This is a genomic window from Nitrospira sp. (genome assembly GCA_005116745.1).
Taxonomy (GTDB): Bacteria; Nitrospirota; Nitrospiria; order Nitrospirales; family Nitrospiraceae; genus Nitrospira_D.
Genome location: SWDS01000002.1, coordinates 1 through 57,671 on the forward strand (window position 1 = coordinate 1; position 57,671 = coordinate 57,671).

Here is a 57,671-nt window from a genome sequence, read left to right on the forward strand (position 1 = left end):
GCCGACAAAGTACCAGAACGCGCCAGGAGGAAGGTTGAAACAGACCCCTGGTTGGAGCAGCGCAGCTCCCATCAGTGCCATTCCGAATATCATGGAAATGGCGCCAATCGCTGCTACGGTTTCCGCACTCGCATTTTCCACAGGTATGGACAATACGAACAGATAAAACAGATACCGTATGCTGGTGAGGACGTTCTCCGGCATTTTTGTCCAATTTGAATCTGAGCGGTTTGGCCCTATGCACACGAATTAGAAGATTTCAACCAGTGCGTTCAAACAACCGTCAGGCGAGAGGGTACGGCTTTACATCCGCCTGACTCCGTTCAAATTGCATCCATCGCTCAAGGGCCAGCACGTACCATAATTGGAGCGACGCTTCGCCCTGCTTTACTGCTGATTGAAACAATGCCGAGGAGGCGTGATGCCGAATCCACCCTTCTTTTTCTAAAATCGGCTCCCGCAAGCTTGCTTCCGCAAGCGGACGCCAGGGACCCACGATCCACCGATGCACGGGAATACCGAACCCCCGTTTCCTTCCTTTGGCGAGACGCGGGCCGATTCTTCGTCCGGCAACCTCGCGCAAGATCGCCTTCAGCCGCCACTGATGCAGTCTTACCGCATATGGCAACGAGGCGGCAAATTCCCACAAGCCCTGATCCAAGAAGGGTGATCTCGCTTCAAGTCCATAGTGCATCGTCGCTCCATCCACCTTTGTCAGATATTCTCCGACGAAGCGATTCCGATACTCGTAATCCAGAAAATGACCGACTAACGATCCGGCCGTCGACGGCACCCACGCGTCGTCACCGGCCACACCGTTCTCCAGGCGATCGCCGAGGATCTTCGATCCCATTACCGAACGTCCGTGAATCGTCGGACTTTCAGCGACATAGTCCAGGAACGTCGCTATCCGACGAAGTGGTCCGCCCCTCGGAACCAATGAGCCGTCTCTACACCACCATTTCCGGAGTGAGTACGGAATGATCGGCGCCAGTTTTCCAGCCAATACAACATGACGATGACGTGGATAGCCTAAAAACACATCATCCCCCCCATCACCCGTCAAGAGGACCTTCGATGATGCCGTCACACATTTAGAGACTTTGAGCATTCCCAGCGCCGATGAACAAGCAAACGGTTCGGCGAAAGCTGAGACTAGGTCATTGATGTCGTATTGGTCATCAGAACCCATCTCGAGTACCCGGTGATCGAGTCCCAGTGTTTCCGCGGTGCTTCTTGCGTCAGCGGTCTCATCCCAAGGGTCACCAGGTGTGCCAATCGTATAGGCAGTAATCCTCCTCCCGAGTTTCGTCGCGGCCCAACAAATCAAGGCAGAATCGATCCCTCCGCTGAGCAGAATTCCGATCGGAACATCCGCATGTAACCGCATCTCCACCGCCCTGAGGAGTTGCTCCTCAGCCGCCTCCACGGATTCCTCAAATGACAAGGATGCCGGCCTCACTGGAGGAGACGACCAGTATCTGCGGATCGCAACTTTTCCATCATCCCACTCCAAGATGGATGCAGGGGGCAATTTGCGCGCCTCCCGATATATCGAGTACTCATCGGAGATGAATCCAAGCTGCAAGTATTCCGCAATCGCCTGTTCATCCAGTTCATGGACGAACCCTGCCTGCCTGAGTGCGCGGACCGTTGAGGCGAAGGCGATCACGCTACCCTGTACGCTGAAGACAAGCGGCTTGACCCCAAGTCGATCTCGCACGAGGTACAGCTTCTGCAACCTGTTGTCCCAAAGCCCGAACGCAAACATCCCCCGCAGTCTCGTGACGAGCTTGTCAATTCCCCACCTCCGATAACCTTGGATCAACACCTCCGTGTCGGTGTTGCTCATGAAGGTATCCCCGTCAGACTCAAGCTCTTTCCGCAATTCAAGAAAATTGTAGATGGCCCCATTGAAGACCACGCCGACATTCCCATCGGATGAGCGCATCGGCTGTCTGCCTGCCTCGCTCAGATCAAAGATGGCCAATCGACGATGAGACAGGACCGCCTTGTCCCAAGCTTCGATTCCTTCTCCATCAGGCCCTCGTCGCGCAAGAGATTGCGCCATCCGTCCGACGGCTTCTCTGGCCATAGCCCTATCGAAGGTTCCGACGACTCCGGCTATTCCACACATACCAATCTACCTTCTAGTTTCTAACTCTCGTCCATCACTCCGGGACGTGACCATGACTTGACATCGCTTGACGCAACACGGCGTCAAGCTTTCTGCCAATCGTCACCCAAGAAAACGCTTCGACATTGTCGGATCTATGACGTTGTCCACGAATCACAGCTTTCAGATAGGATGCGATTCCACGAGAGTTGGTTGCCGTAAAACTTGTCACCAATCCTGTAGACGCAGTTACCGCGGTTGCATCACTCCCGCTAGGGGCAATGAGAAGCACTGGTGTTCCGAGTCCGATGGCCTCAAATATTTTTGCCGGCACCATCCCTGAAATGTCTGGTGAGACCTCCTCCTCAATGGAAACGATGGCTACGGCAAGACTAGCGCCCTTGACTGCCGACAGAGCTTCGTGTCTCGGAACTTTTCCGTGCAGCACAACCCGATCAGTCAGACCGAACCGAGCTGCCTGTTCGCGAACATGGCTCTCCTGCGCCCCATAGTAGTGGAAATACCATTCCTGACCCGTTTCGCTCGATAGCTGCTCATTCAAGCTCTTGAGCGCAGCCATGAACGGAGAGAGGATCCGACGTGGCGGATAGAAGTTCCCCGTGTACACAAAGGCGTGATGTCCGAAGTCGTACGGCTGAACGGCTGCCATTTCACTAGAGTCATACCCATTCGTCACGACATGACACTTCGCCCCAACACCATACCGTCGATCCAGATCCGCACCCCAGGAAGGCGACACAACCGTCACTGCGGCGGACCCTTGAAGCAATCTCGCCTCTTCACGGATGGTTGCCGGCCGCGGCGGGCGACGGGCGTGAGGATTTCCAGTCCAAGGATCGCGGTAGTCCAAGACATAGGGCCGGCGGAGCTGGTCTGAAAGATTTCTTGCCAGTCTGAACGCCACGAACGGCGACCCTGATGCAAGGATTACATCTACATCCTTCGCGCTCAGATCGGAACACTCTCGCTCCGCCTCCTTCACCCAACCTACATGTGGATCAACCCCTAGGCTTCGTGCAACTGTTCGGCAGATTCCTCCGCCAATCCATCCCACGTTCTGATCCCAGCATTTCATTCGACTGGGCACCAGACATCGCCATCGATGACCGGTCAAGATCCGATGGATGCCTTCGTCGTGCAACTCCCTCGCGAGTATCTCGCGGTCTTCAACGCTTTGCCATACCGAAGGATCTGGGGTAACCACTGTCACCTCCCATCCCAGCCTCGCCAGATGCCTTGCGATGTTCCCCGTACGAACGCAAGCAATCGCCTGCACCGGTGGAAAGTAACATGCCAAGAAGAGAAGCTTTGGGCGGGGTGCAGGTGGTATTGCTCGCACCCTTGATTGTGTTGAAGTTCCTGTTACCAACGCAGTCCTCTTCAGATGTCTCTACGCAAAGGTCCTGATCTCATCCGACCTGGTAATCCGGCGGCACACATGCGGACCAGGCTACGCTTTCACCATCCCTCCCCATTTTCGGGTGACCCTACAGAACCAACATTCGGCGATGGGATTACCCTGGCCGCGTTGATCGGCATATCCTGTGTACTCTAGCGGATTCTGGTCATAAAATACATATTTGCTCGTCAGGCGGAATCCCGACCAGCCGGTAGGACATTGTGCTATTTGTTTCTGCAGATCTCTCTGTAGGCCGAGGCCAAGGTCTCGGGATCCCTTGATGTCTTTGCCATCCCGAGATTACCGACCTGCAGGTCGTAACGAGAGCCATCGGGCGACCGCACAATCCCTTCCACGATCTTTGTCAATTCCGCATCATCACTGAACAGATAGCCGATATCGCCGTACCGGTCAAACATCGCCTCAAATATCGGTATTTTCCTCGCGATCACAGGCTTCCCCCAGGTGATGGCATCAAGGAGGACTCCACTGGCGGCCAGTGAATAATGTGCCGCTTCATGAGGCAGAATGACAAAATGAAGCAGCGAGACGTTTCGGATAAAGTCGGCGCGGCTCATCTTCGTGCTTACGGGTCTACTGGCAAGAGCATCGATCCCATCCATCGGCAAGCTGCCTTCATTGGTATGACCGATCGCGTGGAATTCGACTCGAGGCCCGTAATTTACCTTCACTTCGCCGGCCGTTTTCACAAAAAGCGGAAACCCTTTGGCCTTGTTCGCGAGCCCCAGAAATCCGAATCGGATCGGCTCACGCAAGCCCACCGGCTGGGATGCGGCTTCGTGGGGAGAAATTGGGTGCTCCAAGGTTTCAACATGACCCGCCAAGTGTGGGAGATTTCCGACCACAGTGTCTCGTATCGCTCTTTCCAGAACGAGGTACTGAAGGCCGGCATTTCCAGATAGCGTAAGGGCCGTCTTCATATCTTGGAGCCTTCGAATGGGACGCCTATACCGTTGACCGGCCACTCCGCTCAGCGCGTGGAGAACCATCTGCACGGGGACGTGGTTGGATCGGAACCATCGCACAACTTTTATGGCCAATACCGTTGACGGTTGTGCGGACGTCAGGACCAGCCGAGACATGGTCTCGTGGGTCATGCTGTTCAACGCAGACCGAAGGATATCGAGCTCGCATATCACGCGTCGCACATAGCCCATGCCCTTCGCTGGGGGACAAATGTGTTTCCACGAAATCGAGTCTGCGAAGGCATGTCCCACTTCCTTCTTGAGTTCTTCCACATGAACCGCTTCACCCCAAAAAGCCAGGTCTTCTTGCGGAAAAGCGGCCCTGATCGTTGCCAGCAATCCAGCGTTGAATGGAATGTGCGTGCGATTGAGGAAGGTTAACTCACACAGAAGAATCATCGTTTCATCCGCGATCGCTTGCGAGAACTACGGAATTGTCTTCTCCAGAGAGAAGGTTGTTGCATTCTGTAGCTCGGACATTCCACAATCGGCTCGGCTAGATGCGCTCCCAGTCCAAGTCCAGGCGCGCATCTCTCATCTGTTGTTCCAGCCAATATAATCGTTGAAATGTCAAAACAGATACTTCGACTCGACCGACGCCGGCCATTCCAGCCAATAATCGAGGAAGACAATGCTTTCTTGCCAATAATGTGAGTTGATTCTTGTCGCACATGACGACAGACAACCGCCTAGCCCAGGTTTTTGCACAGGCGGAGAAAGGAATCGATCGGCCCGCTTTGTGGAGCTCGCCCGCGTGCGGAATTTTCGATAGGGCGGGAAAGTGCCGTTCAAAAATCTTCTTGTAGACGGCCCGGTTGAAACACCTATAATCATGCGCCATCTTGTACTTGAGAAGAGGCCATGCGTAGAAGGGGACAACCGCCTCCGTCAATCCCAAATGTTGATTGAAGTTATTCGAGATGTAGAGCCGTTGCCTGTAATAAAAATCTGCCCACCCGAAAATCTTGCCGATACGCGATCCTTCTCGAACCGCCGCTTCCATCGGGGCGAGCGACCTCTCCCGCACTTGCTTGGCGATATCTCCCCTCAACATGTCGAAGGATATTCCCAGATGCTTGCGCTGGAGAATCCCGGCCAGATCCTCCTTCCACTCAGTCTCATATTTTCCAAGATACGTGTCCTTGGACCCTCGTATAAGACCATCGCCCATGAACCCGTGTAGCATGGGAGTTCCAGGGTCGACTTGAGCGACAAGATAGGTCAGGTTCTTGGAAAGAGGAAAACCATCGGGAGCAGCATGAAACACGTTCTCGTAGAGATCCCATTCGGAACCACGGCAAGGTATTCTTTTGTGAGCGGCGCCCACTGTTTCAGCCACTTGACGCGCCACGGCATCTTCTTGCTCTGTAACAGCCACTGTCGTACATTCAATGGGCTGTTTCACGACTGCAGACGCTAAGGCCAATAAATACCGACTATCGTATCCCCCGGAAAGAGCAAGGGCGACTCGAGGCTGGTCTTTCAAGAGAATCCCTGTGGTCGATGAGATAATCCGATGGAGATTCTCTACAGCCTGTTCTTCCGTAGGATGATCATCGCTTGACTCCCATTGAATATACGGAATCGTCTTGAAGCGTCCATTCTGGAATACACTAACCGCCCCGGCAGGCAACCGATGAAGCTCGCTGAACAAGGAGCCGTCGGTACAGTTATACCGATAGGCCAGCCAGGCACTGACCGCATCATAATCGACGTCGCCATTCACCAAGCCCGCCTTCAGAAGCGGCCAGACTTCACTCCCGAAGATCATCCGGTCCTTCGAATGGCCGATAAACATGGGCCTCACGCCCAGTGGATCAGCTACAAACGTCACACGTTGCTGCTTCGGCTCATCAATAATCGCGACAAAAGGGCCAAGAAGATCTCTGAACAGATCATAGCGCTGTTCCGTAATCACACCAACGCTCCACGCTGCGATCTTGGATTGAATCACCGTGGGGTGAACCGGTATTCCCCAGATATAGACTAAGGCTCCCGTCAGCGGACAATAGTGCGTCTGGAGGCGTGTATTGGGATAGGCCGCTACCTCCAACTGTCGAGGAGCTGTCTTCGGACATAGTGGTATCTCGACAGGAAGGGCTCCTTCCACTACGACCGGTGATACAGACAGATCTTTGGGAAGGATCTGGTAGCCGAATAGTTGATTCATGATGGATGTACAGCTTAGGTCGCTATGACGCCCGTCCCTCTTGCCCGGCGGTCTCTCTCGATCCGGCAGAGCGCTGCGTTGCCGCCACATCGAGCTGATCCGCATACAGTTTCGCCGTCTTATTGACGCAGAAACAGAAAAGTAGACCCTCCGCTTGCCGCCACATCGGCTTGAAACGGAATTCCCGCCCGATCAGCTTAGCGATCACCCGTTCAGCGTAATACACCACCGCGAAGCGTCGCTTCGACTTGACTAGCAGCATAGAATTCACCCAACGAACGGCCGGCCAAAGCCGTGTCTTGGATCTCGTCATAATCTTATGGTCTGCCAGATAGTCCAGGAATTGATCTCGGAGCACCTTGCCATATGGAATCGCCGGGTGACTGAAGATGACAACAGAGCCCTTCTTCGATTGGCCAAACATTTTCCTAGGAACTCCAGCCTCTTCGGCGATCCGCCTAGCAATGGGTTTATCGTACATGGTTCCCAATCGCCACGGATCCATTTCGGGCGACATCGTAATACTGTCGATCTCCTGTTCCCTCCTGACTGCCAAGTCCGGCAACGGTAGCTGGATAAAGCCGACGACCAAACGAACCTCGGCCATTCCCAACCCGCTCGAATCGCTTCTCTTCAACTGCGAATCTGCATCTCCACGTATTGTTCGCTTGACTGCCGGATCCCTCCAGACCGCGCCCCCTGTTCCGGTGAGCAACAGGCTAGGATTCGCGACATGATTCGCGATCTCCAAAAGATTCGCGTCTTGGTTATGGTGGAGGGCGCAGTAATATAAATACTCATGGTCGAATCCTTGGACAAACGCGCGTCGATCTATTCGAATGCAGTCGAGACCGAGGGACTCGCAGATCTGGCCGCCATCGTCATCCGGCGCCTTCCCGTCATCATCATGCGCCAGGTAACGGCTACTCTTCCCCTTCGAGATGGTAAAGACTTTATCCACTCCATACGTTGCGGCAATCGCATTGACCGCCGTGGAATCGAACCCTGACGACTGCGTCGACAGGATCTGGAGCGGCCGAGCGCGAGCGCTATCCCGCGCATTAGCAGCCATGAGCTTGTAGTTGTTCCGAAGATAGTTCTGGTAATCCTCAAAACACTTCAATCGGGGCGGCATGCTTTTTTCAGACTCCCGAATCCCTCCCTTCGAGACATCGAGGTTTCTATACATGAGACGCCTCAGCCAACCGCTGACCGTAGGGATGTCGCGCCGGTAGTCGTTGATGCCCTTCATGATTGAGTCACAAATCGCTGGATAGTCCGAACACCGAACATCGAGGGCATCCTTGATGTATCCCAAGATCAGTGGCAAAGAATTAGAGACAGTGAGGCGTGTATCATTCTCATGGTAGTAGAGGGAGTCGGTCGTGGATGCGGTTGTCACGAATCGGACCGAGTCGTCGCTGAGAATTCCGCCGGTTCCGAACACGCAGTCAGTTTCACCGAAACCCCCAGCTTGAAACGGACCGTTCCATACGCCTTCGATGAAAAAATTCTGCCGAACTTCTACCCAGGAACCGTGTAGCAGAATCACGGTGCCTCCTGCACGATCAACCTCCGCCACCCAGGCCAGGTTTGGCAACGAGGCATTGGCAAACGTCGTCAGTCGCATATGGCCGACCGCTTGTCTGAGCAATTAGCTGGCAGTAACAATCGAGTATCCAAAGGATCCATCTTCAACGCCGCGCCCCAATCCTCCTCTGCTTCACCTTTTACCTTTCGAGTTGTAACCGCGAGAACATCATTGTGCCAAGGTACGCGTAGGTGTTTCTGCGATCGGTTGCTTCTCAGGCAGGCTCTGGTCGTTTTGGTTCCGTAGACGGGCCATTCTACGAGCGATCCGCCTCCAGGTATTGAGGGGATTGAGCGCCAGTTCGACGGTCTCGAGCCATACTGCCCCGGCAAGTTTTCCATAGCTAAGCGAGGAGCCCAGTTTGCCCAATTCTTTTTTATGGAATTCCCAAAACCCTTTTTGCTTCTTATAGAACATCGAGTGGCGAGCCAAGAATTTGTAATACTGATTCCAACATTGCCTCGTACAGACCTCATATTCCTCTTCGCTGAGATAGGCCCGCCCATATGCAGACAAGTGTTCAAACCACCCCAGGTACCCGGTGCCGAACCGTTTGTGAAAGGACGTACTTTCTGCTTCCGCATGCTCACGCGTGAAAGTCAACACCTGGTGCACAAATCCATAGTCACGATCCCTGAGTATGTCAAGACAGGCCTCTATGTCGGTATGCAAGTTGGCCACGTTATAGAACGCGGAACGTTTTCTGACCTCATCGGCACAAATCAACATCGACGTCGGAGCCCCGAACACATAGGGCCCCCCGAGGAAGTAATTCCGGCCAAGCTCTCGCCCTGGAACGACCGTGCTCGGATAGGGCAATCCATCCCAGGAGACCTGTTGGTTTCGCAACCCGTATGAGCCGACAATCCCCACAGTCGGATGGGCCTCGGCCAGCTCGACCATCTGCCTTATGCAATCCGGAAATATCCAGTCATCTCCATGCACCACTTTGCAATACTTACTCTCCATTGAAATCTGCCGGTACGCAATATTCCCGTTCTGATCACAGCCGACGAACTCCGTGTTGTTATGCACGCGGATTCGTCGATCCCTTTCCGCATAGCGTTGAGCAATTTCGAGCGTCCGATCGGTGCTGCAGTTATTGACGATGCAATATTCCCAATTGTGATAAGTTTGGGCCAACACGCTTTCGATGCACGCTACTAGATATTTCTCCCCGTTATACACCGGCGTGAGCACGCTCACCAAAGGCTGCGACTCTGGCTTCATACGTTCCTCTTAGTAGGATACTTCGATCGTTGAGCCCATATTGAACAAGCCCTAAATAGAACAGTGGAGGGGAGCAGCTACGACTCACCGGCTGGCGTGAATGCCCTCGGAGTGTAACACGGTATTCCAATTCAACATCGGCCTTACCACGCCGGGAAGGTGTCCGGCAAAATCACCGCGTGCCGAGTCCCCCTCGCAACTGTCGATCACCATAAATGCGACGACCTGACGCTGGTAGAATTGCGAGACCTCTGGCTCTATGGTATCCAGACCCAGATCAACGAACATCGTCCCCTCAGCAAGATAATTGCCAGGGATCCAGGCCGTGCTTCGATACCACCCACACGGACGGACACGCCTCCGCCATGCGGGATCAAGATCAACCGAGTCAAAGAGACGCACGCCGTCCTCGTTGTACAAGGAAAAGGCTGACCTCATCTTATAGCCGGGCTTGAGTACCTCATACTCCATCTCAATTCCGATCGGTTTTCGGATATCGAGGTTTTCGGAACACTGGCCGTCCTCGGTACGGACTCGCACAGCCCGCAGCCTGACGACTTCGCCCCCTGGCGCTCTCAGTGGTTCCTTCCATTCTCGCACGCACATAGTCGCGAATTCCGAATGCAGATAGGCCTTGACGATCTCGTGAGAGGGCCCATCCCGGCATAGTTTCCCCTCCCCCAAGAGGATAACTCGCTGGCACAGCCTCGTGACGGATGGCATGTTATGACTCACGAAAAAGATGGTGCGCCCTTCTTTGGCCACCCCCTCCATTTTCCCCAAGCACTTCTTTTGGAAGGTGGCATCCCCCACCGCCAAGACCTCATCAATGATAAGCACTTCCGATTCCAAATGGGCCGCGACCGCAAACCCCAACCGCATGGCCATTCCGCTGGAATACCGTTTCACCGGCGTATCGATAAACTGCTCCACTTCGGCAAATGCCACGATTTCATCGAACTTGCGTGCGATCTCGGCTCGTTTCATTCCCAGGATGGTCCCGTTCAGGTAGATATTCTCTCGGCCGGTCAGCTCCCCGTGAAAGCCGGTTCCGACCTCCAGAAGTGCCGATACGCGGCCATCAATTTCTATCCGACCGCGAGTCGGTTCCGTAATACGTGACAGCATCTTGAGCAACGTACTTTTCCCCGCGCCGTTACGGCCGATAATTCCCACCATTTCCCCACGTTTCACTTCAAATGACACATTCTGCAGCGCCCAGAAGGTGTCCGCTGCCGGGGCTCGTTCGTCTTCTACGGAACCGGTGTTCCTCGACGGCGGGATACGACCGTTCGGTGCCCATATGGATTTCAGGCCAGACATCAGATGCTCGCGCAAGGTCTGATGCCCCCTCTCTCGAGCCCCGATTCGGTACTGTTTCGAAAGCTGATCAACACGAACCGCGATATCACTCATATCGATAGTATAACTTAATCGTTTGTTCTCTGAGCCGGTTGGACTTGTAATCCGACGTGATTCCTTGCTTCTTCCTCAAAGCACATCCGCAAATTGTCGCTCCATCTGCCTGAAATACACCAACCCTCCGATGATGACACAGAACAGCACAACGACACTCTCTATCATGACGACCGGATCTGGAGCCGTACGTCCCAGCAACGCCCAGCGAAATCCCTCAATGACTCCCACCATCGGATTCAGGCCATAGAGCCACCTCCACCGCTCAGGGACGAGGCTGACCGAATACACGATCGGCGTCGCATACATCCATATCTGCATGATAAAGGGGAGGGCGTGCCCCACATCTCTGTATTTGGCATTGAGGGCCGATGTAAATAGACTGATCCCCAGAGCCATCAACATTGCGAGTAGGATGAATCCCGGTAAAGTGATCACTTTCCAGGTGAGTGGGATTCCAGCATAGATGAGCAATCCGAATAGCAGGATCATTGATAGCGCAAAGTCAACAAGCGGCGATACCACCGTGGCAATGGGAAGCCATAACCGTGGGAAATAAATCTTGCTGACGATCCGTGCATTGGTGACGATACTTTCCCCCGAGCGCGCGACAGCTTGGGCGAAATAGGTCCAAGGGAGCAGAGCCGTCATCGCAAATGCTGGATACCACACCCCATCCGAAGGCAGTTTGGCCATTACTCCAAAGATCGCCGTAAAGATCAGCAGCGCGATCAGCGGCTGCAACATCACCCATGCCACGCCGATCGCCGTTTGCTTATAGCGGACCGTGATATCCCGCCAGACCAGAACATACCCTAACTCGCGGTATTCCCAGAGATCAGACCAGCCCATATCAAACAGACTGGTTCGCTTCTCGATGATGACTTTCCGTCTGGGTTGATTTATGGTCGCTTCTGCTTGAGCCATATGCATCCGTGGCTTGTCCCCTATTCACCTAGTCGAATCCGAGCGATTCCCCTAATGATTCCAACATTACCGTCAGCATAAATCCTACTTGATGGCGTGATACCTGGTACTCCAGTGCCGTTGTATCTGAGTTAATGTGTGTGAAGAGATAAAAGAGTTCTCCTTTGATGTTCCTCGTCAACATATACTCAAGCTTCGATCCTCCAGTGATACTCTGAAATTGAGAATCTGTATTGGGGAAAAATTGACTCAAGGAATACCCACCACTCCCGCTGACGCTGAGCCGCTCATAAATTCGATGTCTGATGCTCGCCCGCACAGAATTATTGATCCTCGCTCCACCCTGTAAAAAGAATGACGGTCTGGCTTCCCGTGCCAGCGTCAGATCGAGGACCGTGTCTCGCTCCGGTTTGGTTGTGACGCGAATCGAGCCAGACGGTAACGTCCGCCCAACTGGTTCGACAAACGTGACGCCTCCACGAACGGTGAACGTCCACTCCGGGAATACCTTCGTATAGTCACCTTCTAGCGTGATGAGATTGGCACTAAATGTTCTACCGCCTTCGGACCGCTCTTGGGTAAAGAAAGTCTGTCGATACAGGGCAGCGATGCTGTCGTTTCGCGTCAGCTGATAGCGAGGTCCTCCGGACCAGGTGTGACTCATCGTGTTAAAGAAGGTGGCCCCGGTTACATCCCCGCCTTCGGTGCTACTGGTCTGCCTCCGAAGGCCGAACGTGTATCCACCTTCCAAAGAAACATCTCGGGACAGAGGGTAGCTCCCATTGAAGGCTGTTGTGTTCAGAAGCCTGCTCCGCCGAAATGTTAGGAGGCCGCCCTCGAAGTCATCAACCGCCACCGATCTCCCAAAGGATTGCTCGGGGGAATATATGAAGTTCTCAGTGACGTTCAACTTCGCTCCTCTGACATACTGATCAACCCATCGATCCAAGCCGACAGTGCCTTTGACAATCGCGCCAAAAAAGTCCAAGCCCGTATTAGTCACATACTTGTTATAGTTTCCACCCACCTGCAGGTCAGCTTCAATATCACGACTGTCATGCCGCAGGGCTAGCCCCCCGTTCACAGTCGTCACAAAATCATGGAGCTGTGGGGCGTTCCCCTGTGCGTCCCTGAGGAGATCCTTTGGTCTACGCCATACATTGCTATCGTATCGTTCCCTCACCTGACCCCAGGGAACAATGTTCGTCTCCGCATAAACTGACACTGAGGGCAACGCCCCCCAGATAAGCACGACCGTAACTGCGAACCTAAACAATGGTCTGATCTTGAGCCATCTACAACACCACAATAGAGTCACCACATTCCTTTTCAGAAGCAGCTACAAACGGGTGCCGATCAGCCGATAACCAATCCACCCGCCTTATACCACATGCATGGATTTTGGAAAAACAGATCCAATAGTGTGTCGGATACCCTGCATGATTCCGTCACGGTACGACAACTGTATCGCCGGAGGTCAACACAATATTACCTGGTTCACCACGACCACTGACAAGATCATCATACCGCAGAGGAATATGGACTTCCTGGCGTTTGTGACCGGGGCTTTCAATGACCCGCACTACTTGCAACTTATTCTTACTCGCATAGGTTGTAAAGCCTCCGGCCATGGAAATCGCTTGGAGCACCGTGACATACGACTTGAGCTGATACTTTCCAGGCTTAGTGACCTCACCCAACACAAACACGGAATAGCTGTTGAGTTCCTTGACGTTTACCGACACAGAAGGATTCTGGATATAGCCTTTGAGACGCTCCGTAATCTGCGCGGACAGTGCCTCTGCCGTGAGGCCGGCTGCTTGCACGTCACCGATGATCGGCATAGACACGTATCCATCTGGCCGTATCAAGGTGATTCTAGACAAATCCGGATTCTTCCACACATTGATCTCAATCTGGTCTTCAGAACCCAAAAGGAATTCCGTGGGGACGTCGGATGCCTTGTATTCCCTCGACGTCACCGGTCCCCGACAACTAGCTTGGACAAGAACAGAGCACAACAAGAGCCCAATCGCCGATACTCTCATCACAGGCAGATACCACCTAGACACCCTTGTCCATCGTGCGCAATTGTCCACAGCAATCCTTTCCGGCATTCCCTACCGACCAGGGAAGACCACCATTGACTCGCTCGGCACCACAAGTGTATCTCCCGGCTTCAGTTCAAAATTATCCGTGATTCCGCTGCGAAGCACAATGTCATCGTAGCTCGCCGTGAACCGCTTCAACCCTGGGGCTGTATCCGTAAATCGAAAAATGACGATCTGGTTCCTTGCCGCCGTATCTTTGAATCCGCCTGCGATGGTAATCGCTTGCAGCAGCGTCGTTTTACTCTTCAGCGGATACTTGCCGGGATGAGCCACTTCACCGAGCAGGAAGATGTTGGAACTATTGACTTCCTTCAAGGTCACAGCCACAACCGGGTTCTGGACATATTCCTTGAGTTTATTCGTCATTTCTTCGGCCAATTTGTTGGGCGTTTTGCCGACGGCCATCACGTCGCGAATGATCGGCATTGAAAATCGCCCATCAGGACGTACTTGCACTTGTCGTGACAGATCTGGATTTCTCCAGACGGTAATATCCAGTACATCTTCGGCGCCGATCACATATTCACTGCTGACCGCATTCGATAGTTTATCCATCATCGCCTGACTAATCGCCTTCTCGGTCTGCATTGTTGTGGCAGGCAAAGAGGGGCTATCAGCCGGCAATTTACCGGCATCTGGCTTAACCAAGCTCGAATCACAGAGTCCAGAGCCTGAGCTTGCCAGCAGCACCAGCGAGATAATGAGAAACCGCAAGAGATACTTCATAGCTTCGGTTCCTTCTGTTAAGATCTTCACCTTACGTACGTTGGGCTCTACCGAACAGCCCTACGTTCAAATGGTACCTATTCTCCCAATCCGGCTTCGGCAATGAATTCGACAGGCCAGGACGTCGTTTCGTCAAAGACAGCGAGCTCGCTGTTCACGTATTCAAATACAAACCACTCCAAACTTTACCATCCCCCCCCTTTTCCACCAAGTCATGCCGGATCCGCTGATCTAGAAGGGATGGCAAACCTGTGAACCATGGAAAGGCCTTGGGGAGTGCCGATATCAACATATCGGCCTCTGGGAAATGTAACTCCTTCGACTTTCATCTTGGCCTTCACCGCTGCTTTCAATACGGCTCCCACCGGAATATCGCCTTGAGCATCGATCCTTCGATTTCCAACCACCCCAACCTTTTCTCCTTGTTTCACACGACGCAAGAACTGATGTAAGAACTCTGTAAACACGGGCGTCCACACGGCGCACAACCAAGCATATCCTAGCCGAGTCGTTCTCGGCTTCAGATAAATCTCGTGAACGCGAAAATCCTCGTCAATATCGACCATGTCCATGGCCTTGGGGTCATGGGCCGGGAAGAGGCCTAAGACAACATCACTCCCTGAATGATCAAGCCGAGCCAGGAGTCTAGCAAACACATCTGTCGGTCGAAAGAGGATGTCGGGAAAGCCAAATGCGATGATCTTGTCCTTTATGAACGAGTACGCTCGATCAATAGTATCCGGCGGCCCACTAGAGCCTTCAATTACAATGTACGCAAGATCCATATCAAGGAGTTGTCCATCACCCCAGTAGGCTGGAATATCCCACTTGCTTTTACCCAAGACGAAGTACGCCTTCCGAACCCCTGCAATTCTCATTTTCTCGAGCAGGTTGTGCGACACTACTTTGGGCCGCACTCCATCAGCCCCACCCAAGTTCCAAACACCGATGGGATATAACTCCTTGCTGCAGGGTAACGGCGCGATTCGATGTGCCCGACCTGCTGCAGGAATTAGCCCTACGAGGTCCCACGACGGATTCTTGTCATGCGAAGGTCTTCCCATCGTTCTCACGTTCTCAGCAATCAGCTATCGCGATGCCCGGAGTGAGGTTTCCCGGCATCTCGTCATTTCCCTCAGACTTTACATGATACTCGATGCAATGGAACCAGCACGGTTAAACGGCAAAGTACCCAGCGCCGTTAAGCACCTCAGGCCGGTCAAGCCCGGCGCTTGGCAGCGCTGTGAATTCCAGTTCGAACAACCAGCGCAATGCGGATCTCGACCTCCTTGCCTAGCCCAATGCACGGATACTATGACTAAGCCAAACCTGGAGCGGCATCATTTACCACGATAGAGATCAAAACAACCTATAGATCCGGCGGCTGCCACAACCATGGCAACATACGCAATTCCGTTCGTGGCGATATTGTGGGAAAGCTCAGAGCAGGGCCGTCTAGATCTAGGTCAGGTTCTCAGAGACCCAGCGGCTACACTTCATCTAAATCCTGGCGCCGACCTCTTTACCATCACCCAATTCGCACCGCGTTGCTCACGCTTTCCCTTTAAGTAAATCCCCAACCCGCTTACTTTGCAACACACAATCGTGCGTCATTAAATATCCCCATTCAGCAAAGCGGCCGACAGAGAACACTCCGTGAGAATCCAAGAATTGGTTGATCCGATCAAGCGCTGTCCGCCGATTGTGATCGTAGATTACATTCCCCCATGGCACAAAACGAACCTGCACCGAGATGACCACGTCCAGGCTTTCGAGCAGCCCCATTTCAATAAGTTCCAGCTGGACCCTGCGAGACACCTCATCGCGATCAGTCGGCAGCGGACGATAGTCCGACCCGTACACTTCCACCGAGATTCCGGTCTTCGACGCCGGAGCATTATTGGGAGAAAAATGTTCCATGATACTGATCCGGGTACTCAGTTTATCCTCGTCATAGACGTACATCCACTGCTCTTTTCGTTTAGCTGGATGATTGGCCGCCACCTCCACTAGATAAAAGTTTGTGCATCTTAGGATCGCAGCCGCATCTTTCACATCACGAGGAGCGTCTTCTACGCACTTAATCAAGGTGGGAAGCGGGATAGTTGAAACAAGGCGTTCATAACTGACGCTGGACTTATCAGAAAACAGCAGTTGTCGCTTAGACAAACTGACACCCACGAGCGTCTTATTGCTGTGAAGTCTTGCACCATCGGCAAACATATTACCGTAGGAGAGGAAGCCGCCATTGGATGGATACCGCCATTTGTTGACCCAGTATGTTTGACGGTTAAGAGGCCCCTTCGCTCCCTCACTCACATCCTCAATGCTCGGATAAAAGACACGTTTACCGATCCAGTCGACGCCTAAATTGATCGGGTCGGTAGTCCAATATTTCCTGGTATAGGCAGCGGGAAATGTTTCGGCAAACACTTGACCAAATGCCTGATACAGCCAGTCCTGGTAGTTGAGTGGTTTCGGTTGGGTTGCAAGCTGCGCACGCGATTCAAGAAAACTCTTCAAGCATTGAGAACGCAGTGGTTCAGGGACTTGGTAGAGACAGGATTGTGCAGGGTGTTGAATCCAGTGGCCGCGATAATAGTTACTCACGTACGTTTCATACTCTACATATTGGTCTTTTACACTTTTCGCAAACAGGCTCTTGACGTATTCGTTGTCCGTATACGACACATGAGGTCCATCATCCCATGTGAAGCCTTCGCGAACATCACTATAGATATGTCCACCGAAATAGGGCTTGGCCTCATAGATTTCACACCCCTCGTGCCCAACATGAAACGACGTGCATAAACCGGACAATCCAGCACCCAAAATCGTTACAGACTTCACGGACCTCTCCTTTGTTTAGCGATTCCTCTATAAACGAACTGGTCCCTGCATCACTAGCAATTGACCATCATACCGTTTTCTCTCTCAACAGACCAGCATCATGCAATGCATCCGCAGCTGTCTTAATCAAGTCAAATCGCAGCCCAGACTTCGTGGCAATATCAAACAACGTATGCACATTGTCTGACAGATTCAAAACCCACAGTAACGCCAACTCACTCTGATTCCTTTCCTGTTGACCCGCGATCGCCCGATAGAGCCCACGACGACCCAATTGCGGTTCGCATTTCGGGTTTTGATTCATATACGTTCGATTCCCTTCCAAGAGATCAAACACCCCTAGACATCTGGCATACGACCGTGCAAGGGAGTCCGGCTTCACAAAGCCCAGATCATCGGCAGAGGAGTGATACTCGGGATATTGGCCATGTGGGGTCCGCATGAAACATCCGACAGGCAGATCAAACCCAGGAGAACAATACTGCCGTTCATCATATCCATAGGGGAAAAAATCGATGATGGTATGGGGCTCCCCTGAATGCCTCAGCACATGTGCCATCGCCCGATCGATCTCCGCATTACCCTGACGGCTCTTCTTGTAGGTGATATTCCCCGCATCGCCTAACCCGGTTAAGACGAGCCCGTGTTTAATGCGAGACACCGTCTGTTCATTCTGAGCCAGCCAAGTAATGGACCCAATGGTTCCTGGAATAAAGAGAAACCGGTATGAATATCGTCTTGGGCGCGAAACCATCGTTTCCGCCAGCTTCACGGCCAACGTAAGGCCCGACAAATTATCGTTGCATAGAGCCGGATGGCATACATGACATGAGATGAGAACCTCATCCGACGTTTCACCTGGTAAATAGGCCTCGCCATAGGTGAGTGAACCGGCTTGAAGGCTCGAGTCGATGACAACCTCATATTCGTCATCGGCCAGTTGTTCAAGATCTGCGTGTCGTAGGCAGAAACCCCAGTCCTCCTTGTAATAGGAGGTTCGGTAAGGAATCCATTCAGGATGGTCAGGCAGGGTGAATAAGTGGGGTCTGAGGTCTGCTAATGGCATCTTCCTCCGGACGGGCGAACTGTAGCTCATCAGATGTAGATTGTGTGCATTAAAATCGATGACTCGCTTCCCCTCCCGGTTCATGACATAGGCATCGGCTACGTTCCACTCTAATGGAACCGTCCAATCAAACACCTTGGTTCCGCTAGGAACCTCCTTCATTTCAAGTGGAATACGCTTCTGGATTGCTCGAAAAGTTTCCCTGACTCCCTCACCGGTAATACTCCGACATATCGGATACAGCTCCGCCATGAAGCTATGCATCTCTTTGCCTAACTCTTCACCGCTTGATGCTTCATTGGGGTCAGAAAATGTCATAATGGCAATGCATTATCCTTGTGAAATGCTGGCCACGTTCGATCTTTCTCCGACATGACCAGGATGGGTTCAGGCCAGACAATCTTGAAAACAGGGTCATCCCAGCGAAATCCTCGCTCATTAGCAGGCGCATAGAACTCCGACATGTAGTACAACACTTGGCTGTCTTGTTCGAGTGTGAGAAACCCATGCGCACAATATTCCGGAACATAGACAGCCCGGTGATTGTCCGCCGAGAGCGTTATTCCGACATACTGACAGTACGTCGGTGATGCAGGTCGTAAGTCGACGATGACATCGTAGATGGCTCCAGCCGTGCAACGAACCAACCTCACTTCCGCATTTGTTTTAGAGTGAAGCCCGCGCATAGTGCCTTTCTGGCGGTTCACCGAAACACTTGACTGCACCCACCTGGCCGAAATCCCGTGCGCCTCAAACTCCCGTTGGCACCAGGTTCTCGCGAACATTCCCCGCTCATCTCGTACCGGCTCAGGATCGATCAAGAAGACATCTTTGAGGGCGGTTTCTGTGAAAATCATGAATGCACTTGGACTTCAGGGATTGGAACGACAAACTTTCCTCCCCACTCCCGGATGAAGCTCATCTGCTGCATGACTTCTTCCCGAATATTCCAGGGCAAAATCAGGAGATAGGCGGGGCGTGTGTCACGCACTCGTTCCGGCCCATAAATCGGAATATGCACGCCAGGGAGAAAGTGCCCTTGCTTATAGGGACTCCGGTCCACCGTGTAGTCGATGAGGTCCGTCCGAATCCCACAATAGTTGAGCAACGTGTTCCCCTTTGCAGGAGCCCCATACCCGACAACATGCTTACCTTCCTGTTTCGCAGAGATGAGAAAGGACAGTAACTTTCTCTTCGTCGTCTCCACTCGCGGACCAAAGGACAGATAGTGATTCAGCTGGCCGAATCCGGCAGTTTCTTCTCGCGACTTTAGCTCCTTTGCTCGCGCCTCTATAGGTTTGGACATATCGTCATGGTGGCACGCATAGATTCGCAGAGATCCACCATGAGTCGATAGCTCCTCAACATCAAATAGTTTCATTCCATGACGAGCAAACACCTGCTCGACCGCCAAGAACGAAAAATAGGAAAAATGTTCGTGATAGATCGTATCAAACTGATTCTGTTGCATCAGCTGCAACAAATGAGGGAATTCCATAGTAATTAGGCCCGTTGGTTTCAGCAGCACTTTAAGCCCGTTCACGAAATCATTCAGATCCGGGACATGGGCCAGCACATTGTTCCCAATGATCAAATCGGCAGCCCATCCGTCAGCAGCTACATCCCGGGCCGTATTCTCTCCGAAGAAGGCCACTTTCGTCTGAATCCCCTTCTTCTTCGCCACTTCAGCGATATTGGAAGCAGGCTCGACTCCCAACGCAGGGATGCCGCGTGACACGAAGTTCTGCAAAAGATATCCGTCGTTACTGGCAATCTCCACAACCTTGGAACTGCGATCCAATCCGAATCGGCCCACGATCATATCAACATAGGCTTTTGCGTGTGCCAGCCAGGAATCTGAAAATGACGAAAAATACGCGTAGTCTGAAAAAATATCGTGCGGCGTTGAGAATTGCTTCAACTGAACCAAGAAACATTTCTCGCACACATAGACATGCAACGGATAGAAGGGCTCCATATGATCCAACTGGTCTGACTTAATGTAGGAATTGGCCAGTGGAGACATACCAAGATCAACGAACGTATGCTCAAGCGTCGCACCGCAAGACCGACACCCTGATTGCCCCATGCTGATATGTCCTCCTAGCTATCAAAGGATGATGAGTCGTGCTCGATATGTGATGCGACAACAAACCGTGCTCTCACGCATTGCTTCGCTCTTTCCACACCAGGTTGTCTGTCAATTGCCCACTCTCCCGCAGTCGCTTTAATGTGACGAGTCGGATCAACCCACCCGTCCGGAACTCCTGGTCACCAAACTGCATGGCCCTGAGGCCATCATGGAGATCCTTCACCGCACTCTGAAGGTCAACCATTGGAAGAAATCCTTGCGCCAGCTTCGAGAACTTGTCAAAATTTACACGATATGAGCGTTTGTCTGGTTGTGCATCTTTATTGATCGAAACCTCGACGTTCGGCACAAGATTGGCTACAGCTGCCGCCAAATCCTTGACTTGATAATTCCATGCGTCGCTTCCCGCGTTGACGGTCAGAAAGGAACCGCCATCTCGAGAATCTCGCTGCACAGCCCAATCGATTGCTCTCGCCATATCTTTGACGTGAATCAAGGGGCGCCACGGTGTCCCATCACTCAGGATACTGATGCGTTTTGACGCAAGCGCACCAGCCACAAAATCATTCAACACAAGATCCAAGCGCAGCCGATCACTCATGCCGCACGCTGTTGCAAACCGAAGACAGGTCGCTGTAAAATTTTCTGACGCAAGCGATTCCAGGTCCTGCTCCGTCTGAACTTTTGATTTAGCATAGGCCGTAAGAGGATTCAGAGCATCCTCTTCCCGGCGAGGGCCACCTTCGGCAAATCCATACACACTGCAGCTCGATGCGAATATAAACTTCTTCACGCCTGCTCGCTTTGCTTTCCCGGCAAGATCGATACTCGCTCGGTGGTTTATATCAAGAGTAACCTTTTCAAACGTGGCGCCCATAGGATCGTTTGAGATGGCACAGAGATGCACGATAGCGTCGACCCCTTGTAGAATCTGCTCAGGAACCTGTCGGATATCCCCAAAGTGTTGCTGATCAGCCCGACTTTCAGGGAGTCGAGACGCACCCGTTAAACAATGCGCAAAGTAACCCGCATCGTAACCGATAAGCGTTGCTCGAGGGTGGGATTCTCGCAAACGACGCAGTACCAATGGCCCGACATAGCCCATGTTGCCTGTAACTAGGATCTTCATATCTCTACCCTCCGATCTTAACCACCCCTGTTTCGCCGAGGACATAACCTGAACTAGTTAAGTCCAGCACATGGACTACCTGATGAGGTAGCACCTCACTAAACGCGTCGAGTGCTAGACAATTCTCAAGACTAAGTCGACTCTCAACTTTCGCTCCCTGGTATTCCTACTAGAGGAAAGACCAAGGCCTTCTCAGCCCTTTCCACATCGTGACCTGACGAACGAAAGGATACGAAACGGTCTGAAATTTTCTAGCCTTACCACACCTTCCATGGAGCTTTTGACGATTGCCAAAGTTCATCCAAGTAATTCTTCTCTCGCAGCGTATCCATACAGGACCAGAACCGATCATGCCGAAAGCCCATCAATTGATTATCTTTGGTAAGCTGCTGGATGGGATCCCTTTCCCACACGGTCTCATCGTCTTTAATATAATCAATGGCGTTAGATTCGAGAACGTAGAAGCCCCCATTGATCCAGCCTTCCTCGCCATGAGGTTTCTCCCTGAAGTCGACGATATGGTCATGATCGAACACAAGCCGACCGAATCTAGCAGGAGGCAGGACAGACGTTACTGTGGCCAACTTTCCGTGAGCCTTGTGGAACTTAATGGTGGCTTGAATATCGACATCTGAGACCCCATCTCCATACGTAAACAGAAACGTTTGATTCTCGCCTATCCATTTTCTCAGCTGCTTAAGCCGACCTCCCGTCTGGGTGTGCAGACCGGTATCAACGAGATGCACTTTCCAGTCTTCGTGCTGCTTCCCGTCATGAATCGTCGTCTTTCCGCTCTCAAGATCGACTGAAATATCTTTATTGAACGCATAGAAGTTGAGAAAATAGTCCTTGATCATCTCTCCCTTGTAGCCAAGGCCGATCACAAATTCCTTAATCCCGTGAGCAGCATAAATCTTCATGATATGCCACAGGATCGGTTTCCCGCCGATCTCCACCATAGGTTTCGGACGCAGGGTGGTCTCTTCGGATAAGCGAGTTCCCCATCCTCCTGCTAGAATTACTGCCTTCATGCTCATTTCCTCCTTGATCAGGCTCCAACAGCTGGAAGGAATTCCCCATCGAAAGCCTATACGAACGAACCGATAATCAAAATCTTATGGAGTCTAGGCTGCAGCATAGAGAGTTAGCTGGTCAATCTCTAGCTACAACCCTCGCCTGGAGCGCGAGTGTACCCAGAAATACCATCCTTCCTCTTTGATGCCCCGAGATCTCTCGTATAAATATAACCTCAAGTCCGACGAATGGACTATCTTTAAGTCTGAACAAGCAGGCCACTACTTAGCTCTTTCAGCCTCTCTAGTACGCACACTTCATGGCTTGCCACTCTCCTCTTCATGGAGCATCACTCATCGCGATACCGACCTCCAGAGATATCGCACCGAACTCCCCTGGCATGCATCACCGCTCAATAGGGCTTCAAGTAGATTGATTAGGAAGATATAGATACCCTGAAAGAGAACAGCAGTTATAGTTGATATCTTGCATCAAATAGTTCTCTGTTCTTACAAAAGTGGCAAGCAACACTCCACTCGTATACTAAGGATAATCTGCTCGGCCAGCTTTTCATAGTTTGACTTTTGACTAAGTACATACCATTGCATCTCACAACATCTCAATCTGATTGTAGAATAAATCGTTCATAGATCCCGCCTCTCATCTGCGTGATCTGAAGCCTCAGCTATACTAGCGCCATACCGGCATCCACCGGATCTTTAAGTTTCTAATAAACTATGCTCTCCAAGTCAACTTGTGGTCTTCCTCCGATTTGGTGGACACCGGGTTACGCGACAGCCGTCCTCGCTTCGAACTCGCCCAGGGGGTGATAGCCGAGGGTCGAGTGCCGTCGCTGCCGATTATAGAACACATTGATGTACTCGAAAATATCCTGCTTGGCTTCGTCTCGTATGGCGTAGTAACGATGATACACGAGCTCGCGCGTGAGTGTTCCGAGAAAGCTTTCGACACAGACGTTGTCCCAACAGTTCCCTTTGCGGCTCATGCTAGGCCGGAGACCGTGCACATCAAGTAGCCGCTGGTAGCTCGTGGCCGCATACTGGGTGGATTCAAGTGGTCGTTGCAACATATTCCGTGTTGGCCTATCGGAGCAAGTGGTCAAACATTTCTGCAGGCGTTTTCCAATTCAGCGTTTTACGAGGCCTGGCATTCAGGGCGGCCGCCACGGCAGCACTCTCCTCAGCGCTGTGCACGCTCAGATCCGTGCCTTTCGGGAAGTACTGGCGCAGCAACTCGTTGGTGTTTTCATTGGTGCCGCGTTGCCACGGGCTGTGAGGGTCGCAGAAATAGACCTGCACGCCGGCGTCGATTTTGAGGCGTGCGTGCTGAGCCATCTCAGCCCCTTGATCCCACATCAATGACCGGCGGAGCTGCTCAGGTAAGGTGAGGATCGTGCGCGTGGTGCGCTCCACCAAGGTGCCGATCGCGGAGCTGCCAAGACCCAAAATGAGGTCCCCTTCCCAGTCGTCCGGCATAGTGCGATCAGCGGCCTCCGCCGGACGTTGACCGATCATGATCTCGGATGAGATGAAAGCCTTACCTCGCTTGTGCGTGCCTACCCTCGGCATCCGGAATACCCGCCCGGTGCGCAAACAGGCCGCCAACTCGCGGCGTAGCGCACCTCGAGCTTGAACTAACAGTGTTTGATAGTTGGCTTCATGGCTGATGCGCATGGTCTCATCTTCCGGAAAATCGACCGGCAGACGACGGGCGATCTGCTCCGTGCTCCATGCGTGTGCCCACCGCCTCTCCTGCCGGGGGCCATGTCGACGGCCTTTCCAGCACACGGTCGGACCGGGAACGGGAGCACCGTTCGGAGCGACGACGACGCCAGCCAGTCGTTCTTCCACATACGCCCGCAATGTCCCGTTTTGCGCCAGCTTTGCCTGCTTGGGAAGGCGAGTGGCTCGCTCGGCATGCCATTGCGCTGTCATTGCACGATATTCCAAACTGCCGCTTCGGGTGGCAGCGTTGCGCCGCAACTCCCGGGAGATCGTCGATGCTGCCCGCCCAAGTCGACGAGCGACCTCCTGCATGGAGTAACCTTGCACGCGCAGGAGCGCGATCTCCTCTCGCTCCGCAAACGAGAGATACCGGCCGGAGAGCGGCCTCGCTGAGAGCCCAAACAGCACGGGTGGCATACCGCCTGCCTTCTGGAACCATCGTGTTCCTACCGGCGGCGACACACCGGCCTCGCCTGCGGCATCCTCACTCGCCAGGCCTGCCAGGGTCTCCGCCCAGACCGATCCGAACGGCGCTTTCGAATGTTCATCGCAACTCCCTTCAGTAAGATGTTGCAACGACCACCTGAATCCGCCGTCACGTGTTCTTGCCGCCGCCGCACGAGTCCTTCCTACTCCGTGCGCATCGACTCGCGTGTGTGGTCCTGAGAGTCCGCCTGGCGCTGCTCAACCTGCCAGCGGTACGGCAGATGGTCAGCGATGCCGAGGTCCCGAACGACCTGCGCAACAGGCTGTGTCGAATCGCGCACCAACCGGATCACTTCCGATTTAAATTCGTCCGTGTATTGCCGTCGAGTCTTCGTGCGTCATGCATTCCTCAGATTTCATCACGCTCCTCCATATACACGATATACTCGTGCCCATGAAATCGGGAGAAGGTCACTTGACAGGAGAGATAGTTTTCATAAAACAACGACTATTCTTCCTGGGGAAACCCTCGATCGACACGTAGACCAACAGCCCAAAACTTTCACCCTGCTGACACGGCTCCCTCCTCCCCACAGGACAACGTGAATGATGCGTCGTTGGCTTGAGACCTCCTCTTAGACTTCTATATGTCTACGCCTTAGTCTTTTGGCATGAGCCACCAGGAGACTGATGACCCTCACTCCAAAAGTACCAGCTTGTGGATTGCCTAGGGAAGGTCTGATTAATTCACGATTCCAACAAACCAGCGCAGAAAACACTGGGAATCTAACTGATTGCCGCCTTAAACTTCGAATTAATCAGACCTTCCCTAGATATCCAAAGTACGGTGGTGCAAATCTCGATTAGAGGCCTACGCATGATACTCAATCCTCTTGATTGACACCTCCTAAACTTGTGGAGACGGTCAGTGTGTGCAGGGAACTTAGAACATGAACTTAAGTCCTACGAAATGGGTGACATGGCTGCTTGAATCTCCAATTGGAAGCTTTCTTGTCCAGCGTACTTCAGCAAGCGTTGGTGTGTCAGCAATCGTTATGGGTGTTGGCACATAGACTTTCAATACCTGCTTAATATCCGGGGCTTGGTCCATAAGAACCAACATACCTCCGCTACTAATATTCAGCGATAGCGCTTTCCCCCCCTTAACAAGATGAGCATTCCCTGCCTCTAGCGCTGTCATCTCATAAAGAATTGGCCTCAGCAGTGCCGCGCGCTCACTATGATTTTCATAGCTATCCCTTATCGGCCACTCCCATTCCATTGGCTTCACATCCATTCCTCTTCCCCTCTCATAAGAAATCGTTGTACGACTTTTCCCATTTAATCTGGGATCTTAACCTGCCTATGGGCTATCCAGCATTCAGCAAGGCGATGCTCAAACTAGCTCCCTAACCTGACCACAAACCTAGGTGGAATATTAGGGATCGCTTCCAGGATCAACAATACCGATGATGTAGGCTGCTTTCCCAAAGGTATATGTTGACTCCCTCGAAAGTGTTAGGTACTATTCCTGTATTCTACAGCTTGTTTGAGTCAAGTTAAGCCATTTATCACTGATGCTCGATACTGCATTAAGTTTTCACCATCTTGTGATGCCCTAATCGTATTATGCCAGAACCAGTTAAAGGTATTGATCAAACCGATGCTCTGGCTGATCAGCGGGCAGGATCTGGGATAGTGGTGCTATCGGCATCTATGCAACTCCTACATATGAATCGACAAGCTACAGAACTCGCCAAAAAGATCAATGCCGTCGAGCATGGAAGAACGACCATGATTTCAGCGCACGGAGTCCTCCCGACGGCCCTAACTGAGCTTTGTTCGGAAATCATTAAAGCTCTTCACATACGCACAGAGGCCAAGGATTGGGAACAATTCGAACTCAAGCGTGTGACAGGCGACCCTAATCAGCCTATCCTTCTGAGAGGCTTCGGCTTGCCAGATCGAGGAGGCATACAAAACGCCAGGCTTGTGGTTACCATGGAAGAATTAGGGCGAAAGCAAAACCTCAATACCGAACATGCTCGAGAACGTTTTCAATTGACTAACCGCGAGCAGTCAGTTGTTGAACATCTGGCAAAGGGATGGACCAATAAAGAAATCGCCAATGCCCTCCTGATCACTGAACAAACGGTCAAAGAACACATTAAGCACATCATGCGAAAGACCAACGCGACCACCCGTACTGGAATCCTCGTTCACATCTTCAACTCTTGACGCTCTTACCTAACATAGGCCTTCCCGATTTTTTGAGCTCCTCCAGCTGTGTCAATAGCGCAACAGTGAGTTGAGATTGACACAATTCAACCCCGATGATTCCAGAAATACTTCTTATTTCAATTACAGTTACAGAGTACAGCTGCATGGCCTGCCATTTGCACATCCGAATACCAGTTGATGGAGGTGGATGACATGAACTGCAGTATGCTCACAAAAGGCTTGATGCTGGGTTTATTAGGGGGAGTAGTTCTTGCTTCAGGTTGTACAACCGGTCCTTCATCCCAAATAACCGAACAGAAAAATAGCGGCTTCATGTCACTGTGGAATACCTATACCAATTGTAAATCAACCTCTAACTTAGCCCAGGCAACTTCAGATCTGACCCAACTGCGTTCAGCTAGCCAAGAGGTACGCGAAGGGTTTGTCTTGCCGCTGCCGACTCACCTTGAGCGGCTGGTGGCCAATCCAACAAGTCGGGTCGCAGTCGATGTAGAGGCAATGGCTGCCGCTTGTGCTCTACACACTGGAGAGCTCGCCTTTAATCAAGGGCAAACCGATATCGCTCGTGACCTTCTGGTTTCGGTCATCACGCTTCATAAGGAAGAAGGTTCCTATTACGTCCTAAAGGCAAAGACGTTGCTGGCAAGACTTGGGCATGGGGTCAACGTTTCCTTCAACGTTCACTAGTTCTCTTTTTTCTCTCCCTGCAGTCCTCGATATAACTCTACATAGAATTTCGCCGATCGATCCCAAGACAGATCGACCATCATTCCCGCATGGATTAAGGATTGCCATGTCGGCTGCTCTTTGTACACCTGAAGCGAGAGTACGAGCGCGGAGAGGAGAGAGTCCGTCGAAGCATCAATGAAGTGAAAACCAGTTGCACGCCCAGATTTAACCGTTGAAGGTCGAAAGGGAATAACGGTATCCGCTAATCCTCCGGTACGGCGCACAATAGGTACCGTGCCATACCGAAGACTATACAGTTGGCTTAATCCACATGGCTCATAGCGAGACGGCATGATTAACATGTCCGACCCAGCTTCAATCCGATGCGCCATTCCTTCGTTAAAGCCAAGACATAAGCCGATCCGATCAGGATATCTGGATTTGGCGGCAATAAATTGCTGTTCCAGATGGTGATCCCCCGTACCAAGCACGACAGTTTGCATGTCTAGAGACATGAGCTCTGGAAGCACATCTATCAAAAGATCAAAGCCCTTCTGAAAGGTCAGCCGACCGATCACAGCCAATAAGGGAACATCACGATTCGGTAGTTCCAGCTCCCTCTGTAGGGCTCGCTTGCATGCTCGTTTCCCCGACAAATCAGCAGCCGTATACTGTGCCGGCAAGTAGGAATCGCTCTCTGGATTCCAGGCATCGACATCGATACCATTTGTAATCCCTTTGACACCATCCGCACGACCCGCCAGCACACCTTCAAGACCACTTCCATATTCTGCGGTCATGATCTCCTTCGCATAGGTAGGACTCACCGTGGAAACAGCATCTGAGAAAATAATGCCGCCCTTCAGGCAATTGACCGATCCATAGAACTCGAGGCCACTTGGGGAAAACAGTGACGGAGGAAGCCCCAGCTTCGTAAACTGCTGGCCAGGGAAAATTCCTTGATATCCCATATTGTGCAGAGTCAAGAGCACTTTCAGCTGATCGAGCCCCTGATACTCGTGAGGAAGCGTCTTCAGGTACACTGCGCACAAAGCCGTCTGCCAATCGTGCAAGTGCAGCACATCAACCTTCTCCCCTCGAGTCTCCATTAACCCACGCACTATTTCGAGGGCGGCACGACAGAAGAGGATAAACCGCTCGAGGTTGTCCGGATAATCGTGATGGTCTTGTTGGTAAAGCCCCGGGCGATCAAAATAGGGATCGTACCGCACAAATAGTACTCGCAACCGATGCAAGGCACCTGTCACTGGTACGTTTTCTTCTTCTACCGTGACATCGACAGGCTTCCCATCAACCGGAATAGAAAGTCGCATGGCCAATTGACGAGACTCACCAGCTGCTCGACCTCGGTAATCGGGCATCACTAATATTACATGATGCCCCAACTTCGTCAGCTCGATCGCCAACGCGCCGACCACGTCGGCTAATCCGCCCGTTTTGGCATACGGAACGGCCTCAGAGGCCGCCATCACGATGTTCAAACTACCTCCTGATGCTGAATCTCATGCGGGGTATTGGGCGAAGACCTAGGGTCGAGAACCTTCGTCAAGCCTGGTCTTGAATCGATCCTCATAGGCCCAGGTTTTTGCAAGGGCATGCAACTCCTCGGCCTTGAGCTCTTCCTTATAGACAAGACGATCATCGAGAAATACCAGGAGCCAACCACGATCGGGGTATGCGAAATACACTCCTTCACCCGCATGCACGCCAGCTTTCCATCCCCTCGGAGCCTCTCCTGTTGCCACGCGCGATCGAGGAATCACGCTGAAGTCCGGCATGACAAAAAAATGGCTGAACTCACTGTGATAAAGTGGCGGTTTTCCCCAAGCGTTTACGACTGCCATCGTAGTAACTTGATCCAGCACCAGATTATTGGCTTGCACCAGCTGTTCTTGCTGCTCCAACGTTGGCATGCTCTTGCAGCCCACCATCAATCCGAGTAGTACCACTCCACATACGCACCGTATCACCTTTGTCAGGACACCAGAAATGTTGGTCACGTTGTATCCTACCCTCACATGAGCCGTCTGGATTTTGGCTCAACTGGCTTTACTGGCTGACAGACGTCGCACTGACACAATTGTCGTAGCAATGCATAGGAATAGATACCGGTATCGTGGCCGTCGCTCCATTTGAATTGAAACGCGTAGCGCCCCACCGACTCGATGTCCTGGAGCATAATCAAGATCGGCACATCCTCTGACTTGAGACGCCGCTCGCCTGTCCACTCATCAACACAGGCCGCGCAGGGACAGTGCTGCCGGAGATAACGAACCGAATACCTCCCCTTGTGGCCATCGCTCCACTGAATTCCCAACACTCCCTTGTCGAGCCACTCCATATCTCGAGGCTCAAGAGCAGTGGCTGTCATGTGTTCACCTCTCATCATGTCTTGCTCATCCTGGCGATGCGAGCGACAGAAAGTCAACCGGTGGCAGCCGTTTTCCGGCAACCACCGTGATGTACCCTTCAATCGCTTCCTCTACCTCATTCCGCACTTGCCCCGTTGCTCGCAACCGTGTGAGTACCGTAGGCGCCAGCCGAATGGCTTGCTGGAGAAACAACAGGCTGCCTCGTGAGAATGCGACACATCGAACTCGTTGACGTGCGGCGCAGGGCAGACACACGAGACCTCCGGCGATTGGAGAAAATTGAGGCTCTCCAACGAAGTGCGTCTTCCCACAGGCGGCGCAATGATCGGTCTGTGGGCGAAACCCCGTTAGTCCAAGCAGTCTGATCTGAAACAGGAGCGCCGTAAAGGTCGGGTCATCACTTTCCTGAAGCGAGGCAAGGCCTTGCTCCAGGCTATCAAACAAACGCGGGTCCGGATCTCCATCCGGTGTGATCGCGGTGACAACATTCACCATTCTCGCCGCCGATGCCATCAAACGAAGGTCTTCCCGCAACACTTGAGAAGATCGTACCAAATCGACCTGCGAAATTCGAAACAGGGAGTCCCCTGTTTTCTCAAACAGATTCAGACGACACACGCTAAATGGTTCGATCGCGGCCCCAAAGCGGCTTTTCTGACGACGGGCACCACGGGCGACCCCTCTGATTTTACCCAGACTCTTGGAGTACACCGTGACGATTCGATCGGCGTCCCCCCACTTACGGCTCCGCAAAATGATCGCCGTCGTCTTTACCAGAGGCACTGCTCTCTCCCCTCCCACTCTCGGTTGAGGCACAAGGATGCACCAGTCTGTGTCACCGGAGATAGTCCAAGAAAAGAGTGGCCAAGGTCAGATAGATTGTAATCCCGGTGATGTCGTTTGCTGTCGTGACAAAAGGACCGGCAGCAACGGCCGGATCGACCCCCACGCGTTTGAGCAGAATTGGCATAATCGTCGCCATGCTGGTCGATACCAAAAATGCAGTGATCAGCGAAGCTCCGAGGACCATGCCCAAAAACCCTTGATGCAAAACCCAAGCAACCAGTGTCAGCGTCACACCGCAGGCCATCCCCATGACCAAGCCGATCTTCGCTTCACGAAAAAAAATAGGCCATACATGAGTGAGGTCCACAGAGCCGGTGGCCAACCCTCGAATAATCAGCGTTGAGGACTGCAACCCCACATTCCCACCCATCGCCGCAATCACAGGGATAAAACTCACGATCGACACCACCTCCTGGATCGTATAACGGAAATGCCAGAGGATCGCACCGGACAGGAGACTGCCGACTAGGTTGGTAAAGAGCCATGGCAACCGGAGTTTCGCCGAGCCGAAGCTCGAAGGCTTCAAGCCCGTGTCTTCCTCAATTGCCCCGGCCATTTTCAACATGTCTTCGGTCGCTTCTTCTCGGATCACATCGACTACATCATCCACCGTGATGATGCCCACGAGTTTGCCATCCCGTTCCACCACCGGAATCGCCAACAAGTTATAGCTGGCCACCTGGCGCGCGACTTCTTCTTGATCCAAGTCGATCGCCACACTCATCACCTCTCGGGCCATGATATTTTTCAGTGGCGTCGTCGGAGGGACCGTGATCAGCTGTCGGAGCGAGAGAACACCAACCAGCCGATCATCCTTGTCCGTCACATAAATATAGAACACCATTTCCGCATCCGTGGCTTGTTGTAACCGACGGATCGCTTCCTGTGCCGTGGCATCCTCCGGCAAGGAAAAGAACTCTGTGGTCATGATCGCGCCAGCCGTATCCTTTGGATATTTAAGGATGTCGGCAACCTCGGACGAATCCTCGGTCTTCATTAGGGCGAGAATCTCTTTGCTGCGCTCTTCAGGAAGAAATCCGAGAATGTGCGCCACGTCGTCGGGGCCAAGGTCTTTCAAGAGCCACGCAATGTCAGAATGCAACAGATCTGCGAGGACTTGCTGGATGCTTTCGCCGTCGAGCTCGCTGAGCGCTTGCCCACGTTTGCCTTCGCCGCGGACCAGTTCGAAGATCTCTCGTTTTTCCTTCAGAGAGGAGAGATGGGTCACGACTTTGGCAATGTCGGCGGGGTGCATACGCCCCAACATCTTGGAGAGGTTTGTGATGGCTCCGCGTCGCAGCAACTTTTGTACGGACTGGATCACAATGTCCGATTTTGTCTGCCCACGTTCGGTCTGATCACGCAACACTTCACGCAGCACATCGCGTTCGGGCTGGTGCAGTCGCTGGTCCGGTGCGTGCGGCTCTATCGGTCGTTCCATCGGCTGCATCATTTCCTAGTAACCCAACTCCACCAAGGTCTGCTCGTCCTCACGCCAAGATTTTCTGACCTTCACCCACAGCTCTAGAAACACTTTCATGCCGAACAGCCGTTCCATGTCCAGCCTGGCCTGTGTGCCGATCAATTTCAAACGCTCTCCGTGTTTGCCTATCAGGATGCCCTTCTGCGAGTCTCGCTCCACCAAAATCGACGCTCGAATCTTCGCCAGCTTGCCCTCCTCGACGAATTCATCGATCTCGACTGCGACCGCATACGGCACCTCCTCCTCCGTCTCTTGCAGCACCTTCTCACGGATCATCTCAGCCGCCAGCGTTCTCATGGTCTGATCGGTCATCACATCGTCGCCGTAGGCTCCTTCTGCCGACGGAAGATAGGGAACCGTCACGGCCAGCAACCGATCAATATTGTCGGCGACCTGAGCAGAAACCGGCACTACCTCTGTCCATGCGAAGAGTTTGCCATACCGTTCGAGAGTTGGGAGCAGTTTCTGCTTGTTGACGATATCAATTTTCGTGATGACAAGGATAACCGGACGCAGCCGTTTGGCCAACGCCTCCTTCATATGCTTGATAGCGATCAGATCTCCGGGACCCGGAAGACTGGTTGCATCCATCAGCATGTACAAGAGATCCGCATCTTCCAAGGTTTCCACGGCAGTACGCAGCATTCGACGATTGAGCAAGTGCTCTGGTTTATGAAGCCCTGGCGTATCGAGAAAGGCAATTTGTGCTCCGTCCACATGCACGACACCCATAATGCGGGTCCTTGTGGTCTGGGGCTTACTCGACACAATCGAGATTTTTTCACCTAGCAGGCAATTGAGTAGCGTCGACTTGCCGACGTTGGACCGCCCGATGATCGCAACTGTTCCAAACTTCATGGTTTTGACAACAACTCCAATTTCTTGTCAGGGTCTGGCACCAACTGATAGACCGTCTCTCCCTTACGCACATACCCCAACTGTTCTCGAGCCAACTGCTCAATTTTAGCGGGGTCATGCTGGAGACGAGTAATATCGTGCTGCAATGTGGCACTTTCTCGGCGTAAGGTCGAAAGCTCCTGTTCCAGATTCCATGCATGATCGCGCATGGAGAGATACCGAGTGAGGCCCATGTCTCCGGAAAACAACGCCACGAATAGCCATACACAGCCACCCGCGCCGAGCACCTGCATGGCGATCAGGACGCGCTGCCGCCATTCCAGCCATTGCCGTCCACGATTCTGTTTGATAATCATCTGTGCATCCGGCGGCGGAACCAGCTAGGCCCTGACCTGCACGGCCTCTCGACCACGATAGAGCGCCACGGCTCCCAGCTCTTCTTCGATTCTGAGCAATTGGTTATATTTCGCCACACGATCCGTACGGGATAAGGATCCCGTCTTGATCAGTCCGCTGTTCGTCGCAACCGCCACGTCCGCAATCGTGGTATCTTCGGTCTCACCGGACCGGTGTGAAATGATCGCTGTATAGCCTGATCGCTTCGCAAGTTCAATCGCATCCAAGGTTTCCGTCAAGGTCCCGATCTGATTGAGCTTGATCAGAATCGAATTCCCGATGCCCTCCTTAATGCCCTTCGAAAAGATGTCGACGTTCGTGACGAAGATGTCGTCCCCGACAAGCTGCACCCGTTTGCCCAGCTTCTCGGTGAGGATCTTCCACCCCTTCCAATCCAGCTCGCTCAACCCGTCTTCGATGGAAAGGATCGGATAACGATCCAGAAGCTTGCCGTAGTAGCTGATCATCTCATCCGACGAACGCTCCGGATTCTTTTCCGCTTCGAGCACATACCGTCCCTTGTCATAGAATTCGCTCGCCGCGCAGTCCAACGCCAACGCGATATCTCGCCCAACCTTATAACCCGCGTCCGCGATTGCCTGAGAGATCAGACTCAGCGCTTCTTCGTTCGATTGCAGATCCGGGGCGAACCCACCCTCATCCCCCACGGCCGTGTTGAGTCCCTTCTTCTTCAAGAGAGCCTTCAACGAATGAAACACTTCTGTCGCCATGCGGAGGGCTTCGCTGAATCGGCTTGCGCCTATCGGCATGATCATGAACTCTTGGAGGTCCAAGCGATTATCGGCATGGGCTCCGCCGTTGATGATATTCATGAGCGGTACGGGAAGCACACGGGCATTCGCCCCCCCAAGATAACGATAGAGCGGCTGGCCCGTTTCATTCGCCGACGCCTTTGCCACGGCTAGCGACACACCCAAGATCGCGTTGGCTCCCAGTTTACTTTTGGTTTTTGTCCCATCCAACGCAATCATGGCTCGGTCGATACCGGCCTGGTCGAATGCTTCCTGGCCAAGCAATTCCTGGGCAATGACCTTGCTGATATTCGTGACCGCCTTGGAGACGCCCTTTCCCATCCACCGTTTCTTGTCACCGTCTCGGAGTTCGATTGCTTCTTTTTCCCCGGTTGATGCACCAGATGGCACAGCCGCCCGCCCCTTCGCGCCGCTTTCGAGCGTCACTTCGGCTTCAATCGTTGGATTGCCACGTGAATCGATAATCTGTCTGCCCTTGATTTCTCTAATCGCGCTCATAATCTCTCCGCTCCAGTTGGTACGTTAGCTCTCACCCCAGTTTCTTCCTTAACAACTCATTCACCTTCCCAGGATTCGCCTTTCCCCCGCTCGTCTTCATCACCTGTCCGACCAAAAATCCCAATACTTGTTGTTTCCCCTCTTTGAACTGCGCAACCTGCGCTGGATTCTTGCTCAATACCTCAGCAATGATCTGTTCGAGCGCCCCTTCGTCTGAGACCTGCGTTAACCCTTTTTCCTGCACAATCTGTTCAGGAACCTTCCCACTGCTATAAAGTTCAGGGAAAATATCGCGCGCCACTTTTAAGCTAATCGTCCCTTTGTCCACCAGCTGCAACAGACTCACCAACCGTTCAGGCGTGACAGGCGACACTGCAATATCAGTCCCAGAGTTGTTCAACTCTCGCATCAACTCCCCCATCACCCAATTACTTACGATCTTAGGTTGAGGGAACTGCTCCACACAGGCTTCGAAATAATCCGCCATGCCCTTCGAAGCCGTCAGGATAGTAGCGTCATATTCCGGCAACCCATAGTCCGAAACGAATCGTTTCGTCCGCATGGCCGGCAGTTCGGGCAAGCGGCTACGGAATCCATCGATCCACGCTTGATCCAACTGCAACGGCACCAGATCTGGATCAGGGAAATAGCGGTAGTCATGGGCTTCCTCTTTGGAACGCATGACTGCCGTTTCACCACGCTCGATATTCCAGAGCCTCGTTTCCTGGCGAATCTTGCCTCCCTCAGTCAACACTTTGGTCTGCCGCTTGATCTCATACTCAACTGCATCCTTCACATACTTGAAGGAGTTGATGTTCTTCAGCTCGACCTTCGTCCCAAACTCCTGTTGCCCTGACGGACGCAGCGACAAATTCGGCTCACACCGAAAGCTCCCCTCCTCCATGTTGCCGTCACAGACGTCAAGGTACATTAAGATTTCCCGCAACCCTTTGAGATAGGCCACCACCTCGTCAGCCGAATGCATGTCTGGTTCCGTCACGATCTCCAACAGCGGTGTGCCAGCTCGGTTTAGATCGACCCGACTCCCACTGGTACCGGTCTCATGGATACTTTTCCCAGCATCCTCTTCCAAATGCGCGCGACGAATGCGGATACGTTTCGTCTCCCCGCTACTATCACAAACCTCAATCCATCCATGTTCGCAAATCGGGGACTCATATTGGGAAATCTGATACCCCTTAGGCAGATCCGGGTAGAAATAGTGCTTTCTCGCGAATTGATTATTCGCCGCGATGGTACAGTTCAGTGCCAAACCGGCACGAACCGCCATTTCGACTGCCATTCGGTTGATGACGGGCAAGCTGCCTGGCAGACCAAGACAGATCGGACAGGTCTGACTGTTGGCCGACAGACCAAATGTCGTGCCGCACCCGCAGAACATCTTGGAGTTGGTCCGCAGCTGTGCGTGGACCTCCACTCCGATGACTGTCTCAAAAATCATCCTCGATCAGACCCCTCATCGGAGGTGCGACCGCGTTCGCGCCTCATGGCTTCACGTCCGGCATCGAATGCCTCTCGCAGCACCGACTGCTTCGTTTCGACAAACTCCTTGCCCTGATCAACGGCTTCTTCAAACACCTCACCGGCGCGCCCAGCAAGATCTCGAAGATCGTGTTCCGCACGACGGGCATACCCCCGGAGTCGATCACGCGATTCGCTCCCTGCTTGTGGCGCCAACAACAATGCCGCGACCGCACCCATCGCTGCCCCGCTCAGAAAAGCCAAAAAGACCGCCGCTGATGTTCCTCGTTCATCCGCCATTGTGTGTCCCTCCTTCCGGTCTGATTCGTTCCCGCACGACATGAGTGGCCGCCTTGAAGCCTGCAACCATGCTCGCCACATTGTTCAACAGCGTCCCACCTGACCCACGAACGATATTATGGACTTGTTGCACGGACTCACCAACTTCACCCACCGCATGCAGCAAGACCGCTGCATGCTCGACGCCCTCGCGCGCCTGATTCGTCACGTCGTTTAAGTTCTGGCTCACCGCACGCAATTCTGCCACGAGAGCCGGCATCTCGGCGTTCAGCTTCGAGAGGAGCTGTTCGGACTCGGCCACCGTTTTGCGAACCTGCATTAATACCGGTACGAGATACCCGACCAGCACGGCGAATACCACGGCCACAAGGAGTGCAGCGATTTCGACGATGGTCATTATTGCCAACCCTCCCGGTTATTCATCTCGTATGCCCTCTCGTCTCCTCTCCAATTCTCCCATAACCCCTACCGTATCGTCGGTTTCTTAAGATGCCATTGCGTCGATTGCTCATAAACATGGGCCGCTCGAAGTATCGTCTCTTCTTCGAACGCTCGCCCGATCAATTGCAGCCCGATCGGAAGTCCCTCTTTACTGAAGCCGCAGGGCAGAGCAATCGCCGGCAATCCGGCTAGATTGACCGAGATCGTGTAAACATCGGAGAGGTACATCTGCAGCGGATCTTCGCTCTTTTCGCCAAGTTTGAAGGCCGGAGTCGGTGTCGCCGGGGTCACAATCAGATCGACTTCTTTAAACGCAGCGTCGAAATCCTGGCAGACCAACGTTCGTACGGCTTGAGCTTTCCCATAGTACGCATCATAATACCCGGCGCTGAGGACATAGGTCCCCAGCATGATCCGACGCTTCACCTCCGGGCCAAACCCTTCCTGTCTCGTTTTCATGTAGAGGTCGAGAAGATCCTTGGTCTCCTTGGCACGAAAACCGAACTTCACCCCATCGAAACGAGCAAGATTCGAGCTAGCTTCCGCCGTAGCAATCACATAGTACACCGCCACAGCTGCATCGGTCTTCGGCAGACGGATTTCCTTGATCTCAGCTCCAAGCTGTTTCAACTCCCCAATAGCCGCTCTGACCGACTGCTCGACATCCGGATCGAGTCCTTCAGCAAAAAACTCAACCGGCACACCGACCTTCACAGTTTTGAGATCCCGTTTTTGCAGCGCTTTCATATAATTTGGAACAGGGCGGTCCACCGACGTGGAATCCATCGGATCATGACCTGCAATGGCCTGAAGAAGAAACGCCGAATCGGATACATCTCTCGTGATCGGCCCGATTTGATCCAGCGAGGAGGCAAACGCGACCAGCCCATACCGTGACACTCGTCCATACGTCGGCTTCAGTCCGACCACGCCACAGAAGGCTGCCGGCTGCCTGATGGATCCGCCGGTGTCTGAGCCAAGCGCCGCCACACATTCCTCTGCCGCCACTGCCGCAGCCGATCCCCCACTTGATCCTCCCGGTACACAGTGCAGATTCCAAGGATTCCGGCTGGGGCCGAACGCGGAATTTTCCGTTGATGATCCCATTGCGAATTCATCTAAATTTGTCTTACCCAACAATATGTAGTCTTGCGCACGCAACTTGGCGATGACCGTCGCATCGTACGGCGGCACAAAATTCTGCAACATGCGAGAGCTACAGGTCGTAGCGATGCCGTCCGTACAGATATTATCCTTGATGGCCAGAGGCATTCCGGTGAGCGGCTGGGTCTTCCGCCATCCCTTGAGCTTTCGGTCCAAGACCTCAGCCTCCATCAAGGCTGATTCTTTCGCTTGCGTGACGAAGGCCTTTACTTTTGGCTCCACATGGCCAATGCGCATGAAGTAGGCACGCACGATCTCTGTAGCCGTCACTTCCCCTGCCTGGAATTGTTTCTGAAGCTCATAGAGGGTTAGTTTATGAAGGGACATGAACCTCTCGTTCCCAACTGGTGATCTGCGCACGAACCGACAGGAGGCCTCATCGGTCAGCCTGTCCGTGGCGTATCAGCTCACCGCCACAATTCGATTTTTCTCATTCACCCGGACGATCTTGGGGGTGTGCCTCTTGATCTCTTCTTCGCTGTAATACTCATAACAAAAGATGATGATCTGATCTCCGACCGCCGCCTTTCGCGCGGTGGGCCCATTCAAAATGATCTCCCCTTTTCCTCGCGTCCCGTTGATCGCATAGGTCATGAATCGCTCGCCGTTATTCAAGTTCGAGCAGACAATCGCCTCATAGGGGAGGATCCCTGCCGCCTCCATCAAGTCTTGATCGATTGTCAGGCTGCCTTCATACTCGAGATGGGCCCCGGTCACTGTGGCACGGTGAATTTTCGAACGTAACATTTGTCGGAACATGTATCTTCCCGTTATTCGTCAATCGCTGCGTGCTTTCGTTGTGGTCAACGTGCGAGTCGGCTACCTGACGATTAACGCTCCTCTAGAATTTTAGGGACAACAAACCCATCCACTTCACGCTCTGGCGCATTCGCCAACGCCTGCTCTGAAGACAGTGATGGGTGCACAAAATCCTCACGAAACACATTCACGTGTCCCATGACCGTGGCGGTCGGTTCGATTCCCGTCGTGTCGTACTGACTCAACGTATCGACATGCCCGAGAATCTGGGTCAACTGCTTGGCGAATGTCTCTTGTTCGGCAGCGCTCACCGCCAATCTCGCCAGCTGCGCCACCTTCTCAACATCCTTTTGCGTAATCTCCACTCTCGTTCTCCTTCTTCCTCCATCCTCTTCCCAATGAGGCGTGAAGGTAGGGTCCCTTACTGCGCGCATTCAACGAGGGTCTTCTGAGGCCGCGCGTTGAGCGAGCACGGGGACCCGGCCTTCGCACCTCATTCTACCGTCACACTCTTGGCAAGATTCCTCGGCTGATCGACGTCCGCCCCGCGCAATACGGCGATATGATAGGCAAGGAGCTGAAGCGGGATGGTAAACAACATCGGCGAGATCAGCGGGTGGGTATCAGGAACGGTAAACACCGCATCCGCAATCTTGCCGAGCTCCCGCTCTCCTTCTGCCACGAAGGCAATCACCGGTGCGTGTCGCGCTTTTACTTCCATGAGATTGCTGACGGTTTTGTCATACAGTTTGTCTCGGGGCGCCAAGACCACGACCGGCATATCCTTATCGATCAACGCAATCGGACCATGCTTCATCTCGCCCGCCGCATAGCCTTCGGCATGGATATACGAAATCTCTTTCAGCTTCAGCGCGCCTTCCAGTGCGATCGGATAGTTGATCCCGCGTCCTAAGAATAAAAAGTTACGCTTCTTGTAATATCGCTTGGCAATTGCCACGATTTCAGCCTCTCGTTGCAACACGCGCTCGACTAATACCGGCAACTGCACCAACCGATCTAACCAGGCTTTTCCGTCTGCCACCTTCATCACATTACGAACTCTGGCAAAATGCAAGGCCAGCAAATACAGCGCCGTGAGCTGCGCGGTAAACGCTTTGGTCGAGGCGACGCCAATTTCCGGTCCGCAATGCGTGTACAGCACCCCATCTGACTCGCGCGCCAAGGTGCTGCCGACAACGTTCACGATGGAGACAACACGCGCCCCTTTTCCTTTTGCTTCTCGCGCAGCAGCCAGCGTATCAGCCGTCTCGCCGGACTGAGAAATTGTGACAAATAGATCGTTCTTCCCGACGAGCGGATCGCGATACCGAAACTCGCTCCCGATATCCACCTGAACCGGTGTACGAACCAATTCTTCAAATAAATATTTCCCGACCTGGCCGGCATGCCAAGAGGTGCCACAGGCGACGATCCAAATCCGCTCAACCGCTGCAAACTCTTTCGGTGTGAGCCCGATGTCTGGCAGATCCGCTTCGCCAGTCTCATAGGAGTACCGTCCGCGCATCGTATCAAGGATTGTCTGCGGTTGTTCGTGAATTTCTTTCAGCATGAAGTGCGGATAGCCGCCCTTCTCCGCCGCCGACGCATCCCAGGTAATTTTCGTTGATTTGCGCGAGACTGCATGGCCATCGACGTCGGTGAGATGCAGGTCGTCTTGAGTGACAACTGCCACATCCCCTTCTTCGAGATAGGTCACTTCGCGCGTGTGCGCGAGCATCGCCATGACATCGGAAGCGATGTACGAGGCGTGCTTGGTCCGCCCAACCACCAACGGGCATCCAGACCGCGCGGCAATCAACGTCCCGGGTTCTCGCTCTGACATGACGGCCAGTGCGTAACTGCCACTCACATCTTTCGTCGCCAACCGTACGGCATCAGCCAGCAGCTTCCCTTTCTGAAGGTATTTATCGATCAAATGCGCGACGACCTCCGTATCGGTTTCCGATACAAATTTGTAGCCGTCCTTTTCCAATTGCTGTTTGAGTTGCTGGTAGTTTTCAATAATCCCGTTGTGGACCAACACGCAGCCTTTGGACCGATGCGGATGGGCATTCTGTTCTGAAGGCTTCCCATGGGTCGCCCAGCGAGTATGGCCGATTCCGACCGTCCCCTTGAGCTCCTTCGCCTTGAGCGAATTTTGAAGATTGACCAGCTTGCCCACACTCCGCCTAACGACAATTTTCGCCCCCTCCATGACGGCGACTCCAGAGGAATCGTAGCCCCGGTACTCCAACTTTGCCAATCCCCCGATGAGAATCGGAACCGCCTCTTGATTACCGATATATCCGACGATCCCACACATAGGCGTTGCTCCTAGATCTGAATCGACTAACGGGCGAACAATCAATCCGCCGCGATCACCGTCTCGCTGACTTTGCGCGCCCCCTCTTCATAGGACTCGAAGCTTTTTTGTTCTTCTGTTTCCTCGGCCCGCTGGAAGCCTTTGTCGAGTCTTGGCTCAGCATCCCAGCGGTCAGCAACACCCGACGTTTGGCTGCCCACCCAACTCGATTGACTTGCAATACACGAGCAATCGCCAATGAATCAGCCGGGACGTTCTGTGTCACGGTCGTCCCCGCCGCCACCACTGATCCCTCTCCAATCGTCACCGGCGCAATCAGCTGCGTATCGCTTCCAAGAAACACATTCTTGCCAATCACTGTTCGATGCTTTCGCGCTCCGTCGTAGTTACAGGTGATGGTGCCGGCGCCGATATTCACCCCTTCTGCGATCGTGGCATCACCTAAATAACTGAGATGATTGGCCTTCGAGCCTTCGCCCAATTCAGTGTTCTTCATCTCGACAAAATTTCCGACTTTCGCTTTCCGCCTGACCACCACACCTGGACGAAGATGCACGAACGGGCCGAGATGTGCGCCATCATGCACGTCCGACGCAGCCAGCACGCAGGAGTCTAAAATCTCGACGTGATTGCCGATCACACAATCGGTGATACGGACCCCGGAACGGATTGTCGTCCCTTCACCGATGCTGGTGTTGCCTTCGAGACTCACGTGTGGATACAGCACGGTATCTCGTCCAATGGTGACTCCGGCGTCAACCCACACGGAGCCAGGATCCCGCATCGTGACTCCGGCGTCAAGCCAGTGTTCGCGAATCTGCTGACGGACGACCTGCTCCGCAGCCGCCAGCTGATGCCTAGTATTGACTCCCAGCCCCTCGTCGGGATCTTGAAGGATCACCGCCGCAACAGGCCGCCCCTGGTCAACTGCCATCCGAACAATATCCGTCAGATAGTATTCATTCTGCGCGTTGCGTGGCTCGAGCTTATCCAGAGCCTCGAAGAGAAAATCTCCGGACACGACATACGTCCCTACGTTGATTTCCTTGGTAGCCCGTTCGACCGAGGTGGCATCACGATCTTCAACGATCTTCAGCACATCGGACGAAGTGACTTTACTCTGGTGAGATCCGCCAGACTCCCGGCGAATGACTCGACCATAGCCACTGGGATCATCGAGCATCGCCGTCAGAATCGTCACAGTGGCGCGCTGGGATTGATGGGCTCGCAAAAGTTCGCGCGCCGTCTCTTCCTTTAGCAACGGAGTGTCACCATTCAAGATAAGATAATTCGTCGGACGCTCCTCATCGCCCAGACAAAACACGGGGCGGCTTTGCAGCACCGCATGGCCGGTCCCGAGTTGCTCGGCTTGCTCGACAATGCTCACAGACTTTGATCCCAGCCTACCGGCAATACCTGCTTCAATCACATGCCGAACCTTGTCGGATTGATGCCCAACCACAACCGCAATACGATGGCCCGCGAGTTGGAGCGCCACATCAACCGCGTAGAGAACCATTGGCTGGCCCGCGACATGATGCAACACTTTGACTTGGGTGGACTTCATCCGTTTGCCCAACCCGGCCGCCATCACAATCACGCCTAAGCCCGGAATACGCGAGACCGTTGTGCCTTGATCCACTGATTGTTTCATCGAAGACTCCGAAAATAAGAGGACCGCAATTGAGTATCAGAACCCCGGGTTTATCCGATCGGCACACCGGCATCTGGCTGTTTGACCTGACTCCACTTCGGCTCTCCCTTCAGGGCCGAAGCCATGGCACCGGATGGCGTATAGAGACCACCCGATACAATCAGTTTCATCGCTTCTTCAATACTGATATCAACAGATATGACTTCTTGTTCCGGCACTAAGAGGAAATACCCCGACGTCGGATTGGGCGAGGTAGGCACGTACACATGAATCAGCGCCTCCGGGCCCAATGCCGTGGTCTCGCCTTTCGTCATGCCAGTCACAAACGCAAAACAATAATGGCCGTTCTTTGGGAATTGAATCAAGACCACCCGACGATACGACCCTCGCTCCGAAAAAGACAGAATATCCATCATGGACTTCAGCGTGGAATAAATCCCCCGGACAAGGGGCAGACGGTTGAGCCAATCTTCCCAATGACCCACAATCTGACGCCCGATGAAGTTTGCCGCAAACAACCCGACTAAAAAGATGAGCAGAACCAGTGTGATGATCCCTAGGCCGGGAATATAGTGATCCGGCACCAATTCTGCGACGGCTTCGCCCAAGATGCCGTCTACCGCAACGAATAGGGTTTTCAGGATGAGAATCGTGCCCCAAATAGGGGTGACAAGGAGGAGGCCTGTGAGAAAATAGCGTCTTAGCGCGACCTTGAGCATGAATCACCGACACCCAACCATTGGGGAGAGCATTGCGTGATTCATCTTACAGAGATCCTGACAGACCCCGCAAGCATTTTATTGTAAATTTCAACGGGTTATGTGCTTAGACCGGGTGGATTCAAAAAAGATACTGGTCTTGCTATTCGCCTCGACCTGACATAGGATCGCTCCCCGATTGCGACTGCGAATGAAAATTGCCAATGGGTAGAACAACAAGAAAATCGACGGGCATCTTCATGACGCTGGAAGGCGGTGAAGGAAGCGGAAAAACGACACAAGCTCGAAGACTGTGCGAGCGGCTGACTGCGCAAGGCCTGAACGTGCTGCATACCCGAGAACCGGGAGGGACGCTTCTCGCCGAACGTCTGCGCAGTATACTGCTCGACCATTCAGGGGAAACCATTGCCCCTGAAACGGAAGCCTACCTTATTTTCGCGGCCAGACGCCAGCATGTGGATCACGTCATCAAACCCGCACTCGCCCGCGGAGTGACGGTCGTCTGTGATCGATTCTCAGACTCGACGATGGCCTATCAGGGATATGGACGGGGGTTGGACCTACGAATATTGCGCACAATGAACGACTGGGCGACCGGGAAACTGGCCCCTCAACTCACGTTGCTCTTCGACGTCCCCGTTGCGGTCGGACTCAGCCGACGCCGTGGTCGCGCTACCACTCAAAATCGACTCGATCGAGAAGCCGAGCGATTCCACCGGAAAGTCCGGGCGGGATTTCACGTATTGGCACGACAAGAACCTCGACGCATCATGGTGATCGATTCCGCACAACCGCTGGAGTCGGTGACCCAGACCGTAGAAGAGCTGGTTCTGAACTGGCTCAAGACCTATCGCAGACGGACATCGAGACGCCGATAGCCCATGCCTTTCGCCGATATCACAGGCCACGCGCAACCCATCTCCCTCCTTCAGGCAACCGTCTGTAATGGACGCTTGGCCCATGCCTATCTGTTCTATGGCGAAGCCAGGATCGGAAAGTTGATGACCGCCGTGAGACTGGCACAGGCCCTCAACTGCGAGCAACCCTCGCAGACAGAGGCTCAGGATAGCTGTGGTCGATGCCGATCCTGCCTTCAGATAGCCGCTCGGACGCACCCGGATTACTTTGTCATCGAGCCCGATCCGAAAGCCGCCACGCCGCAAATCAAAATCGAGCAGGTGCGGGAGATCGAACAACAGTTCGTCTATCGCCCACTCATCGGGGAACGAAAAATTTGCCTGATTGACGACGCGGACCGACTGACGATCGGTGCAGCGAACGCGCTCCTCAAGACCTTGGAAGAGCCTCCAGGTGATAGTCTCTTTATCCTCGTCACCAACCGGCTTCAGGCGCTTCCGATCACCATTCGATCACGCTGCCAAGCGCTCCGTTTCACGACGCCCGCCCGCACCCAAGTTGAGGCCGCATTGATCCTCAAGCGGGAGCTTCCTCCTGCCGACGCCCGTTTCCTGGCGGTCTTCGCCGATGGCCGAATCGGAGAAGCGCTCACGGCGAATGTGGCAGACGTTCGTGCGCGACAACAAGAATGCCTGGCGTTGGTGAAGCCGGAAAGCTTGCTGTCGAGCGGAACCATCCTCTCGGCAGCGGAAAGCTTGGCAAAGACGGACCGTGGTGAAGAAACCCTCGCATGGCTCACACGATGGATTCGCGATCTGGTCATCGTCATCGTCGATGGAGATCATGATCAACTCCTTCACCTCGACCACATCACAGACCTGCGACAATACGCCCAGCGAGCAGACATCGATGCTCTCCTGACCCTCTTGAATGAGATCGAGCGTACCGAACAGCAAGCCACGCGACACCTCAACGTGCAGATGGCACTGGAAATGACATTCCTTCGCCTGCGAGAAGCGCTTGGCCTTGTCCCCGCCGGAGCCACAACCTAGCCAAAAGCGACGCCAACCTGATATCTTGCCCGCGATATGACAGACACGAACCCCTTCTACATCACCACTCCGATTTACTACGTCAATGATGTCCCACACATCGGCCATGCCTACACCACCATCGCGGCCGACGTGCTGGCGCGCTACTGGCGGCTACGTGGCCGTGAGGTCTTCTTTTTGACCGGTCTCGATGAACATGGCCAGAAAGTGCAACAGGCCGCGGCCAAAGCCGACATCAACCCTCAGGCCCACTGCGATAAGCTTGCGCCTCAGTTTCAAACATTATGGCAACGCCTCAACATCTCAAACGATGCGTTCATTCGGACGACGGATCTCGAGCACAAGGCCATTGTCCAACGATACCTTCAGGAGCTCTACGACAAGAATCTCATTTATCAGGATTCGTATACCGGTTGGTACTGCACGTTCGATGAGCGGTTCTGGACTGAGAAAGACGTGGAGTCTGGACTCTGTCCGGACTGCAAACGCCCCGTCGAACAGCTCAGCGAGCACAACTACTTCTTCAAGATGGGGCAATATCAGGACCGCTTGATCGAACACATCAAGACGCATCTGGATTTTATTCGTCCGGAATCGCGACGCAACGAAGTCCTTGGGTTCTTACAAACCCAAAAACTAGGCGACCTCTCGATCTCGAGACCAAAATCACGACTCTCCTGGGGGATCGAACTGCCGTTCGACAATGACTACGTCACCTATGTCTGGTTCGATGCGCTGGTGAATTACATGTCCGCGCTGGACTATCTCCCGAGAGAGAAGCCGACGGGAAGCCAATTTTGGCCTGCGAATGTCCATCTTGTCGGAAAGGACATCCTGACGACCCATGCCGTGTATTGGTCCACGATGCTCATGGCGTTGAACCTGCCGTTGCCGGAGACCATCTTTGCCCATGGTTGGTGGACGGTCGACGGCGAAAAAATGTCGAAGAGCCGCGGCAATGTCGTCGATCCCAATAAGATGATCGATGAAGTCGGGGCGGATGCGTTTCGCTATTTCTTACTGCGCGAGGTGCCATTTGGACAAGACGGAGACTACTCCCTTGCCGGGATGGTGACGCGCATCAATAGTGATCTTGCCAACGGCCTGGGTAATCTCTTGAGTCGAACGCTCACCCTTATCGAGCGGTCTCAAGGAGGGTTGGTACCGGCTCCCGGGACAGGTGGACCAGCAGAGCGAGAACTCGAACAAGCCATAGTCTCTCTCCTAAACACCGTGTTGCCGCATCATCTGGAGCAATTGGAGTTTAACCGGGCCCTGGAAGCTATCTGGCACGTCGTCCAACTTGCTAATCAATATGTCGACAAGACCGCGCCCTGGACATTGGTTAAGCATGAGAGCAATGCGGAACAACTGAGGACTGTCCTCTATACCATGGCAGAGACGCTGCGCTGCCTCAGCTTAGCCATATATCCCATAATGCCTAACAGTGCGCGGTTAATCTGCGGCCAGCTTGGCATCTCAGCTGAATTCACAAGCCCTCTACTGAAAGATACGGTTGAATGGGGTGGGTTGAAGCCAGGCACCATCATCCATAAAGGCCCATCGCTTTTCCCGCGTATCGAATCAAAACCAGGAGTAAAACCAGTGAGCGAACCATCTATCCCTTCACCGTCGACCTCTACTGCGCCAACAACTACAGCAACTCCCCCAACAACGCCCCCTGCAGCAGCTCCAGTCGCACCGCCCCAGATCACCATCGACGATTTCATGAAGATTCAGCTGAAGACAGCAAAGGTCATCAGTGCAGAACGCGTCCCGAAGTCAGAGAAGCTGTTGAAGCTACAAGTCTCTCTCGGCGCCGAGCAGCGCCAGATCGTGGCGGGCATCGGCAAGAAGTACGAGCCTGATGCACTGGTCGGGAAAACCATCGTGATTGTGGCCAATCTCAAACCGGCGAAGCTTATGGGCATCGAATCGCAGGGCATGGTACTGGCTGCTGGCGATGCCGACGTGCGTGGACTGCTCACCATTCAAGAAGAAGTGGACCCTGGCACGAAGGTGAAATGACACGATCTTCCTTCGCCCTGGTGGGACTGATCTTCTCGTTCACCCTACTGTCTTACCCCTCGACTCCGGTCCGAAGCCAAACACCTCCCAATATCCCGCTCAACGGCCCACAACCCACGGTAGTACTGGTCCGAGTCGTCGCGCACGGGGCCATGGTGTTAGGCCGAGAGGTCGGTGGAGCGCGTGTGACGATCACGGAGGTGGCGACTGGCCAAATTCTGGCTACGGGTCTGCAGCAGGGCGGGTCCGGCGACCAGAACCAAATCATGCGCACACCGCACATGATAGAAGAACCAGTCTACAGCTCTCGCCCCTCCGCGGTGTTCACCACAACGTTGCAACTACACAAACCGACGTTGGTGGAGATCTCCGCCGAAGGACCGCTGGCCTATCCTGCCGCATCACAGAAAACGAGTAAGACTCTACTCGTCATCCCAGGACAGGATCTCACGCATGATGGTATCGTGCTGCACCTCTATGGGTACCTCGTCCAAATTGAGCGACCCACACCGCCCGAACCGCTGATCGCCAAAGACGACGTGAAACTCCGAGCCTCGGTCCGAACCCTGTCCGGCTCCTTAGTCCGCCCCCACGGAGATTGGGACTCACGAAAGATCCGTATCTATGGAGAGGTGTTGATCGGAGACCGAATCATTGAGCGGCTGCAGATGTTTTACGATGAAGGGAGCCGCACATTTGAAGCGCCGTTCTTTGTGCCGCCATCGAAGGAAGTTCCCGACGGGATCACGCTGCGTGTGATCGCCTCAGATCTCTCAACCGGTAATGCAGGAATCGATCAAGTCACCTACCCAGTCCTGAGTGAGCGCCTCCCTTCAAAACCGATCCACTAGCCACTGCAAACTTACTGGAGACAAACCTCCGGCAAGACTTGCTGCGTCGCGTCGCCCATGCGACACTGTTATGCATGACAGCACTTGCCTCGTACACACATCTCCGATCGCGGCTCCAACTTGCACTAGCCATCAATGCCGTGATTATCGCGGCTGAGTTTGCTGGCGGCTGGCTTCTCAATAGTATCGGCTTGATGAGCGACGCAGGCCACAACCTTGTCGATCAAGGATCGCTCTTTCTCGCACTCTATGCCCATCTCCTCACCGCACGGCCGGCTTCCGAGAGCCGGACCTTCGGCTACCATCGAGCCGGTATCATCGCGGCGTTTCTGAACAGTTTCATTCTGTTGCTCACCGCTGCCGGCATCGCACTGGTCGGCCTGAAGCGATTGCTACAACCCGTCCCCGTGGACGGTGGATGGGTGATGGCGGTCGCCGCCGTCAGCTTCCTAGCCAATCTCGGGATCGCCCTTTTACTCCAGCATGGCGCGAAAGATGATTTGAACATTCGGAGTGCGTTCTGGCACATGTTGGGAGATGCGTGGGTCTCACTCGGCGTGATTGTCAGCGGCGGCGCGATTCTCCTGACAGGATGGACGATCCTAGATCCGCTCGTGAGTTTACTGATTGTCGGAGTCATTCTCCGAGGAGCCTGGCCGATCTTTAAAGAGTCGATGGATGTCCTGTTGGAGTCAACTCCGCCGGGCATCAGCGCATCTCAAGTGGCCACGACCATGGAGGCCATCCCCGGCGTCACAAACGTGCACGATCTTCACATTTGGGCCGTCGAGCCTCGACTGGTCATGCTCACCAGCCACGTGATGATCGAGCGTCACCGTACCCCTTTGGAGTTGCTGCAGCTGATCCAGAACAGGATCACGACGGACTTCGGCATCAAGCATATGACCATCCAACTAGAAACCGAATGTTGCGACCCCGACGACATCCACTGCGACCTTCGGAAACTGACTGACCAGCATCACGAAGCCCACGGCTTCGCACATCATCATTGATCTTCTTGTCGCTGCCTCAGCTAATCGAAACCATGAATGATTCGGACCTCCCCTATAATCGGCTGCGAAGAGGCCATCGCTGAACCGGATGACGAAACATGCATCTCGAAGCACACGCTTCATTCCGTCAAGAATACTTCCTCCTCCTCGACCCACTGGCCATATGGATATGATTAGCAGGAAAGAATTACGAAGTATCTCTTGCTGTGCTGATCCTGCTACGAGTCCTGGACCGGCTCACCTCTAATTTCGGCCCTGACAAATAATCGTGCGTTTCTGGTATCCTACCCCCGTTTCTTCACCACCTGGACTCACTACCTGTGACTATCTAAAGGGGGAAAGCAGATGTTTCCCAAATTCTTACGTAACTCCCTCGTCGCCGTATCCTTGTTACTGTTGTTGACGGGCTGTATCGCCAAGCAGTATGTCGTTCACCCACCGCCGCCGACGCTGTTGTCGGCCACCCAGCCCCCCCTCTCTTCGGCCACCGAGTCAACCCTCAGCCTTCCTGTTCAGATGGACCTCGCGCCGTTTCTAGCTACGGTCAACGATGAGAACGTCATTCCAAAAGTGTTTGATCAATCAGGCAACCCCATCAAGCACTCGAAAGGCATTGAACACAAGTATTATGTGGAGCGGGATGATTTTACGACCGAACGTGTCGACTCCTACCAATCCATGAGCCAGGATCAAGGTGCCATGCTCCGCGATTGGTGGAAGGGAATCGACCTTCCGGGGACTCACCTCCCCCTCACCGCTGAGCTTCATCCTCACCTCGGTACGCAGGCACCCACACCGACCGTCAAGGCACCCGCCGACTGTGACGCCGGCCAGGGGCGGTTGCGAAAAACAATGCTGCATACTGGTATCGTCATTGGCATGACTCCAAACTACGGTCTGTCCGCATCCGTCGCCGATGTAGCAGTGAATACCATTGATCCATGTACCGCTCGCATCATCACGACCGACCTTCCCCAGGACGCCAGGAATAGGTTGACGGACACGGTACGAGGCGGCCTCCAGCACGCGGTCGCTAGCCTTCACGCGAGCACGGTTCGCCCTCAAGTGGAAGAAGCATGGAACGGGTTGCGCGCCCCTATTCAATTGGAACCGAACGCGTGGCTCCACCTCAATGTCGAAAAGATTAAACGCAATGAGTTCTCGATAGAGAGACAGAGTCTTCAGGACACGCTGCACATCATCGCCACGCCGGTGATCGTCTTCGGTTCCGAACCACCTGTTGCCGCTGCAGCACTTCCTCAACTCGATACACAACCGGCTTCCCCTGGATTCCACGTCGTCGCTGACATTCCGCTGGACTATCCCTCGCTGTCCCAATCACTTGCGGCGCGTTTGAAGGGGAAACGTGTCGCCGTGAAAGGAGACTTCATCCAGATCACTGACGCCGCCATTTTGGGTCGTGGAGGCAACCAAGTGGTCTTGCGGATAGCCTTTGCAGGAGATGCGACCGGCCACCTATATTTCGTGGGGAAACCTGAAATGAACACGTTGACACAATCCGTCCAGATCGGCGGCCTCCGTTTGGACCACGATTCCGAACAGTTCCTAGCGAAGAGTGGGCCCGATTGGCTCGCCCACTCTTCCATGAGAGAACTCGTGATGGGTGAAACCGTCCTCGGTGTGACTTCGGCGACCGACCGCATGCGAAACCTGCTTCGAATGGCACTGAATCGAACAATCAATCAGACGCTCTCCCTGCAGGGAACCGTCGTGTCGGTGCAAGGCATCGGCGTGTTCGCCGATGTGAACTCGCTGTACGTTCGAGTGATGAGTGACGGATCGCTCAATCTAAAGGCCGAGGGCAAACCCTAATCCCCGTTAGCGCAGAAAGACCAGCCAGAGGTAGAGCGCGCTGAGGGCGACGGAGCTGACCATGACAGGAAAGCCAAACTGGAAGCACTGCCAAAAAATAATCCGGCAGTCGGCCTTCCTGCCGATATCCACTCTCACGACGTTGTAATCCACCCCGAACTCATGCCTGTAGAATACCTCTCCTTACGAGACCGCGCCGAACAAAGCCACAATCGTCTTGTGGAACCGCTCGGTCATGGCACACGCCGAAGATAAAAAGAGCCAGCGTCAGAGAGGACCTTTCAGTTCTCCGAGCTCAATGAAGACGGATCATCGTACAGGCCCCCGGATTATCATGGGCCGACGGCGACCATGCAATCAGAGTTCTCTTCAGCTATTTCATTCGACGCCATTGCAGGGAACATTTTCCCCTTCCTAATCACGACCGTAGCCATTAGGATAGTTCCATGTCTATTGATCGACCCATTCAGCAGGATGATCTTGATCGTCTCATTGCCGGCACTCACTGGGCCCCTCACACGGTTCTGGGCCCACATCCCACGATGATCGACGGTCACCCCGGCTTCGCGATCCGGGCCTGGCTCCCCCAGATCACGGATGTTGAGGTCGTATCCGACTCCATCCTCAGCCCTATGACTCGCATTCGTGAGGAGGGACTGTATGAGGCGCTGCTTCCAGATACTACACTCGCTCCATCGTACACGCTTCGCGTCACAGACTATAACGGCACTGTCGCTGACATCCATGATCCCTATGCTTTTCCACCGCTGTTGACGGATCTTGAACTCCATCTCTTTACAGAAGGAACCCTGTACAAAGCCTACGACAGTTTCGGCGCCCATCTCCGCACCGTCCAAGGCGTCCCCGGAGTTCACTTTGTGCTGTGGGCTCCCAATGCTGCTCGCGTGAGCATCATCGGTGATTTCAATGGATGGAATGGACTCTGTCATCCCATGATGAGTCGAGGACTAACCGGGCTCTGGGAACTCTTCATGCCCGATCTACCGGAAGGCACCCTCTACAAGTATGAAATCCGGTCGCGAGAAGACAACGTGCTGTTGAGGAAAGCCGATCCCTATGCTGTCGCGAGCGAGGTCCGCCCGCGGACTGCCTCGGTCGTGCATGACTTGTCCAGCTACACCTGGCACGACGGCACATGGATGGCGGCCCGATCCGAATGGGATCCGCTGACCGCTCCCCTCTCCATCTATGAAGTCCATCTCGGATCATGGATGCGAGTTCCGGAGGAGGACAATCGCTGGCTCACCTATGAAGAACTCGCTGCCAAATTAATCCCCTACGCAAGGGATCTGGGCTACACACACCTGGAACTCCTGCCGGTGACAGAACATCCGTTCGATGGATCATGGGGATATCAAGCCACCGGCTACTTTGCCGCCACCAGCCGACACGGAGATCCCACAAAGTTCATGGCGTTTGTCGATGCCGCGCATCAAGCTGGCCTCGGCGTGATCATGGACTGGGCGCCGGCACACTTTCCTGACGATCCTCATGGATTGGCCCAGTTCGACGGCACACATCTCTATGACCATGCCGACCCGCGCCTCGGCTATCACCCCGATTGGCACAGCCGGATTTTTAATTACGATCGAGTCGAGGTGCGCACCTTCCTTCTGAATAGCGCTCTCTTCTGGTTGGACAAGTACCACATCGATGGATTACGCGTCGACGCCGTGGCGTCCATGCTCTACCTCGACTACGGACGACAGTCCGGTGAATGGATTCCCAATGAGTTTGGGGGCAAGGAAAATCTTGGAGCCGTTTCGCTCTTGAAAGAACTCAACGTCCTCGTCCACCGAGACTTCCCTGGAGCCGTCACAATTGCGGAAGAATCCACATCATGGCCTGGTGTCTCTCGGCCAACCTACACGGGAGGGCTCGGTTTTACGTTCAAGTGGAACATGGGGTGGATGCACGACATGCTGACCTTTTTCCAGCACGACCCAATCTACCGCCGGTTCCATCAGGACCAACTGACGTTCGGTCTGCTCTACGCCTTCAGCGAGAATTTCGTTCTCGCCCTCTCTCATGACGAAGTGGTGCACGGCAAACGAACGTTGCTCGACAAAATGCCGGGTGATGTCTGGCAGCGATTTGCGAATCTCCGGCTGCTTTATGGCTATATGTACAGCCACCCCGGGAAAAAAATGCTATTCATGGGCGGAGAGTTCGGTCAGTGGCGGGAATGGAACCATGACACCAGTTTGGATTGGCATCTCTGCGAGGATGAGCCTCATCGTGGGCTGCAACGTTTGGTCCGCGACCTGAATCGAGTCTATCGCGAGGAACCGGCGCTGCACGAAGTCGACTTTGACTGGAGCGGATTTCAGTGGATTGATTTCAGCGATACTGACAACTCCGTCATCGCCTATCTTCGAAGGGCAAACAGCACGCAAGCGGCCATCGTCTGCTTGTGCAACTTCACGCCAATGCCTCGCCACCACTACCGCATCGGCGTCACGGAACCCGGTTGGTATCAGGAAATCATCAACACTGATGGGATCGCTTACGGCGGCAGCAATATGGGAAATGGCGGTGGTGTTCACGCGACCGACACCCCGAGCCATGGCTTCCCATACTCACTGACGATCACGCTCCCACCCCTATCCATCCTCTTATTGAAGCGATAGCACCCAATTCGAACACAACTCCGCCGTCAGGAGCAGAGGTATTCTCGTTCGCTTGGTGATGAGGGGAGAGCTACCAATGCCGGAAGGGGCCTGAATCCAAATGTACGTAGCTCGAACGTTTGTAGGAGCCGACCCCACCGTACCGCAGTTCGAGCGCGGCCTGGCGGAGCTTCGTGGTGGAAACACCAGGAATCAAAAGATCGATCGCCTGTCCTTGCATGTGTAAGCTATTCTTGGCGACATGTTGGTCCGTCCGAACCAACATGGCGTTATACTCGGGAGACCGAAAGCCAGAAATCACATGAATCTCTTGCTGACTGCCGAGTTTCTTTTGCACCAAATTCACGTGCTCCAACACACGCACATCCATAGCCCCCACTTCACCCGTGTAATGACAGCGCAAGAGGTCATTCACATCATCAAGCGCTGACAGGTCATAGTTCCCGGCTTCGTCTCGATAGGTGACATCCAGCCGCTCATTGGTCCACACATTCACCAACGTCAGCTTGCCCTCTGGAAGCTCACGAGCCTGCGCCGGCTGTGGGCCAACTAACCGCCCACTCAGTAAGAGAGTCCCCACCAAGGAAACCTGAAGAAATGCTCGCCTGGTCAAGGCCCATTTGGGCTGATCTGTAGTATTCACTGAAACAACTCCCGAAAAAAGTGGACAATACTCGTTAAAAAGCTGTCGGTTTTGTAACAAAAATCATAAATTGGGTCAAACAATTTGTCCCGAGAGGCTTTAAATAGACTCCTCATACCCCATGAATGTATGCTTATCCATCCATGTAAGCATTAATAGATGTATGCGCATGCCTTCGATCTATGAAAATGAAGTGCGCTGGTCGTCTATCAGGATGCCTTGGAGGTACGGCTTACAGGATGAGGCCAATCGGACTCATATTTATTTCACCTCTTGCACCTATGCTAAAAAACATTTTCTTTCTAGACTGTTTCGTGGGTGACAGGTAAGATCGGAAGAAATTAGTAGAGTCTATATGGCGACTATCCTAGTCATTGACGACGAACAATCCATCCGAGGGCTGCTGAAAGAGGTCTTGGTCAAGGCAGGGCACCGCGTGCTCGAAGCCGAGAATGGACGCAAAGGGCTCACGCTCTATCAGAAAGAGCTGGTCGATCTCGTGATCATGGACTTGTTGATGCCGGAGACGGACGGCCTTGAGGCCACGCTTCAGCTCACTCGCGAATATGTCGATGCCAAAGTAATCGCGATCACGGGAGCACAAGGCGATCACAACTTCCTCGATATTGCGAAACTCTTCGGTGCACGTCGCGCCTTCGAAAAGCCATTCGACATCAACAAACTACTTGATGCGGTGAAAGAAGAACTGGCAGCCTAAGCCATAAAGCAGGCTCCCCCTCCCGCGTCCCTCCGATCGAGTACGAGCCGAATTCTTTCAAGCGGCACAAGCAGACAATAGGCCGCCAAGCGTAACACCATAACAACAATGCATGATGCTTGCGCTTCGTTCACGGTCAACACCGTGACACATCGTGTATACTGACGACATCGAATGCATTGAGACAATCATTGCGCTTTTAAGATGATCGTACGATGACCCTTTGGACAGGACTCAAGCTAAAGAGCGGAATGCTGTGGTTTGTACTGGCCGTCCTCGCTATCGCTCCCCTGCTCCCATTCAGTAACTTTGTCGGACACCCGCACTGGGACTATGTTCGTTGGGTCCCTTTTCAAGACTTTGCTCTTTCCCGGAACGTGCTGAAGGACATTGTCGGGAACACGCTCTGGTTCATGGTGTTCGGATATCTGTTTCACTACCAGCTGAATGAGGATTCACGCACTCTCCGGACCATTGCTACAATCACCGCCATCACGGGCGGCATCTCACTATCGACCGAATTCTTCCAAGTCTTCTGTCACAACCGCATCGCTTCGATAACGGATGTGATATGCAATGTGCTCGGGGCCGGTCTCGGGGGGTACCTTGCTGAGAAACAGCGTGCCAACAGCTACAGAACGATAACCAGCGACGTGGGGATGGAAGGTAATGGGTCAAAAACGATTCGATAGATACCCCCGCCTTTACAGCTAGAGCCTCCCGTTGGATAAGAGTACCCCTTCGATCATGGTCACGCTCTCAGTGTCTTTCGCGCAAGGCCTCGCATCATAGCGGGATCAGCATACCCCACTTCACTCAACGCATCCATGAGGTGTATCCCTTTCGAGGAAACTAACTCTCTTGCTTTCGTGTAACTCTTCTCGCTAAACCGCGCAACCGCGGGTTGACCGTTTACGATCTGACAGGCAAGTACCTCTCCGTTCACCTCCAGCGTGCCACCTTGTTCAATCAGCATTTTTGCCCGTGCCACAGTGATACCGTGAAGTTCGGCAAACTCTTGCAATCCACCGGTTTGGACAAGGCGTCCATCCGGCATGATACAGAGCCGTTTGAAATGTGGCGACCAGTCCTTTCGGAAATCGATGTACTTGATGTCGCCACCTTTGGCAACGGTGCGATCCAACGTTCGATAATCCAAGCCCAAATTTTTCTGCTGCAGCTTGGCTTGCAGCTCACCCGGCAGCGTCCTCCAGAAGACTTCCCACGCCGCATCAACCATCGGAAATGCCCTGGATCGCGCCACGTGCTCGGCCTCGGCAAACTGCATGAGGTCCAGCGTCCAGGTTTGTTTCGGACCTTGCCCGGCTGAATCAATCCGGCAGGCAAATAATCCTCGAGTGAGGATGCCACCGATTTGTGGATACACATACGTTCCGCCTGTGGTCAGCAAGGTTGTCATCGTCTCATGCGGGACGTCATAGCTCTCTGAAAGAATCTTGGCGTGGGCTGGGACATCCTCTGCCTCCGTCATCGCACAGACAGTCACATTCCCTGGGGCATCAAACTCAGAGTAATCTTCGACGATATTATAGAGCACCGTCCGCTTCGGCTTCTCGGCCTTCTTCTTGATCTTGAGCATGAGTTACCTTACAGCCATCGAACCTTATACATGAGGCCGTAGATGATCGTACGGCGGTAACATCTGCAAACGTCGATCTTCCACCGGCCCACCAATGGTGAAGTGATAGAGGGATTGCATAGCCAACTCCTTCACACCAATACTCTCGTGGACTGGATCGTCGAAGAAACAACCGATTCCCGTCGCCCGCACTCCTGCCGCTTCCGCTTCCAGATACAAGACCTGCCCGAGCAAGCCCGCTTCCCAAAACATCCGGGGATACCACCAGGCACCTCGTTCCCGCAACGTTCCCTCGAACTCAGCCAACATCCCGAACGAGAACGCACTATCACCGGCTATGTCCTGATGGCAACTCACCTGCACAGCCAGCTTACGGGCATCGCCTTCGAGCAACCAGTAGAGCGGGAGGC

Annotated in this window: 53 protein-coding genes (1 of these 53 running past the window's edge); 11 read left to right on the top strand and 42 right to left on the bottom strand. The window is 53.6% G+C overall.

What is annotated here, in order from left to right:
* Positions 1 to 283 precede the first annotated feature (283 nt).
* The 22 genes from asnB to E8D52_02230 form a co-directional block, all read right to left on the bottom strand.
* Positions 284 to 2,137, bottom strand: coding sequence for an asparagine synthase (glutamine-hydrolyzing) (asnB, locus tag E8D52_02125; protein TKB69877.1), 1,854 nt, complete (start codon positions 2,135 to 2,137; stop codon positions 284 to 286).
* Between the two features lie 34 nt (positions 2,138 to 2,171).
* Positions 2,172 to 3,341, bottom strand: coding sequence for a glycosyltransferase family 4 protein (locus tag E8D52_02130; protein TKB69878.1), 1,170 nt, complete (start codon positions 3,339 to 3,341; stop codon positions 2,172 to 2,174).
* 419 nt (positions 3,342 to 3,760) lie between these two features.
* Positions 3,761 to 4,921 carry a hypothetical protein gene (locus E8D52_02135; GenBank protein TKB69879.1) on the bottom strand — a complete coding sequence of 387 codons (1,161 nt, stop codon included), beginning with the start codon at positions 4,919 to 4,921 and terminating at the stop codon, positions 3,761 to 3,763.
* Between the two features lie 97 nt (positions 4,922 to 5,018).
* On the bottom strand, positions 5,019 to 6,797 hold the full coding sequence (locus E8D52_02140) for a hypothetical protein (protein ID TKB69880.1): 1,779 nt from the start codon (positions 6,795 to 6,797) through the stop codon (positions 5,019 to 5,021).
* Positions 6,715 to 8,322, bottom strand: coding sequence for a hypothetical protein (locus E8D52_02145; protein TKB69881.1), 1,608 nt, complete (start codon positions 8,320 to 8,322; stop codon positions 6,715 to 6,717). Before E8D52_02145 ends, E8D52_02140 begins: the two co-directional genes overlap by 83 nt.
* A 129-nt stretch (positions 8,323 to 8,451) precedes the next feature.
* Positions 8,452 to 9,513 (bottom strand): glycosyltransferase family 2 protein, encoded by a 1,062-nt coding sequence (locus E8D52_02150; GenBank protein TKB69882.1) that lies wholly within the window; start codon positions 9,511 to 9,513, stop codon positions 8,452 to 8,454.
* Positions 9,514 to 9,597: 84 nt separating this feature from the next.
* Entirely contained in the window at positions 9,598 to 10,929 is a 1,332-nt protein-coding gene (locus E8D52_02155; protein ID TKB69883.1) for an ATP-binding cassette domain-containing protein, read from the bottom strand.
* Positions 10,930 to 11,004: 75 nt separating this feature from the next.
* The gene (locus E8D52_02160; GenBank protein TKB69884.1) at positions 11,005 to 11,862 is read right to left on the bottom strand and encodes an ABC transporter permease; all 858 of its coding nucleotides are present in this window, start codon (positions 11,860 to 11,862) and stop codon (positions 11,005 to 11,007) included.
* Positions 11,863 to 11,884: 22 nt separating this feature from the next.
* Positions 11,885 to 12,949: a hypothetical protein gene (locus tag E8D52_02165; protein ID TKB69885.1), complete on the bottom strand. Its 1,065-nt coding sequence runs from the start codon at positions 12,947 to 12,949 to the stop codon at positions 11,885 to 11,887.
* 355 nt (positions 12,950 to 13,304) lie between these two features.
* Positions 13,305 to 13,973, bottom strand: a complete 669-nt coding sequence (locus tag E8D52_02170) for a polysaccharide export protein (protein ID TKB69886.1) — start codon at positions 13,971 to 13,973, stop codon at positions 13,305 to 13,307.
* 3 nt (positions 13,974 to 13,976) lie between these two features.
* Positions 13,977 to 14,693 carry a hypothetical protein gene (locus tag E8D52_02175; protein ID TKB69887.1) on the bottom strand — a complete coding sequence of 239 codons (717 nt, stop codon included), beginning with the start codon at positions 14,691 to 14,693 and terminating at the stop codon, positions 13,977 to 13,979.
* A 212-nt stretch (positions 14,694 to 14,905) separates the two neighbouring features.
* Positions 14,906 to 15,757, bottom strand: coding sequence for a dTDP-glucose pyrophosphorylase (locus E8D52_02180; protein ID TKB69888.1), 852 nt, complete (start codon positions 15,755 to 15,757; stop codon positions 14,906 to 14,908).
* A gap of 487 nt (positions 15,758 to 16,244) precedes the next feature.
* Entirely contained in the window at positions 16,245 to 17,543 is a 1,299-nt protein-coding gene (locus tag E8D52_02185; GenBank protein ID TKB69889.1) for a hypothetical protein, read from the bottom strand.
* A gap of 67 nt (positions 17,544 to 17,610) precedes the next feature.
* Positions 17,611 to 18,873, bottom strand: coding sequence for a DUF4910 domain-containing protein (locus tag E8D52_02190; protein TKB70348.1), 1,263 nt, complete (start codon positions 18,871 to 18,873; stop codon positions 17,611 to 17,613).
* Positions 18,874 to 18,923: 50 nt separating this feature from the next.
* The gene (rfbC, locus tag E8D52_02195) at positions 18,924 to 19,466 is read right to left on the bottom strand and encodes a dTDP-4-dehydrorhamnose 3,5-epimerase (GenBank protein ID TKB69890.1); all 543 of its coding nucleotides are present in this window, start codon (positions 19,464 to 19,466) and stop codon (positions 18,924 to 18,926) included.
* Positions 19,463 to 20,698 (bottom strand): class I SAM-dependent methyltransferase, encoded by a 1,236-nt coding sequence (locus E8D52_02200; protein TKB69891.1) that lies wholly within the window; start codon positions 20,696 to 20,698, stop codon positions 19,463 to 19,465. The genes rfbC and E8D52_02200 overlap by 4 nt, the downstream gene beginning before the upstream one ends.
* 73 nt (positions 20,699 to 20,771) lie before the next feature.
* On the bottom strand, positions 20,772 to 21,830 hold the full coding sequence (locus E8D52_02205; GenBank protein TKB69892.1) for an SDR family oxidoreductase: 1,059 nt from the start codon (positions 21,828 to 21,830) through the stop codon (positions 20,772 to 20,774).
* 257 nt (positions 21,831 to 22,087) lie between these two features.
* Positions 22,088 to 22,861, bottom strand: a complete 774-nt coding sequence (rfbF, locus tag E8D52_02210) for a glucose-1-phosphate cytidylyltransferase (protein TKB69893.1) — start codon at positions 22,859 to 22,861, stop codon at positions 22,088 to 22,090.
* A gap of 770 nt (positions 22,862 to 23,631) precedes the next feature.
* Positions 23,632 to 23,934 (bottom strand): hypothetical protein, encoded by a 303-nt coding sequence (locus E8D52_02215; GenBank protein TKB69894.1) that lies wholly within the window; start codon positions 23,932 to 23,934, stop codon positions 23,632 to 23,634.
* A gap of 13 nt (positions 23,935 to 23,947) precedes the next feature.
* Positions 23,948 to 25,006, bottom strand: a complete 1,059-nt coding sequence (locus E8D52_02220; GenBank protein TKB70349.1) for an IS30 family transposase — start codon at positions 25,004 to 25,006, stop codon at positions 23,948 to 23,950.
* A 212-nt stretch (positions 25,007 to 25,218) separates the two neighbouring features.
* A complete protein-coding gene (locus E8D52_02225) occupies positions 25,219 to 25,368 on the bottom strand; it encodes a hypothetical protein (GenBank protein TKB69895.1) in 150 nt (49 codons plus the stop codon).
* Positions 25,369 to 25,958: 590 nt separating this feature from the next.
* Positions 25,959 to 26,312: a PilZ domain-containing protein gene (locus tag E8D52_02230; protein ID TKB69896.1), complete on the bottom strand. Its 354-nt coding sequence runs from the start codon at positions 26,310 to 26,312 to the stop codon at positions 25,959 to 25,961.
* Between the two features lie 332 nt (positions 26,313 to 26,644).
* Between E8D52_02230 and E8D52_02235 the strand changes: the two genes are divergently transcribed.
* Both E8D52_02235 and E8D52_02240 read left to right on the top strand, forming a co-directional pair.
* The gene (locus tag E8D52_02235) at positions 26,645 to 27,253 is read left to right on the top strand and encodes a response regulator transcription factor (GenBank protein ID TKB69897.1); all 609 of its coding nucleotides are present in this window, start codon (positions 26,645 to 26,647) and stop codon (positions 27,251 to 27,253) included.
* 195 nt (positions 27,254 to 27,448) lie between these two features.
* Complete coding sequence (locus E8D52_02240; GenBank protein ID TKB69898.1) at positions 27,449 to 27,943, top strand: hypothetical protein; 495 nt, start codon at positions 27,449 to 27,451, stop codon at positions 27,941 to 27,943.
* Here the strand turns inward: E8D52_02240 and glgA are convergent.
* The 17 genes from glgA to E8D52_02325 all read right to left on the bottom strand — a co-directional run bounded on the left by glgA (position 27,940) and on the right by E8D52_02325 (position 44,014).
* A complete protein-coding gene (glgA, locus tag E8D52_02245; protein TKB69899.1) occupies positions 27,940 to 29,427 on the bottom strand; it encodes a glycogen synthase GlgA in 1,488 nt (495 codons plus the stop codon). The two genes, E8D52_02240 and glgA, sit on opposite strands and share 4 nt — an antisense overlap.
* A 45-nt stretch (positions 29,428 to 29,472) precedes the next feature.
* Positions 29,473 to 29,946 carry a hypothetical protein gene (locus E8D52_02250; GenBank protein ID TKB69900.1) on the bottom strand — a complete coding sequence of 158 codons (474 nt, stop codon included), beginning with the start codon at positions 29,944 to 29,946 and terminating at the stop codon, positions 29,473 to 29,475.
* A 14-nt stretch (positions 29,947 to 29,960) separates the two neighbouring features.
* The gene (locus E8D52_02255) at positions 29,961 to 30,317 is read right to left on the bottom strand and encodes a DUF971 domain-containing protein (protein ID TKB69901.1); all 357 of its coding nucleotides are present in this window, start codon (positions 30,315 to 30,317) and stop codon (positions 29,961 to 29,963) included.
* Positions 30,318 to 30,342: 25 nt separating this feature from the next.
* The gene (recO, locus tag E8D52_02260; protein ID TKB69902.1) at positions 30,343 to 31,164 is read right to left on the bottom strand and encodes a DNA repair protein RecO; all 822 of its coding nucleotides are present in this window, start codon (positions 31,162 to 31,164) and stop codon (positions 30,343 to 30,345) included.
* Positions 31,154 to 32,491 carry a magnesium transporter gene (gene mgtE / locus E8D52_02265; GenBank protein TKB70350.1) on the bottom strand — a complete coding sequence of 446 codons (1,338 nt, stop codon included), beginning with the start codon at positions 32,489 to 32,491 and terminating at the stop codon, positions 31,154 to 31,156. The genes recO and mgtE overlap by 11 nt, the downstream gene beginning before the upstream one ends.
* A 129-nt stretch (positions 32,492 to 32,620) precedes the next feature.
* A complete protein-coding gene (locus tag E8D52_02270) occupies positions 32,621 to 33,505 on the bottom strand; it encodes a GTPase Era (protein TKB69903.1) in 885 nt (294 codons plus the stop codon).
* Positions 33,502 to 33,861 (bottom strand): septum formation initiator family protein, encoded by a 360-nt coding sequence (locus tag E8D52_02275; GenBank protein TKB69904.1) that lies wholly within the window; start codon positions 33,859 to 33,861, stop codon positions 33,502 to 33,504. Before E8D52_02275 ends, E8D52_02270 begins: the two co-directional genes overlap by 4 nt.
* Before the next feature lie 24 nt (positions 33,862 to 33,885).
* Positions 33,886 to 35,172 (bottom strand): phosphopyruvate hydratase, encoded by a 1,287-nt coding sequence (locus E8D52_02280; protein ID TKB69905.1) that lies wholly within the window; start codon positions 35,170 to 35,172, stop codon positions 33,886 to 33,888.
* Positions 35,173 to 35,203: 31 nt separating this feature from the next.
* Positions 35,204 to 36,634, bottom strand: a complete 1,431-nt coding sequence (gene gatB, locus E8D52_02285; GenBank protein ID TKB69906.1) for an Asp-tRNA(Asn)/Glu-tRNA(Gln) amidotransferase subunit GatB — start codon at positions 36,632 to 36,634, stop codon at positions 35,204 to 35,206.
* Entirely contained in the window at positions 36,631 to 37,035 is a 405-nt protein-coding gene (locus E8D52_02290; protein TKB69907.1) for a YtxH domain-containing protein, read from the bottom strand. The genes gatB and E8D52_02290 overlap by 4 nt, the downstream gene beginning before the upstream one ends.
* On the bottom strand, positions 36,944 to 37,351 hold the full coding sequence (locus tag E8D52_02295) for a DUF948 domain-containing protein (protein TKB69908.1): 408 nt from the start codon (positions 37,349 to 37,351) through the stop codon (positions 36,944 to 36,946). The genes E8D52_02290 and E8D52_02295 overlap by 92 nt, the downstream gene beginning before the upstream one ends.
* A 68-nt stretch (positions 37,352 to 37,419) precedes the next feature.
* Entirely contained in the window at positions 37,420 to 38,886 is a 1,467-nt protein-coding gene (gatA, locus tag E8D52_02300; protein TKB69909.1) for an Asp-tRNA(Asn)/Glu-tRNA(Gln) amidotransferase subunit GatA, read from the bottom strand.
* 75 nt (positions 38,887 to 38,961) lie between these two features.
* Positions 38,962 to 39,318, bottom strand: a complete 357-nt coding sequence (locus tag E8D52_02305) for an aspartate 1-decarboxylase (protein ID TKB69910.1) — start codon at positions 39,316 to 39,318, stop codon at positions 38,962 to 38,964.
* A 71-nt stretch (positions 39,319 to 39,389) separates the two neighbouring features.
* Entirely contained in the window at positions 39,390 to 39,683 is a 294-nt protein-coding gene (gene gatC / locus E8D52_02310; GenBank protein ID TKB69911.1) for an Asp-tRNA(Asn)/Glu-tRNA(Gln) amidotransferase subunit GatC, read from the bottom strand.
* Positions 39,684 to 39,811: 128 nt separating this feature from the next.
* Positions 39,812 to 41,641 (bottom strand): glutamine--fructose-6-phosphate transaminase (isomerizing), encoded by a 1,830-nt coding sequence (gene glmS, locus E8D52_02315; protein ID TKB69912.1) that lies wholly within the window; start codon positions 41,639 to 41,641, stop codon positions 39,812 to 39,814.
* Between the two features lie 55 nt (positions 41,642 to 41,696).
* Entirely contained in the window at positions 41,697 to 43,295 is a 1,599-nt protein-coding gene (glmU, locus tag E8D52_02320) for a UDP-N-acetylglucosamine diphosphorylase/glucosamine-1-phosphate N-acetyltransferase (GenBank protein TKB69913.1), read from the bottom strand.
* A gap of 50 nt (positions 43,296 to 43,345) precedes the next feature.
* Positions 43,346 to 44,014 carry a DUF502 domain-containing protein gene (locus E8D52_02325; GenBank protein ID TKB69914.1) on the bottom strand — a complete coding sequence of 223 codons (669 nt, stop codon included), beginning with the start codon at positions 44,012 to 44,014 and terminating at the stop codon, positions 43,346 to 43,348.
* 203 nt (positions 44,015 to 44,217) lie between these two features.
* Here E8D52_02325 and E8D52_02330 point away from each other — a divergent pair, with 203 nt between their 5' ends.
* The 7 genes from E8D52_02330 to glgB all read left to right on the top strand — a co-directional run bounded on the left by E8D52_02330 (position 44,218) and on the right by glgB (position 54,300).
* Positions 44,218 to 44,892, top strand: coding sequence for a dTMP kinase (locus E8D52_02330; protein ID TKB69915.1), 675 nt, complete (start codon positions 44,218 to 44,220; stop codon positions 44,890 to 44,892).
* Between the two features lie 3 nt (positions 44,893 to 44,895).
* Positions 44,896 to 45,924: a DNA polymerase III subunit delta' gene (gene holB, locus E8D52_02335; GenBank protein ID TKB69916.1), complete on the top strand. Its 1,029-nt coding sequence runs from the start codon at positions 44,896 to 44,898 to the stop codon at positions 45,922 to 45,924.
* A gap of 36 nt (positions 45,925 to 45,960) precedes the next feature.
* On the top strand, positions 45,961 to 47,952 hold the full coding sequence (gene metG / locus E8D52_02340; GenBank protein ID TKB69917.1) for a methionine--tRNA ligase: 1,992 nt from the start codon (positions 45,961 to 45,963) through the stop codon (positions 47,950 to 47,952).
* Positions 47,949 to 48,803: a hypothetical protein gene (locus tag E8D52_02345; protein ID TKB69918.1), complete on the top strand. Its 855-nt coding sequence runs from the start codon at positions 47,949 to 47,951 to the stop codon at positions 48,801 to 48,803. The genes metG and E8D52_02345 overlap by 4 nt, the downstream gene beginning before the upstream one ends.
* Positions 48,804 to 48,877: 74 nt before the next feature.
* Complete coding sequence (locus E8D52_02350) at positions 48,878 to 49,816, top strand: cation transporter (protein TKB69919.1); 939 nt, start codon at positions 48,878 to 48,880, stop codon at positions 49,814 to 49,816.
* A 345-nt stretch (positions 49,817 to 50,161) separates the two neighbouring features.
* On the top strand, positions 50,162 to 51,649 hold the full coding sequence (locus tag E8D52_02355; protein TKB69920.1) for a DUF4403 family protein: 1,488 nt from the start codon (positions 50,162 to 50,164) through the stop codon (positions 51,647 to 51,649).
* Positions 51,650 to 52,095: 446 nt separating this feature from the next.
* On the top strand, positions 52,096 to 54,300 hold the full coding sequence (glgB, locus tag E8D52_02360; GenBank protein ID TKB69921.1) for a 1,4-alpha-glucan branching protein GlgB: 2,205 nt from the start codon (positions 52,096 to 52,098) through the stop codon (positions 54,298 to 54,300).
* A 70-nt stretch (positions 54,301 to 54,370) separates the two neighbouring features.
* Here glgB and E8D52_02365 read toward each other — a convergent pair whose 3' ends face one another.
* Positions 54,371 to 54,913 (bottom strand): DUF882 domain-containing protein, encoded by a 543-nt coding sequence (locus E8D52_02365; GenBank protein TKB70351.1) that lies wholly within the window; start codon positions 54,911 to 54,913, stop codon positions 54,371 to 54,373.
* A 385-nt stretch (positions 54,914 to 55,298) separates the two neighbouring features.
* On the opposite strand from E8D52_02365, the gene E8D52_02370 reads away from it, so the two are divergent.
* Together E8D52_02370 and E8D52_02375 are read left to right on the top strand one after the other, a co-directional pair.
* Positions 55,299 to 55,661: a response regulator gene (locus E8D52_02370; GenBank protein TKB69922.1), complete on the top strand. Its 363-nt coding sequence runs from the start codon at positions 55,299 to 55,301 to the stop codon at positions 55,659 to 55,661.
* Between the two features lie 215 nt (positions 55,662 to 55,876).
* A complete protein-coding gene (locus E8D52_02375) occupies positions 55,877 to 56,353 on the top strand; it encodes a VanZ family protein (protein ID TKB69923.1) in 477 nt (158 codons plus the stop codon).
* Between the two features lie 59 nt (positions 56,354 to 56,412).
* Here the strand turns inward: E8D52_02375 and E8D52_02380 are convergent, their stop codons facing one another.
* Both E8D52_02380 and E8D52_02385 read right to left on the bottom strand, forming a co-directional pair.
* On the bottom strand, positions 56,413 to 57,261 hold the full coding sequence (locus E8D52_02380; protein TKB69924.1) for a hypothetical protein: 849 nt from the start codon (positions 57,259 to 57,261) through the stop codon (positions 56,413 to 56,415).
* Positions 57,262 to 57,285: 24 nt separating this feature from the next.
* Positions 57,286 to 57,671, bottom strand: partial view of a SagB/ThcOx family dehydrogenase gene (locus E8D52_02385; protein ID TKB69925.1) — the 3' end only. Its footprint extends 1,375 nt past the window's final position; 386 of the gene's 1,761 nt are visible here — the last part of the coding sequence; its start codon lies beyond the right edge, outside the window; its stop codon occupies positions 57,286 to 57,288.

Coding starts and splice junctions, on each gene's coding strand:
- asnB (TKB69877.1), bottom strand. CDS start 2,137: ATGTGTGGAATAGCCGGAGTCGTCGGAACCTTCGATAGGGCTATGGCC.
- E8D52_02135 (TKB69879.1), bottom strand. CDS start 4,921: ATGATTCTTCTGTGTGAGTTAACCTTCCTCAATCGCACGCACATTCCA.
- E8D52_02140 (TKB69880.1), bottom strand. CDS start 6,797: ATGCGGATCAGCTCGATGTGGCGGCAACGCAGCGCTCTGCCGGATCGA.
- E8D52_02145 (TKB69881.1), bottom strand. CDS start 8,322: ATGCGACTGACGACGTTTGCCAATGCCTCGTTGCCAAACCTGGCCTGG.
- E8D52_02150 (TKB69882.1), bottom strand. CDS start 9,513: ATGAAGCCAGAGTCGCAGCCTTTGGTGAGCGTGCTCACGCCGGTGTAT.
- E8D52_02155 (TKB69883.1), bottom strand. CDS start 10,929: ATGAGTGATATCGCGGTTCGTGTTGATCAGCTTTCGAAACAGTACCGA.
- E8D52_02160 (TKB69884.1), bottom strand. CDS start 11,862: ATGCATATGGCTCAAGCAGAAGCGACCATAAATCAACCCAGACGGAAA.
- E8D52_02170 (TKB69886.1), bottom strand. CDS start 13,973: ATGCCGGAAAGGATTGCTGTGGACAATTGCGCACGATGGACAAGGGTG.
- E8D52_02175 (TKB69887.1), bottom strand. CDS start 14,693: ATGAAGTATCTCTTGCGGTTTCTCATTATCTCGCTGGTGCTGCTGGCA.
- E8D52_02180 (TKB69888.1), bottom strand. CDS start 15,757: ATGGGAAGACCTTCGCATGACAAGAATCCGTCGTGGGACCTCGTAGGG.
- E8D52_02190 (TKB70348.1), bottom strand. CDS start 18,873: ATGCATAGCTTCATGGCGGAGCTGTATCCGATATGTCGGAGTATTACC.
- rfbC (TKB69890.1), bottom strand. CDS start 19,466: ATGATTTTCACAGAAACCGCCCTCAAAGATGTCTTCTTGATCGATCCT.
- E8D52_02200 (TKB69891.1), bottom strand. CDS start 20,698: ATGGGGCAATCAGGGTGTCGGTCTTGCGGTGCGACGCTTGAGCATACG.
- E8D52_02205 (TKB69892.1), bottom strand. CDS start 21,830: ATGAAGATCCTAGTTACAGGCAACATGGGCTATGTCGGGCCATTGGTA.
- rfbF (TKB69893.1), bottom strand. CDS start 22,861: ATGAAGGCAGTAATTCTAGCAGGAGGATGGGGAACTCGCTTATCCGAA.
- E8D52_02215 (TKB69894.1), bottom strand. CDS start 23,934: ATGTTGCAACGACCACTTGAATCCACCCAGTATGCGGCCACGAGCTAC.
- E8D52_02220 (TKB70349.1), bottom strand. CDS start 25,006: ATGCCACCCGTGCTGTTTGGGCTCTCAGCGAGGCCGCTCTCCGGCCGG.
- E8D52_02230 (TKB69896.1), bottom strand. CDS start 26,312: ATGGATGTGAAGCCAATGGAATGGGAGTGGCCGATAAGGGATAGCTAT.
- E8D52_02235 (TKB69897.1), top strand. CDS start 26,645: ATGCCAGAACCAGTTAAAGGTATTGATCAAACCGATGCTCTGGCTGAT.
- E8D52_02240 (TKB69898.1), top strand. CDS start 27,449: ATGAACTGCAGTATGCTCACAAAAGGCTTGATGCTGGGTTTATTAGGG.
- E8D52_02255 (TKB69901.1), bottom strand. CDS start 30,317: ATGACAGCCACTGCTCTTGAGCCTCGAGATATGGAGTGGCTCGACAAG.
- E8D52_02270 (TKB69903.1), bottom strand. CDS start 33,505: ATGAAGTTTGGAACAGTTGCGATCATCGGGCGGTCCAACGTCGGCAAG.
- E8D52_02275 (TKB69904.1), bottom strand. CDS start 33,861: ATGATTATCAAACAGAATCGTGGACGGCAATGGCTGGAATGGCGGCAG.
- E8D52_02280 (TKB69905.1), bottom strand. CDS start 35,172: ATGAGCGCGATTAGAGAAATCAAGGGCAGACAGATTATCGATTCACGT.
- gatB (TKB69906.1), bottom strand. CDS start 36,634: ATGATTTTTGAGACAGTCATCGGAGTGGAGGTCCACGCACAGCTGCGG.
- E8D52_02290 (TKB69907.1), bottom strand. CDS start 37,035: ATGTGGCGAGCATGGTTGCAGGCTTCAAGGCGGCCACTCATGTCGTGC.
- E8D52_02295 (TKB69908.1), bottom strand. CDS start 37,351: ATGACCATCGTCGAAATCGCTGCACTCCTTGTGGCCGTGGTATTCGCC.
- gatA (TKB69909.1), bottom strand. CDS start 38,886: ATGTCCCTTCATAAACTAACCCTCTATGAGCTTCAGAAACAATTCCAG.
- E8D52_02305 (TKB69910.1), bottom strand. CDS start 39,318: ATGTTCCGACAAATGTTACGTTCGAAAATTCACCGTGCCACAGTGACC.
- glmS (TKB69912.1), bottom strand. CDS start 41,641: ATGTGTGGGATCGTCGGATATATCGGTAATCAAGAGGCGGTTCCGATT.
- glmU (TKB69913.1), bottom strand. CDS start 43,295: ATGAAACAATCAGTGGATCAAGGCACAACGGTCTCGCGTATTCCGGGC.
- E8D52_02325 (TKB69914.1), bottom strand. CDS start 44,014: ATGCTCAAGGTCGCGCTAAGACGCTATTTTCTCACAGGCCTCCTCCTT.
- E8D52_02330 (TKB69915.1), top strand. CDS start 44,218: ATGGGTAGAACAACAAGAAAATCGACGGGCATCTTCATGACGCTGGAA.
- holB (TKB69916.1), top strand. CDS start 44,896: ATGCCTTTCGCCGATATCACAGGCCACGCGCAACCCATCTCCCTCCTT.
- metG (TKB69917.1), top strand. CDS start 45,961: ATGACAGACACGAACCCCTTCTACATCACCACTCCGATTTACTACGTC.
- E8D52_02345 (TKB69918.1), top strand. CDS start 47,949: ATGACACGATCTTCCTTCGCCCTGGTGGGACTGATCTTCTCGTTCACC.
- E8D52_02350 (TKB69919.1), top strand. CDS start 48,878: ATGACAGCACTTGCCTCGTACACACATCTCCGATCGCGGCTCCAACTT.
- E8D52_02355 (TKB69920.1), top strand. CDS start 50,162: ATGTTTCCCAAATTCTTACGTAACTCCCTCGTCGCCGTATCCTTGTTA.
- glgB (TKB69921.1), top strand. CDS start 52,096: ATGTCTATTGATCGACCCATTCAGCAGGATGATCTTGATCGTCTCATT.
- E8D52_02370 (TKB69922.1), top strand. CDS start 55,299: ATGGCGACTATCCTAGTCATTGACGACGAACAATCCATCCGAGGGCTG.
- E8D52_02375 (TKB69923.1), top strand. CDS start 55,877: ATGACCCTTTGGACAGGACTCAAGCTAAAGAGCGGAATGCTGTGGTTT.
- E8D52_02380 (TKB69924.1), bottom strand. CDS start 57,261: ATGCTCAAGATCAAGAAGAAGGCCGAGAAGCCGAAGCGGACGGTGCTC.